41 protein-coding genes, 2 pseudogenes and 1 riboswitch are annotated in these 45,279 nt (G+C 73.7%); of the genes and pseudogenes, 31 read left to right on the top strand and 12 right to left on the bottom strand.

Translation table 11 applies throughout. The features are described 5' to 3' along the window. Positions 1–249: 249 nt before the first annotated feature. Entirely contained in the window at positions 250–696 is a 447-nt protein-coding gene (locus tag AC3EN4_RS29890) for an SRPBCC family protein (protein WP_363683366.1), read from the bottom strand. 188 nt (positions 697–884) lie between these two features. On the opposite strand from AC3EN4_RS29890, the gene AC3EN4_RS29885 reads away from it, so the two are divergent. The 3 genes from AC3EN4_RS29885 to gltX all read left to right on the top strand — a co-directional run bounded on the left by AC3EN4_RS29885 (position 885) and on the right by gltX (position 5,022). After that, the gene (locus tag AC3EN4_RS29885; RefSeq protein ID WP_435209686.1) at positions 885–2,234 is read left to right on the top strand and encodes a GH1 family beta-glucosidase; all 1,350 of its coding nucleotides are present in this window, start codon (positions 885–887) and stop codon (positions 2,232–2,234) included. Then, positions 2,231–3,508 carry an MFS transporter gene (locus AC3EN4_RS29880; RefSeq protein ID WP_435209684.1) on the top strand — a complete coding sequence of 426 codons (1,278 nt, stop codon included), beginning with the start codon at positions 2,231–2,233 and terminating at the stop codon, positions 3,506–3,508. The genes AC3EN4_RS29885 and AC3EN4_RS29880 overlap by 4 nt, the downstream gene beginning before the upstream one ends. 104 nt (positions 3,509–3,612) lie before the next feature. After that, the gene (gene gltX, locus AC3EN4_RS29875) at positions 3,613–5,022 is read left to right on the top strand and encodes a glutamate--tRNA ligase (protein WP_435209682.1); all 1,410 of its coding nucleotides are present in this window, start codon (positions 3,613–3,615) and stop codon (positions 5,020–5,022) included. Between the two features lie 414 nt (positions 5,023–5,436). Here the strand turns inward: gltX and AC3EN4_RS29870 are convergent, their stop codons facing one another. Further along, positions 5,437–6,042: a copper resistance CopC family protein gene (locus AC3EN4_RS29870; RefSeq protein WP_435209680.1), complete on the bottom strand. Its 606-nt coding sequence runs from the start codon at positions 6,040–6,042 to the stop codon at positions 5,437–5,439. A 238-nt stretch (positions 6,043–6,280) separates the two neighbouring features. Here AC3EN4_RS29870 and AC3EN4_RS29865 point away from each other — a divergent pair, with 238 nt between their 5' ends. Further along, on the top strand, positions 6,281–6,931 hold the full coding sequence (locus AC3EN4_RS29865) for a hypothetical protein (RefSeq protein ID WP_435209678.1): 651 nt from the start codon (positions 6,281–6,283) through the stop codon (positions 6,929–6,931). A gap of 401 nt (positions 6,932–7,332) precedes the next feature. On the opposite strand, the gene AC3EN4_RS29860 is transcribed toward AC3EN4_RS29865, so the two are convergent. Both AC3EN4_RS29860 and AC3EN4_RS29855 read right to left on the bottom strand, forming a co-directional pair. Continuing rightward, entirely contained in the window at positions 7,333–7,656 is a 324-nt protein-coding gene (locus AC3EN4_RS29860) for a hypothetical protein (protein WP_422736284.1), read from the bottom strand. 104 nt (positions 7,657–7,760) lie between these two features. Further along, positions 7,761–8,300: a hypothetical protein gene (locus AC3EN4_RS29855; RefSeq protein WP_435209676.1), complete on the bottom strand. Its 540-nt coding sequence runs from the start codon at positions 8,298–8,300 to the stop codon at positions 7,761–7,763. Positions 8,301–8,491: 191 nt separating this feature from the next. Between AC3EN4_RS29855 and AC3EN4_RS29850 the strand changes: the two genes are divergently transcribed. From AC3EN4_RS29850 to fabF, 7 genes and pseudogenes are all read left to right on the top strand, one after another. Next, on the top strand, positions 8,492–9,685 hold the full coding sequence (locus tag AC3EN4_RS29850) for a sensor histidine kinase (RefSeq protein WP_435209675.1): 1,194 nt from the start codon (positions 8,492–8,494) through the stop codon (positions 9,683–9,685). Continuing rightward, a complete protein-coding gene (locus tag AC3EN4_RS29845; RefSeq protein ID WP_435209673.1) occupies positions 9,682–10,350 on the top strand; it encodes a response regulator in 669 nt (222 codons plus the stop codon). Before AC3EN4_RS29850 ends, AC3EN4_RS29845 begins: the two co-directional genes overlap by 4 nt. Before the next feature lie 37 nt (positions 10,351–10,387). Then, a pseudogene (locus AC3EN4_RS29840) lies at positions 10,388–11,677 on the top strand (PucR family transcriptional regulator); the annotation flags it as partial. A 78-nt stretch (positions 11,678–11,755) separates the two neighbouring features. Next, on the top strand, positions 11,756–12,712 hold the full coding sequence (locus AC3EN4_RS29835; RefSeq protein ID WP_435209671.1) for an ACP S-malonyltransferase: 957 nt from the start codon (positions 11,756–11,758) through the stop codon (positions 12,710–12,712). Beyond that, a complete protein-coding gene (locus AC3EN4_RS29830; RefSeq protein WP_435209669.1) occupies positions 12,709–13,653 on the top strand; it encodes a beta-ketoacyl-ACP synthase III in 945 nt (314 codons plus the stop codon). The genes AC3EN4_RS29835 and AC3EN4_RS29830 overlap by 4 nt, the downstream gene beginning before the upstream one ends. A gap of 87 nt (positions 13,654–13,740) precedes the next feature. Then, the gene (locus AC3EN4_RS29825) at positions 13,741–13,980 is read left to right on the top strand and encodes an acyl carrier protein (protein WP_007463517.1); all 240 of its coding nucleotides are present in this window, start codon (positions 13,741–13,743) and stop codon (positions 13,978–13,980) included. A 2-nt stretch (positions 13,981–13,982) separates the two neighbouring features. Then, complete coding sequence (gene fabF / locus AC3EN4_RS29820) at positions 13,983–15,209, top strand: beta-ketoacyl-ACP synthase II (protein WP_421472528.1); 1,227 nt, start codon at positions 13,983–13,985, stop codon at positions 15,207–15,209. 62 nt (positions 15,210–15,271) lie between these two features. Here fabF and AC3EN4_RS29815 read toward each other — a convergent pair whose 3' ends face one another. After that, a complete protein-coding gene (locus AC3EN4_RS29815; protein WP_422736290.1) occupies positions 15,272–15,490 on the bottom strand; it encodes a hypothetical protein in 219 nt (72 codons plus the stop codon). Positions 15,491–15,612: 122 nt separating this feature from the next. Between AC3EN4_RS29815 and AC3EN4_RS29810 the strand changes: the two genes are divergently transcribed. Both AC3EN4_RS29810 and AC3EN4_RS29805 read left to right on the top strand, forming a co-directional pair. Continuing rightward, positions 15,613–16,071: a MarR family winged helix-turn-helix transcriptional regulator gene (locus AC3EN4_RS29810; RefSeq protein WP_435209667.1), complete on the top strand. Its 459-nt coding sequence runs from the start codon at positions 15,613–15,615 to the stop codon at positions 16,069–16,071. Further along, entirely contained in the window at positions 16,068–17,489 is a 1,422-nt protein-coding gene (locus AC3EN4_RS29805; RefSeq protein ID WP_435209665.1) for an MFS transporter, read from the top strand. Before AC3EN4_RS29810 ends, AC3EN4_RS29805 begins: the two co-directional genes overlap by 4 nt. A gap of 28 nt (positions 17,490–17,517) precedes the next feature. Here the strand turns inward: AC3EN4_RS29805 and AC3EN4_RS29800 are convergent, their stop codons facing one another. Next, entirely contained in the window at positions 17,518–19,251 is a 1,734-nt protein-coding gene (locus AC3EN4_RS29800; protein ID WP_435209663.1) for a glycoside hydrolase family 3 protein, read from the bottom strand. A 96-nt stretch (positions 19,252–19,347) separates the two neighbouring features. Beyond that, the gene (locus AC3EN4_RS29795) at positions 19,348–19,839 is read right to left on the bottom strand and encodes a DUF3145 domain-containing protein (protein WP_007463525.1); all 492 of its coding nucleotides are present in this window, start codon (positions 19,837–19,839) and stop codon (positions 19,348–19,350) included. A 308-nt stretch (positions 19,840–20,147) separates the two neighbouring features. On the opposite strand from AC3EN4_RS29795, the gene AC3EN4_RS29790 reads away from it, so the two are divergent. Further along, positions 20,148–20,477: a hypothetical protein gene (locus AC3EN4_RS29790; RefSeq protein WP_422736294.1), complete on the top strand. Its 330-nt coding sequence runs from the start codon at positions 20,148–20,150 to the stop codon at positions 20,475–20,477. Between the two features lie 63 nt (positions 20,478–20,540). Here the strand turns inward: AC3EN4_RS29790 and AC3EN4_RS29785 are convergent, their stop codons facing one another. Next, positions 20,541–21,200, bottom strand: a complete 660-nt coding sequence (locus AC3EN4_RS29785; protein ID WP_435209660.1) for a carbonic anhydrase — start codon at positions 21,198–21,200, stop codon at positions 20,541–20,543. A gap of 147 nt (positions 21,201–21,347) precedes the next feature. On the opposite strand from AC3EN4_RS29785, the gene AC3EN4_RS29780 reads away from it, so the two are divergent. The 5 genes from AC3EN4_RS29780 to AC3EN4_RS29760 all read left to right on the top strand — a co-directional run bounded on the left by AC3EN4_RS29780 (position 21,348) and on the right by AC3EN4_RS29760 (position 27,528). Next, positions 21,348–22,325, top strand: a complete 978-nt coding sequence (locus tag AC3EN4_RS29780) for an alpha/beta fold hydrolase (RefSeq protein WP_435209658.1) — start codon at positions 21,348–21,350, stop codon at positions 22,323–22,325. A gap of 107 nt (positions 22,326–22,432) precedes the next feature. Continuing rightward, positions 22,433–24,550, top strand: coding sequence for a HelD family protein (locus tag AC3EN4_RS29775; protein ID WP_435209656.1), 2,118 nt, complete (start codon positions 22,433–22,435; stop codon positions 24,548–24,550). A gap of 108 nt (positions 24,551–24,658) precedes the next feature. After that, the gene (locus AC3EN4_RS29770) at positions 24,659–25,576 is read left to right on the top strand and encodes a cation diffusion facilitator family transporter (RefSeq protein ID WP_435209654.1); all 918 of its coding nucleotides are present in this window, start codon (positions 24,659–24,661) and stop codon (positions 25,574–25,576) included. Between the two features lie 108 nt (positions 25,577–25,684). Beyond that, a riboswitch (cyclic di-AMP (ydaO/yuaA leader) is annotated at positions 25,685–25,816 on the top strand. A 5-nt stretch (positions 25,817–25,821) separates the two neighbouring features. Then, positions 25,822–26,889 (top strand): coiled-coil domain-containing protein, encoded by a 1,068-nt coding sequence (locus tag AC3EN4_RS29765; RefSeq protein ID WP_435209652.1) that lies wholly within the window; start codon positions 25,822–25,824, stop codon positions 26,887–26,889. 90 nt (positions 26,890–26,979) lie between these two features. Further along, positions 26,980–27,528 carry a hypothetical protein gene (locus tag AC3EN4_RS29760; RefSeq protein ID WP_422736299.1) on the top strand — a complete coding sequence of 183 codons (549 nt, stop codon included), beginning with the start codon at positions 26,980–26,982 and terminating at the stop codon, positions 27,526–27,528. A 268-nt stretch (positions 27,529–27,796) separates the two neighbouring features. Here AC3EN4_RS29760 and AC3EN4_RS29755 read toward each other — a convergent pair whose 3' ends face one another. Further along, complete coding sequence (locus AC3EN4_RS29755; protein ID WP_435209650.1) at positions 27,797–28,249, bottom strand: SRPBCC family protein; 453 nt, start codon at positions 28,247–28,249, stop codon at positions 27,797–27,799. A 171-nt stretch (positions 28,250–28,420) separates the two neighbouring features. On the opposite strand from AC3EN4_RS29755, the gene AC3EN4_RS29750 reads away from it, so the two are divergent. Both AC3EN4_RS29750 and surE read left to right on the top strand, forming a co-directional pair. After that, entirely contained in the window at positions 28,421–29,398 is a 978-nt protein-coding gene (locus tag AC3EN4_RS29750) for a PfkB family carbohydrate kinase (protein WP_435209648.1), read from the top strand. Next, positions 29,395–30,222 carry a 5'/3'-nucleotidase SurE gene (gene surE, locus AC3EN4_RS29745; protein WP_435209646.1) on the top strand — a complete coding sequence of 276 codons (828 nt, stop codon included), beginning with the start codon at positions 29,395–29,397 and terminating at the stop codon, positions 30,220–30,222. Before AC3EN4_RS29750 ends, surE begins: the two co-directional genes overlap by 4 nt. A gap of 16 nt (positions 30,223–30,238) precedes the next feature. On the opposite strand, the gene AC3EN4_RS29740 is transcribed toward surE, so the two are convergent. After that, positions 30,239–30,601 (bottom strand): STAS domain-containing protein, encoded by a 363-nt coding sequence (locus AC3EN4_RS29740; RefSeq protein WP_422736303.1) that lies wholly within the window; start codon positions 30,599–30,601, stop codon positions 30,239–30,241. A gap of 389 nt (positions 30,602–30,990) precedes the next feature. Between AC3EN4_RS29740 and AC3EN4_RS29735 the strand changes: the two genes are divergently transcribed. Then, positions 30,991–31,131, top strand: coding sequence for a hypothetical protein (locus AC3EN4_RS29735; protein ID WP_355051383.1), 141 nt, complete (start codon positions 30,991–30,993; stop codon positions 31,129–31,131). Positions 31,132–31,262: 131 nt separating this feature from the next. Beyond that, entirely contained in the window at positions 31,263–31,670 is a 408-nt protein-coding gene (locus AC3EN4_RS29730; RefSeq protein WP_435209644.1) for a hypothetical protein, read from the top strand. Positions 31,671–31,835: 165 nt separating this feature from the next. Here AC3EN4_RS29730 and AC3EN4_RS29725 read toward each other — a convergent pair whose 3' ends face one another. Next, positions 31,836–34,601 carry a cellulose binding domain-containing protein gene (locus AC3EN4_RS29725; protein ID WP_435209643.1) on the bottom strand — a complete coding sequence of 922 codons (2,766 nt, stop codon included), beginning with the start codon at positions 34,599–34,601 and terminating at the stop codon, positions 31,836–31,838. 406 nt (positions 34,602–35,007) lie between these two features. On the opposite strand from AC3EN4_RS29725, the gene AC3EN4_RS29720 reads away from it, so the two are divergent. From AC3EN4_RS29720 to AC3EN4_RS29710, 3 genes are all read left to right on the top strand, one after another. Further along, on the top strand, positions 35,008–35,694 hold the full coding sequence (locus AC3EN4_RS29720; RefSeq protein WP_435209641.1) for a BON domain-containing protein: 687 nt from the start codon (positions 35,008–35,010) through the stop codon (positions 35,692–35,694). A gap of 61 nt (positions 35,695–35,755) precedes the next feature. Next, a complete protein-coding gene (locus AC3EN4_RS29715) occupies positions 35,756–36,253 on the top strand; it encodes a redoxin domain-containing protein (RefSeq protein ID WP_435209639.1) in 498 nt (165 codons plus the stop codon). Next, entirely contained in the window at positions 36,250–36,798 is a 549-nt protein-coding gene (locus AC3EN4_RS29710) for a DsbA family protein (protein WP_422736308.1), read from the top strand. Before AC3EN4_RS29715 ends, AC3EN4_RS29710 begins: the two co-directional genes overlap by 4 nt. Before the next feature lie 35 nt (positions 36,799–36,833). Here the strand turns inward: AC3EN4_RS29710 and AC3EN4_RS29705 are convergent, their stop codons facing one another. Next, positions 36,834–39,605 (bottom strand): winged helix-turn-helix domain-containing protein, encoded by a 2,772-nt coding sequence (locus tag AC3EN4_RS29705; protein ID WP_435209637.1) that lies wholly within the window; start codon positions 39,603–39,605, stop codon positions 36,834–36,836. A gap of 122 nt (positions 39,606–39,727) precedes the next feature. Here AC3EN4_RS29705 and AC3EN4_RS29700 point away from each other — a divergent pair, with 122 nt between their 5' ends. The 5 genes and pseudogenes from AC3EN4_RS29700 (at position 39,728) to serS (ending at position 45,167) form a co-directional block, all read left to right on the top strand. After that, entirely contained in the window at positions 39,728–40,162 is a 435-nt protein-coding gene (locus tag AC3EN4_RS29700) for a hypothetical protein (protein WP_435209635.1), read from the top strand. Next, positions 40,159–41,301, top strand: coding sequence for an alcohol dehydrogenase catalytic domain-containing protein (locus tag AC3EN4_RS29695; RefSeq protein ID WP_435209634.1), 1,143 nt, complete (start codon positions 40,159–40,161; stop codon positions 41,299–41,301). Before AC3EN4_RS29700 ends, AC3EN4_RS29695 begins: the two co-directional genes overlap by 4 nt. A gap of 49 nt (positions 41,302–41,350) precedes the next feature. Beyond that, positions 41,351–42,514: pseudogene (locus AC3EN4_RS29690) on the top strand (saccharopine dehydrogenase family protein); the annotation flags it as partial. Between the two features lie 172 nt (positions 42,515–42,686). Continuing rightward, positions 42,687–43,787, top strand: a complete 1,101-nt coding sequence (locus AC3EN4_RS29685) for a DNA polymerase III subunit beta family protein (RefSeq protein ID WP_435209633.1) — start codon at positions 42,687–42,689, stop codon at positions 43,785–43,787. A gap of 96 nt (positions 43,788–43,883) precedes the next feature. Beyond that, positions 43,884–45,167 carry a serine--tRNA ligase gene (gene serS, locus AC3EN4_RS29680; RefSeq protein WP_435209632.1) on the top strand — a complete coding sequence of 428 codons (1,284 nt, stop codon included), beginning with the start codon at positions 43,884–43,886 and terminating at the stop codon, positions 45,165–45,167. Positions 45,168–45,279: the final 112 nt, after the last annotated feature.

Genomic DNA, 45,279 nt, shown 5'->3' with positions numbered 1-45,279 from the left:
CCCCCCCCCCCCCCCCCCACCCCCCCCCCCACCCCCCCCCCCCCCCCCCCCCCCCCTCGCCCCCACCCTTCACCGGGTCGATCATGGAGTTGTGGTGGGGGACGAAGCGGTGAAGTGACCTTGTTCCGCGCACCAGGAGTCCATGATCGGCCCGACTCGGGGGCGGGTGCGGGTGGGCGGTGGGCCGGCGTTCCTGGTGGGGACGCCGGGCCACCGCCGGGGCGGGTGGCGCGGGGAGGACGCGGCTCGTCAGCCGACGGCGGCCAGGTCGGTGAGCCGGGCCAACGAGTCCTCCAGGTCAGCGCCGACCCGACGCAGTCCGAGGCGCAGCAGGGCCGCCTTGACCGGCCCGGCCGGCCAGCGCACGACGATGAGCCGCACGATCGTCCCGCCCTCCTCCTCGTCCTCGGTGAGCTGGACGTAGATTTCGGTGCGCGCCTCCGCACGAGCACCGGCACCCTTGGCCCGCTCCCGCCAGCCGATCAGTGTCGGCTCCTGATAGGCGATCACCTCGGCCTCATGCGCCGAACCGCGCCCCGCCTGGACCAGTTGTCGCCGCCCGAAGCCCTCTCCCGAGAGCACTTCGGCCGCGCGAACCCCCGCCAGCCAGGCCGGCAACTGCTCGGCCCGCTGCACGACGTCCCAGACCACTTCCACCGGCGCCACCACGTGCGCACTACGTTCCACGAGGATCATTTCCGTCTTGCCTCCAGTGAGGACATCCCACGATATCGGCACTCTATGCGCCAAATCGGACTTACCCGGACGGGTTCGGAAAAAGACACGCCGATCAACCATTGCGGATTACGTCAGCCCGGCCTATGGCGCATTCATCGACAGCGTCCTAGAGTCCCGAACACGTTTCACGTTCACCGGGAGGGCGCATGTCGACCGCACCGATGCCCGAGTTCCCCGCCGGCTTCCGCTGGGGCGTCTCCACCTCGGCCCACCAGATCGAGGGCGCCACCACGGCCGACGGACGAGGAGCGTCCATCTGGGACACCTTCGCCCGCGAACCGGGCCGGATCAGCGACGGCAGCAGCGGTGAGGTCGCCTGCGACCACTACCACCGGTCCGCCGAGGACGTGGCGCTGATGGCCGGGCTGGGCGTCGGGGCGTACCGGTTCTCCATCGCCTGGCCCCGCGTACAGCCGGACGGCTCCGGGCCGACAAACGCCGCCGGACTGGACTTCTACGACCGGCTGGTCGACGACCTGCTGGCCGCCGGCATCGACCCGGTGGCCACCCTGTACCACTGGGACCTGCCGCAACCCCTGGAGGACGCCGGCGGCTGGCTGCACCGCGACACCGCCGCCCGCTTCGCCGAGTACGCCGACCGGACCGCCGCCCGCCTCGGTGACCGCGTCCGGCTCTGGATCACCCTCAACGAGCCGTTCATCCACATGAGCCTCGGCTACGGCATGGGTGTGCACGCCCCCGGCCGGGCGCTGCTCTTCGACGCCTTCCCGGTCGCCCACCACCAACTGCTCGGCCATGGGCTCGCGGTCGCCGCGCTGCGCAGCCGGACCACCAGCCCGGTCGCGATCGCCAACAACTACTCGCCCGTGCGGGTGCTCGGCGACGGCGACGCCGACCGGGCCGCCGGGGCCGCCTACGAGGCGCTGCACAACCGACTCTTCACCGATCCGCTGCTCGGACGCGGCTACCCCGACCTGCCCGGCGCCGACCCCGCCGTCGTCCGCGCCGGCGACCTGGACACCATCGCCGCCCCCATCGACGTGCTGGGGGTCAACTACTACAACCCCACCGGAGTACGGGCAGCCGAGGCCGGCTCGCCCCTGCCGTTCGACCTGGTGCCCCTGGACGGCTACCCGCGCACCGCCTTCGACTGGCCGGTCGCCCCCGACGGGCTGCACGAGTTGCTCGGCTGGCTACGCGACACGTACGGCGACGCCCTGCCACCCATCGAGATCACCGAGGGCGGCTGCGCGTACGACGACGAGCCGGACGCGCACGGGCAGGTGGCGGACCCGGAGCGGATCGCGTACCTCGACGGGCACCTGCGGGCGGTCCGGGCCGCCATCGACGACGGGGTGGACGTACGCGGGTACTTCGTCTGGTCGCTGCTGGACAACTGGGAGTGGGCCGAGGGGTTCACCAAGCGCTTCGGTCTGGTGCACGTCGACTACGCCACCCAGCGTCGTACGCCGAAGTCGTCGTACACCTGGCTGCGGGACGTGATCGCGGGCCGCGCGCCGGGGTCGGCGCGGTGACCACCCTCGACCCGACGCCGGCGTCGCTGCCGGCGGCGCTCGCCGAGCCGACCGTGCCGGTCCGGCGCGGCTGGATCGGCCTGGTCTTCGCCGCCAACCTGGGCGTGTGGATGGCGTTCTTCACACCGATCCAGGTATTGCTGCCGCAGCAGATCGAACGGATCGCGCCGGGCGACAAGGAGACCATGCTGGCCGTGGTCACCGGCCTGGGCGCGCTGGCGGCGGTGCTGGCCAACCCCCTGGCCGGCGCGCTGTCCGACCGGACCTGCCTGCGGATCGCCGGCCGGGAGTTCGGCCGACGGCACGTCTGGACCGCCGGCGGCGCGGTGCTCGGCGCGGCGGCGCTGGTGCTGCTGGCCCAGCAGCGGACCATCCTCGGGGTCGCCGTCGGCTGGGTCGCCGCGCAGGTGTGCTTCAACGCGATGCTGGCCAGCCTCACCGCCGCCATCCCGGACCGGGTGCCGGTGACACAGCGCGGCGGCGTCTCGGGCTGGGTGGGCATCCCGCAGGCGCTCGGGCTGGTCCTCGGCGCGGTGCTGGTCACCGCCGTGGTCACCGGGAACGCCGCCGGCTACCTGGCCATCGCGGTGGCGATCCTGCTGCTGTCGCTGCCGTTCGCGCTGTTCACCCCCGACGACCCGCTGCCCCGCGCGCACCGCCCGGCACTGCGCGTGGGCGCGTTGCTGGCCTCGATGTGGATCAGCCCGCGCCGGCACCCCGACTTCGCCTGGGCGTGGATCACCCGGTTCCTGGTCCAGCTCGGCAACGCGCTGGGCACCCTGTACCTGCTGTACTTCCTCACCGACGGGGTCCGCTACCCCGATCCCGAGGGCGGCCTGCTGGTGCTGATCCTGCTCTACACGCTCGGCATGATGCTGACCGCCGTGATCGCCGGTCGGCTGTCCGACCGCTCCGGGCGGCGCAAGATCTACGTCATCGTCTCCGGCCTGATCATGGCGGTGGCGGCGCTGCTGCTCGCCGTCGCGCCGACCTGGCCGATGTCCATCGTCGCTGCGCTGCTGCTCGGCGCGGGTTACGGCGTCTACCTCTCGGTGGACGCCGCGCTGATCACCCAGGTACTGCCCCGGGCCACCGACCGGGCCAAGGACCTCGGCGTGATCAACATCGCGAACTCGGCACCGCAGGTGCTCGGCCCGGCGCTCTCCGCCCCGCTCGTGGTCCACCTGGGCGGCTACCCGACGCTGTACGCGGTCACCGCGGCGGTCACCGTGGTCGGCAGCGCCCTGGTCGTCAAGATCCGCTCGGTCGCCTAGGGCCGCCGGCAGTTGTCGCCCAGGGCCGCCGGCAGCTTTGGCGCACGCCCGGAGTCGGGGGGCCGTGGCCGAAAGCGGTCGCGCGCCGCCGTAGGCTGGGGGACGTGACGGTACGTGTGCGCTTCGCCCCCTCCCCGACCGGTATGTTCCACGTCGGCGGTGCCCGCTCGGCGCTGCAGAACTGGATCTACGCCAAGCAGCAGGGCGGGGTGTTCGTGCTGCGCATCGAGGACACGGACGCGGCGCGCAACAAGCCCGAATGGACCGAGGGCATCCTCTCCGCGCTGGACTGGATCGGCATCTCCCGGGGCAGCTACGAGGGACCGTACTTCCAGTCCGAGAACGCCGGTGAGCACCGGGCCGCCGCCACCCGGCTCTACGAGTCGGGGCGCGCCTACTACTGCGACTGCACCCGCGAGGACGTACAGGCCCGCACCGGCTCGCAGTACCAGGGCTACGACGGCTACCACCGCGACCGTGGCCTCGGCCCGGGGCCGGGGCACGCGCTGCGCTTCCGTACGCCGGACGAGGGCGTGACGGTCGTGGTCGACCTGATCCGCGGCGAGCCCACCTTCGAGAACAAGCTCATCGAGGACTTCGTCATCGCCCGCGGCGACGGCTCGCCGGTGTTCCTGCTGGCCAACGTCGTGGACGACATGACCATGGGCATCACCCACGTGATCCGGGCCGAGGAGCACCTGCCCAACACGCCCAAGCAGCAGCTCCTGTGGGACGCCCTCGGTGTCAAGCCGCCGGTCTGGGCGCACGTGCCGGTGGTCGTCAACGAGAAGCGGCAGAAGCTCTCCAAGCGCCGCGACAAGGTCGCCCTGGAGGCGTACCGCGACGAGGGCTACCTCGCGGGCGCGATGCGCAACTACCTCATGCTGCTCGGCTGGGCGCCCTCGGGCGACCGGGAGATCGTGCCCTGGTCGGTCATCGAGGACGAGTTCCGCCTCGACGAGGTCAACCCCTCCCCTGCCTTCTTCGACGAGAAGAAGCTGCGTGCCTTCAACGGCGAGTACATCCGCGCGTTGCCGGTGGCCGAGTTCGTCGAGGCCTGCCAGCCGTGGCTGACCGGTACCGGGACGATCGCACCGCCGCCGTGGCAGCCGGACGAGTTCGACGCAGACGCGTTCGCCGCCGTGGCGCCGCTGGCCCAGACCCGGATCGCGGTGCTCAGCGAGATCGTGCCGAACGTCGACTTCCTCTTCCTGGCCTCGCCGATGATCGACGAGGCGGCCTGGACCAAGACGATGAAGGACGGCTCGGGCGAGTTGCTGGACGCCGCCGTGACGGCCTTCGAGGCACTGGAGTCCTGGGACGCCGAGTCGCTGAAGTCGACGTTGGAGGCGGTCGGCGCCGAGCGCGGCCTCAAGCTCGGCAAGACGCAGGCACCGGTCCGGGTCGCGGTCACCGGCCGCACCGTGGGCCTACCCCTGTTCGAGTCGCTGGAGGTGCTGGGCCGCGAACGCACCCTCACCCGAATCCGCGCCGCCCGCCTCCGCCTCCCCTAACCCCGGCGCCGCGCCCCGTCCCCGTCCCCGTCACCCCGGTCGTCGCCCCGGTCGCCGCCCCGCCCCGCCCCGCCCCGCCCCGCCCGATCATGGGGTTGTGGTGCCGGGTTAGGCACCTTTGCAGAGGATTCGCCCCGACCACAAGCCCATGATCGACCGCCCGCGCTCCCCGCCGCGTCGATCTTGCACTTTCGGTTGTCGATATGAGTGGGATGTACGCCATGTCGCCACAGAAAGCGCAAGATCGGCGCCGGGATGCAGCGGCTATCGCCGAGCCACACCCCGCCTCCGCACACCGCCGCGCCGATCTTGCAGTTTCGGTTGTCGTTATAGGGCTTTATGCCCGTTACGTCGCCGCAGGAAGTGCAAGATCGGCGAGGGCGAGGTGGGGTGGGGGCCCGGGGGCGGGGGCGGTTAGCGGGGGCGGCGGCGGAGTAGGAGGGTTGCGGTCAGGCCGGTCAGTAGCACCAGGCCGCCCAGCGCCCAGGGCCACCAGGGGCCGTCGGAGTCGGATCGCTTCCCCGCTGCCGGTACGGCGGACACGGTGTCGGTCGACGGCGACACCGGCGCGGCGGACGCCGAAGGGCTGGGGCCAAGGGCTGCAGGAGTGCCGGACGAGCCGAGGGCCGAAGGGCTGGCGGACGGGTCGGCGGCCGTGCCGGTGGTGAGGGTGAACCGCACCTCACCCTTGATCGGGTGACCGTCGGACGACGGGAGCTGGTAGCCGACGACGTACAGCCCCGCCGCACCGGGCGTGAACGGCACGCGTACCCGGGTGCCGTCGAAGGTGGGCCGCCCGCCGGCGACCACATTGTCCGGTCCGGTTATTGTGATCTTCGTCGTAGCGGGGGGCGGCTTGGCCAGAAAACGGAGCTCGATCCGGGTGGGCGCGGTGGCCACCCGGGCGCCGTCGCGCGGATCGCTGCCGGTCAGCGAGTTGTGCGCGGCAGCGGGCGTCGCCGGGGCCAGTAACGACACACCGAACGCCACGCCGAGTACCACTGGCACGAGGCGTGCCATTCGTGTAACCCTGCCCCCCATGAACCCCTCCGTAAGGGTACGATCCGCCCGCTGATCAAACAGCTCCTCGTTAGTCGAGCAGAGATCGCAGATAGTTCCAAATACTGTTCCACAAGCTGCAATCCATCGACGTTCTGCGGAGTCTGTGAGAGTGGGACCGACCCGGTCGGTGCCGTCACCGGCCGACCGACCCGGACGTCACGGCGAAGCCATCCATCGAACGGGGCGAGGAGGCGGGATGGTCCGACAGATGAGGCGCTGGCTCGCCGTGCTGGCGGGCACGCTGGCTGCGGCACTGCTGGTGCTCGGCGTCGCCGGCCCGGCCGGGGCGGCACCCAAGCCTCCGCCCGCCGGTGTGGACGTCACGGGCGAAGGGCTCACCGAGCCGCTGCGGCTACGGTCCGAGACCCAGCCCGCGCACGTTCTCGCGGTCATCGACCAGGTCAACTTCTTCGGTCGGACCGGGATGCCGACCGGCCCCAAGGCGGCCGACCTCGGTCCTAAGTACACGGTCGTGGTGCTGGCCGGGGAGACCCCCAAGCAGATCTTCGACCTCTACCCCAAGGCGGCCGGCGGCCCGCGGGTCTACCGCCCGGCCAAGCAGCCGGACGGCCGCAAGACCAGCGCGGGCTGGTTCCTGGGCCGGCTCAGCATGTCCGAGACGCTGCGTACCGCCGGGGTGCCGCTGGAGCGGCAGTTCGACACGGTCAGCGGCGGCGTGGGCGGCGGCGAGCGGGTGCTGCCGGACGACACCATGGATCCGGTGCGGGACATCGACGAAGCGCTCGGCGAGTTGCAGCGGTTGCTGCTGCTCAACGTCGGGGTGATGCTGACCATCACGGTCGGCCTCGCCGGGATCGCCCTGCTGATCCGCCGCCGGACCCGCTGACGCGACCGCAGGAAAAGGCCGCCGGGACCCGCGGAGACGACCGGCGGAAGAGGCCGCCGGGACCCGCGGAGACGACCGGCGGAAGAGGCGGCCGGGACCCGCGGAGACGACCGGCGGAAGAGGCCGCCGGGACCCGCGGAGACGACCGGCGGAAGAGGCCGCCGGGACCCGCGGAGACGACCGGCGGAAGAGGCCGCCGGGACCCGCGGAGACGACCGGCGGAAGAGGCCGCCGGACCCGCCGACGCGACCGCCGGAAAGGTCACCGGGCCTGCGACGCGATCACCGGAGAAGGTCGCCGGACCGCTGACGCGATCACCGGAGAAGGTCGCCGGACCGCTGACGCGATCGTCGGGGGGCGGTCGCGCGGTTCAGCGGAGCACGACGCCTGCCCCCGTGGGGTCAGCACCAGCGGCGCGGCGGGCGCTCCCGTCGGGTGCCCCGCTGACGTGGCCGGACCGGGCCGTGCCGGTGGGCACCTGCCCATCCAGGAAGTTCACTGAGGCAACCAGCGGGGTCACCCGGCTCCGGCTCGCCCAGAGCCGCCGGCTCGCCGGCCCGCTGGCGTGGGATCTCCTCGTCCGGCCGCCCGGCGGGCGCCTCGGTCGGGTGCGCCGCCGCCGGACCGACCGGCCGCCGAGGCTTGCCGGTCGCCTGCGGGTCGTGGTGCCCCAGGCGGCAGGCCTCACCCTGGGCGCAGCCGTGCTCGGCCTCCCCGTGCGCCATCCCCGGTCTCCTCACGCTCGCACTCACGCGCAGGTGCTCCCCCCGTACGTGCCCTGTCACCGTACTGGCCGGGACCGACGGGGTGTGCACGGCGTACCCCGGGGTCAGCGCTTCGGGCGGCGCGGAAAGACGGTCTCCCAGACCGGGAAGGCGACCAGCCAGATCAGGATCACGATGGTCAGGCTGCGGATCCAGTTGCCCAGTTCACGGGTTCGTTCCGCGTCGTTCACCCAGAGGATGGCCGCGCCCAGCAGGCCGCACGCGACGGCCCAGCCGAGGAGTGCCTTGGCCCACTCCCGCCACTCGTGCCGGGCGCGGGCCCAGCCGTACCGGGGCGGTCGCACCGGCGGCGGGCCTCCGGCGAATCGGTGGGCGAAACGCTGGTCCGCCCACCGCACCATCGAGTGCCCGAAGGCCACCGAGAAGCCGAGGTAGGCAGCGGCGAGGCCGTGGGTGACGTCGGCGGTCGCGCCGCGCCGCAGGTCGAGCACCGACGCGGCGAGCAGTGCCAGATCGACAAGCGGTACGCAGACCAGCAGCACCGCGCCGAGCCGTGGCCGGCGCAGCGGATAGCGGGCCACCAGCCCGGCGGCGATCAGCACCCAGAACGCGATCTCACAACCGATGATCACCGCGACCAACATGGCGGCCTCCCCCCGTCGTCGCCACCAGCGTCGCCTACCGCCAGGGCCCGGACCTCGACACCGGAGACGAGATCGGGGTCCTCCCTTCGATGGACCGGCGGTCCGGCGTACCCCTTTCGGCGCATGTCGGAGCGACCGGGCTCCTCCTCCGGTCGGAGCCGGAGGGCCGGCGGTTGTGGTGGGATCGGGGCATGCGACCGCCACCGTGGCTCGGGTCCGGTACGCCCGGCCGCGACCTCACGCTGGCCGGCGCGTCGCTCGCCGGTGGCCTGGTGCTCTACGGCCTGGGCATGCAGCCGCAGATCGTTCCGCACCCGGACGTGCCGCCCGCGCTGTTCCTGGTGCCGCTGCTGGCGGTGTGCGGGGCTGTCGGCCTGCGCCGGGTCGCTCCCCGCACCAGCCTGGCGGTGGGCACCGGGGCGCTGGTGGTGGACACGGCCCTGGGTAACTCGCTGGGCACGGTGGTGGTCTACACCCAGGTGCTCTACGACGCCTGCGTGTACGGACCGCCCCGACTGTGGCGGTGGCTGTTGGGGATCACGGTGACGTTGAGCGTCATCGGCGCGGTGGCCGGCGTGCTCGGCTTCGGTCAGTGGCGCGGGGCCGCCGTCGGGGTGCCGGTGGTGCTCGCGGGGCTGCTGCCGGTGCTGACCGGGATCAGCGTGCGGCAGTACCGGGACCAGGCCGCCGCCGAGCGCACCCGGGCCGAGCAGACCGCCCGGCTGGTCGAGTTGGACCGTCGGCAGGCGGTCGGCGCCGAACGGGCCCGGATGGCCCGGGAGCTGCACGACGTGGTCGCCAACCATCTGAGCGCGGTGGCCATCCACGCCACCGCCGTGCTGTCCGTACCGGGGTTGGGGCGTGATCAGGTGGAGTCCGCGTTGCGGGTGATCCGGGAGAGCAGCGTGCAGGGCCTGGCCGAGATGCGGCAGATGATCGAGCTGCTGCGCGATCCGGACGGTGGTGAACACCCGGTGGTGGGCGCGGTGCCGGAGGCGGTCACCGCGCGGCTCGCCGAGGCCGACGGGTTGATCGAACGCATCCGCGCGGCCGGCCTCGCGGTGCGGTTCCGTACCGACGGCACGCCGGGCCCGCTGCCGGTGGGGGTGGACCTCGCCGCGTACCGGATCGTGCAGGAGTCGCTGACCAACGCGCTCAAGCACGGCACCGGTGAGGCGGAGCTGACGATCGCGTACCGGCCGGCGGAGGTGGTGCTGACGGTGGAGAACCCGGTGCGTCCGGACGGGTCGGGGTTGCCGGGTGCCGGAGCCGGACTCATCGGGATGCGGGAGCGGGCGGCGCTGCTGGCCGGCCGGTTCACCGCCGGACCGCAGGACGGCCGCTGGCAGGTGCGGGCCGCGCTGCCCACCAGGGAGGGCGGGTGAGCGCGCCGGTACGGGTGGTGCTCGCGGACGACCAGCCGGCGGTGCGGGCGGGGCTGGTGCTGATCCTGGCCGGCTCGCCGGGCATCGAGGTGGTCGGCGAGGCGGCCGACGGCGACGAGGCGGTCCGGCTGTGTCGGGAGGTACGCCCCGACGTGGCAGTGCTGGACGTGCGGATGCCACGGCTCGACGGCATCGCCGCGACCAGGGCCATCGTCGCCGACCGGCTCGCCGACGTGCTGGTGCTGACGACCTTCGACCGGGACGAGTACGTCTTCGGCGCGCTACGTGCCGGCGCGGCCGGATTCCTGCTCAAGGACACCGACGCGGCGGGGCTGGTCGCGGCGGTACGCACCGTGGCGCGCGGCGACGGCTTCATCGCCCCCGGGGTGACCCGCCGGTTGATCACCGCCTTCGCGGCCACCGCGCCGGGCGCGTCGGGCGCCACCCGGGCCGCGCTGGACACGCTGACGCCGCGCGAGCGCGACGTGCTGGCCTGTCTCGGCCTCGGCCTGTCCAACCAGCAGATCGCCGACCGGCTGGTGCTGGCCGAGAGCACCACCAAGACGCACGTGAGCCGCATCCTGGCGAAGCTGGACCTGCGCAGCCGGGTGCAGGCCGCGATCCTGGCCCAGGAGCTGGGCCTGCCCACACCTCCGCGGCCCTGAGCCCGGTCGGCTGACCGGTGCCGGCGTTCGTGGCCTGCTCACGACGTGTCAGGCTAGAGCGGTGAGCACGCCGGAGGGTGGGGAGCTGGCGGCCACGCTGCGCCGGATCGAGCGTTCGGCGGGAGCGCTGGCCACCGCCAGCGTGGCCCGGATGGACGAGACGCTGCCGTGGTTCCGTGCCCTGCCGGCCGATCAGCGCTCCTGGGTGATGCTGGTGGCCCAGGCGGGCGCCCGGTCGCTGGTGCAGTGGCTGCGCGAGGGCGGCGGCACGGCGGACAGCACGCAGGAGGTCTCCGACGACGTGTTCGACGCGGCGCCGCAGGCGCTGGCCCGGTCGATCACCCTCCAGCAGACCGTGGCGCTGATCAAGGTGACCATCGACGTCGTCGAGGAGCAGGTGTCGCAGCTCGCCGCCGAGGGCGAGGAGCAGTTGCTGCGCGAGGCGGTGCTGCGCTTCTCCCGGGAGATCGCGTTCGCCGCCGCCCGGGTGTACGCGCGGGCCGCCGAGTCGCGTGGCGCGTGGGACGCCCGGTTGCAGGCTCTGCTTGTCGACGCGCTGCTGCGGGGTGACTCGCCGGACGTGCTGGCGAGCCGGGCCGCCGCGTTGGGCTGGGCGGACGCGCCGCCGGTCGCGGTGGCGGTGGGCCACTCCCCCGGCGGGGAGGTCTCGGCCGTGCTGCACGTGGTGTACCGGCTGGCCCGGCGGATCGGTGTCGAGGTGATCGGCGGGGTGCACGGCGACCGGTTGGTGATCGTGCTGGGTGGCGCGGCGGACCCGCTGAGCGCCACCGGCAAGCTGCTGGACGCGTTCGGGGACGGCCCGGTGGTGGTCGGTCCGGCCGTACCCAGTCTGGACGAGGCGACGGAGTCGGCGCGGTCGGCGCTGTCCGGCTTCCGGGCGGCACCGGCCTGGCCGGCCGCCCCCCGGCCGGTGGCGGCGGCCGACCTGTTGCCGGAGCGGGCGCTCGCCGGCGACGCGGAGGCCCGCCGGCGGCTGCGGCACGACGTGTACGCGACGCTGGTGCGCGCCGGTGGCGAGCTGTTGGAGACCCTGGACGCGTTCCTGGCCGCCGGTGGCACGCTGGAGAGCGCGGCGCGGGCGCTGTTCGTGCACCCGAACACGGTGCGGTACCGGCTGCGCCGGATCGCCGAGGTGACCGGCTTCTCGCCGCTCACGCCCCGAGACGCGTTCGCCCTCCAGGTGGCGTTGACCGTGGGCCGGCTGGACCCGGTGGTCCCGGCGGCCTCGTCCGTCCCGACCCAGACATTGACCCCGGCCGCCCGGAAATCCGCCCAAACCAGTGATGATCCCCGCCGATCTTTGTAAGAAACCTCCAAAGGTTCTAGTGCGGTTTGGTCGGCCCCGGCACAGCTTTACCCACGCGTATCCGGGAGAGTCATAGGCGTGCTCGCCGTACTTAGTCCCGGCCAGGGTTCGCAGAAACCCGGCTTTCTGACCCCCTGGCTCGACCTGACCGGCACCGAGGCGCGCCTGCGCTGGTGGTCGGCGCTGGCCGGCGTGGACCTGGTGCACCTGGGCACCGCCGCCGACGCCGACGAGATCAAGGACACCGCCCGCACCCAGCCGCTGCTGGTCGCGGCGGCGCTGCTCGCTGCCGAGCACCTGCCGCTGGACGGCGTGGCGCTCACCGCCGGCCACAGCGTCGGCGAGCTGGGCGCCGCGGCGGTCGCCGGGGTGCTGTCGGCCGAGGCCGCGATCACCCTCGCCGGAATCCGTGGCCGCGAGATGGCCGCCGCCTGCGCGCTGGAGCCGACCGGGATGGCCGCCGTGCTCGGCGGCGACCCGGACGAGGTGCTGGCCGCGATCAGCGCCAACGGGCTGCACCCGGCGAACCGCAACGGCGCCGGCCAGATCGTCGCCGCCGGCGCGCTGGACGGGCTGGACGCGTTCGCCGCCGCGCCGCCCGCGAAGACCCGGGTCATCCGGCTCCAGGTGGCCGGGGCGTTCCACACCCCGTACATGGCCCCGGCCGAGACCGCGCTGGCCACCGTCGCCGCCGGGATCGCGCCGGTCGACCCGACCCGGATCCTGCTGTCGAACCTCGACGGCACCGCCGTCACCGACGGGCACGAGCTGGTGCGACGGCTGGTCCGCCAGGTCACCGCGCCGGTGCGCTGGGACCTGTGCATGCGCGCTCTGGCCGAGCACGGGGTGACCGGCGTGATCGAGCTGCCTCCGGCCGGCACCCTCGCCGGGCTGGTCAAGCGGGAGCTCAGGGGCGAGGGCGCCCCGGAGATCGTCACCCTGAACACCCCGGACGACCTGCCGGCCGCACGGGACCTGATCGCCCGCCACGCCACGCCGGGCCAACCGCTCGCCCGCATCGGAGGACACTCATGACCGGCAGTCGCATCGTCTCGATGGGGCACTACCAGCCTTCCCGGGTGGTGACGAACGACGACATCGCCCAACTGGTCGACACCAACGACGAGTGGATCCGCGACCGGGTGGGCATCGCCACCCGGCGGATCGCCGACAGTGAGACGGTGGCCGACATGGCCGCCGCGGCCGCCGACAAGGCGCTGGCCAACTCGGGGCTGAGCGCCGCCGACATCGACCTGGTCGTCGTGGCCACCTGCTCCTCGATCGACCGGAGCCCCAACGTGGCCTGCCGGGTCGCCGGCAAGCTAGGCATCACCGCGCCGGGCGCGTTCGACGTCAACACCGCCTGCTCGGGCTTCGCGTACGCCCTGGGCACCGTCGACCACGCCATCCGCGCCGGAGCGTCCCGCAACGCGATCGTGATCGGCGCCGAGAAGCTGTCCGACTTCACCGACTGGACCGACCGCTCCACCTGCATCATCTTCGGCGACGGCGCCGGCGCCGCGGTGGTCACCGCCACCGCCGACGACGAGCCCGCCGGTATCGGCCCGGTCGTCTGGGGCTCGGCGCCGGAGAAGAGCGACGCGGTACGCATCGAGGGCTGGCGCCCGTACATCCAGCAGGAGGGTCAGTCGGTGTTCCGCTGGGCCACCACCGCGCTGGCGCCGCTCGCTCTTCAGGCGTGCGAGCGGGCCGGGGTGGACCCGTCGGAGCTGGCCGCGTTCGTGCCGCACCAGGCCAACGCCCGGATCATCGACGGCATCGCCAAGCGGCTCAACATCCCGAACGCAATCATCGCGAAGGACATCGTCGAGTCCGGCAACACCTCGGCGGCGAGCGTGCCCCTGGCCCTGTCGAAGCTCGTCGAGCGGCGGGAGGTGCCCTCGGGCGCCCCGGTCCTGCTGTTCGGCTTCGGCGGTGGCCTGACCTACGCCGGTCAGGTCGTCCGCTGCCCCTGAAGCCCCCTTGAGGCGCGTACGCCCTCCAGGAGCGGCGGTCGGCGCGGCCGGCCGCCGGAGAACCCCCTATGAGAGGAACCAACCGCAATGACCCGTGACGAGATCACCACCGGCCTCGCCGAGATCCTCGAAGAGGTTGCCGGGGTGAACCCGGACGACGTGGCCGAGGGGAAGTCCTTCACCGACGACCTCGATGTCGACTCGCTCTCCATGGTGGAGGTCGTGGTGGCCGCCGAGGAGAAGTTCGGCGTCAAGATCCCGGACAACGAGGTGCAGAACCTCAAGACCGTCGGGGACGCCGTCAGCTTCATCGAGGCGCAGTCCTGATCATGAGTCGTCCTGACGTCGTCGTCACCGGGCTCGGCGCGACGACCCCGCTCGGCGGGGACGTCGCGTCGACCTGGGACGCCATGCTCGCCGGCCGCTCCGGGGTGAGTGCCCTCACCCAGGAGTGGGCCGCGCAACTGCCCGTCCGGATCGCCGCCCAGTTGGCCGTGGAGCCGTCCGAGGTGCTGGACCGGGTGAAGCTGCGCCGGCTGGACCGCTCCGAGGCGATCGCGCTCATCGCGGCGCAGCAGGCCTGGGCGGACGCCGGTCTGGCGGACGCCGGCCTGGACGCCGAGCGGCTGGCGGTCAGCGTCGGTTCCGGCATCGGCGGCGCCACCACCCTGCTCGCCCAGGACGACATCCTGGAGGCGTCCGGGCCGCGGCGGGTGTCCCCGCACACGATCCCGATGCTGATGCCGAACGGTCCGGCCGCCTGGGTCGGGTTGGAGCTGGGCGCCAAGGCCGGCGTGCACACGGTGGCCAGCGCCTGCGCGACCGGCGCGGAGGCGATCGCGCTCGGCCTGGACATCATCCGCGCCGGCCGGGCCGACGTGGTGGTGGCGGGCGGCACCGAGGCGGTCATCCACCCGCTGCCGATCGCCGGCTTCAGCTCGATGCGGGCCATGTCGACCCGCAACGACGAGCCGGAGCGGGCCTCCCGCCCGTGGGACACCGGCCGCGACGGCTTCGTCCTCGGTGAGGGCGCGGGCATCGTGGTGCTGGAGCGGGCCGACCACGCCGCGGCGCGGGGCGCCCGGGTGTACGCGCGCCTCGCGGGTGCCGGCATCACCTCCGACGCGTACGACATCGTGCAGCCGCACGCCGAGGGTGAGGGCGCCATCCGGGCCATCGCCAAGGCCATCGCGGACGCGGACATCGCCAAGCAGGACATCGTGCACGTCAACGCGCACGCCACGTCGACCCCGGTCGGCGACATGCTGGAGATCGGCGCGCTGCACAAGGCGCTCGGCGACCACCCGGTGCTGGCGGCAACGAAGTCGATGACCGGTCACCTGCTGGGCGCGGCCGGCGCGTTGGAGTCGATCGCCACGATCCTGGCGATCCGTGACAGCGTCGTGCCTCCGACGATCAACCTGGATGACCCGGAGCCCGGGCTCAGCCTGGAGGTCGCCGCGCACAAGGCACGTCACATGGAGATCCCTGCCGCGCTGAACAACGCGTTCGGTTTCGGCGGTCACAACGTCGCGCTGGTCTTCGCGCGGCCCTGACCCGACCGATCCGCGGCTACCCCGAACGGGCCCCCTCTCGCCGAGGGGGCCCGTTCGCGTGCTCAGCGCCGGTTGCGGGGATGCTGGCGGGCGGTGCGCTCGTTGCCGTGGCGGTAGTTGCCGGTCCAGCGGGCCATCACCAGTTGCGGGTCGTCGTCGACCTCGGCGAGGAACTCCGTCGCGCGGGCGCCGCGCAGCGTCCCCGCCACCCGGCCGTGATGGGTGATCACCACCGTGCCGTCGGCCCGCTGGTCGTACCGGAAGCCCTGCGCCTGACCCATGGCCGACACGCTGCCAGCCCGGCCCGCGCGGCGCGACCGAATTCCTCAGCGACCGGCCGCTTCCGCGACGATCGGATCGCCAGTTCCATAGATTGTGAATATAAAATGGCTATGCTTCACGCATGAGCCGTCCGGACACCGCTCCTGACGCGTCCGCCGCCATCGGGGCAGCCCTCTACGGGCTGGCCACCCGGGCCGCTCGACGCCTACCCCGGGACATGAGCCTGACGTCCGCCGCCACCCTGGCCACCCTGGACCGGACCGGCCCGCGACGGATCACCGATCTGGCCGCGGCCGAGGGCATCACCCAGCCCGCGATGACCACCCTGGTCCGGGTGCTGGAGCAGTCCGGCCTGGTCGAGCGGCGGGGTGACGCGTCCGACAAGCGGGTCACGTTGGTGTGCCTGACCGAGGCCGGCGCGTCCTACGTCCGGGCGCGACGCCGGGCGGGGGTCCAGGCGTTCGAGCGGTTGATCGACGAGCTGACCGGCGACGAGGTCGAGGCGCTGGTGGCGGCCCTTCCGGCGTTGAGACATCTGGCCGAGCTTGAGAGCCAGGACCGCGACGGGCCCGCGCGGTGACCGGGCAACCGGTCGGTGACATCGCGGCGCGGGCTGTCCCGGGGACGCGCTCCGAGGCGCGGCTGCTGGTCCCCGCCCTGATGTTCATCGCCCTGGTCGTGGCGACTGTCGCCAGCCTCGGGACGCCACTCATCACCAGCGTGGCGACGTCGCTCCACGTCCCGCTCGGCAGCGCGCAGTGGACGCTGACCGTCCCGCTGCTCAGCGGTGCCGTCGCCACGCCGGTCCTGGGCCGGCTCGGAGCCGGGCCGCACCGCCGGGCCGCGATCCTCGCCACGCTGGCGGTCGTGGTCGCGGGCAGCGCGCTCACCGTGCTGCCGCTGCCGTTCGGGTGGCTCCTGGCCGGCAGGGCCCTCCAGGGCATCGGGCTCGGGCTCACGGCGCTGATGATGGGGGTGGCCCGGGACCACCTCCCCGAGGAGCGCAGCGGCGCCGTGATCGCTCTCCTCTCGGTGGTCTCGATCATCGGAGCCGGCATCGGCTATCCGCTGGCCGCGCTGCTCGCCGAGGTCGGCGGTGTACGGGCCGCCTACGGTCTCGGCCTGGTCGTCACCGCCGCCGCCCTGCTGACCGCGTGGCGCTCCGTACCCCACGCCGCCGAAGGCCGCTCCGCCCAGCTGGACGTCGCTGGGGCGGTCGTCCTGGCCGCCGCGCTGCTCCTGGTGCTGCTCCTCGCCGGTGACCGGAACCTGTGGAGCCGGCACCTCGCCGTGGCGGCGGGACTCGCCGTCGTCGCGGTCGTGCTGCTCTACGGCTGGACCGTCATCGAGCTGCGCAGCACGGCACCCCTGGTCGATGTGCGGGCGGTGCGGCATCCGGCCGTCGCCGGGGCGAACCTCGCCATGTTCGTCGGCGGTATCGGCATGTACCTCCTGCTCACCCTCATCACCAGGTACGCGCAGACGGCACCGGGCGCCGGTTACGGCTTCGGGCTCACGACCTTCGTCGCCGGATTGGTCCTCATCCCGTTCTCGGTGTTGGGGTTCGTCGCCGGCAAGCTCACGCAGAAGGTCCGGACACGGATCGCCGACCCGCTGCTTCTGGCCGGTGGCGCCGTCGTGGTCGGCGTCGGCTTCGCCCTGTTCGCGGCGGACCGGTCGAACCTGACCGAACTGTTCGCGGTGATGGGCGTACTCGGCTTCGGTGTCGGCGGCTTCTCGGCCGCGATGCCCGGCGTCATCCTGGCCGTCACCCCCAGGAGCGAGACGTCGAGCGCCATGAGCGTCAACTACGTCGTCCGCAGCGTCGGGTACTCCCTGGGCAGCGCCGTCGGCGGCCTGATCCTCGCCACCGGCACCGGCCCCGGCCGCCTCTTCCCCGACGACCGCGCCTACACCACGGCGGCGCTGGTCGGCATCGGCGCGATGGCGATCACGACGCTGACCAGCCTCGATCTCGCCCGTCGAGGGACCGGCTGACCGGGATCCGGGCGGATCCCCGGTGCCGTCAGCTCTTGCAGGTGGTGGCCGGCAGGCCGGGCACGGCCACCGGTGACCGGCCGCCCGGGCGGGCCTTGCCGGCCAGCACGGCGGCGAGCGCGGTCATCGACGCCCGGCTGGAGGAGTACGTGGCCAGCAGCGTCGGCGACGTGGCCTTGGCCAGCACGTACGGGGTGTCCATGGCGACGGTGACCGCCGCGTCGGCGCTCAGGTCCTTCTCGCCGTCGCCGTAGCCGACCAGGTGCACCACCGTCCCGCCGCTCGGCTTCACGGTCACCCCGGCCGCTTTCAGCGCGGCGGTGAGCGTGGCCCGGGTGCCGTCCCGTCCGCCGGAGGAGGTGACGGTGACGGGGCCGGGTACCGCGCCGCCGCAGGCCCCGCGCAACACGGTGACCGCTCCGGCGGCCAGCGCGTCCGCCGCCGCCCGGTGCGCCGGGGTGTTGAGCGTGGACATCGGCTCGGTGGGGGCCGCCGCCAGCCGGAACTTCATGGTCAGGATCCGGGTGACCGCGTCGACGAGCCGGGCCCGGGGCAGCGACCCGCCGCGCAGGGCGGCGAGCAGCCCGTCGTACGCCTGACCGACGTTCGGGGTCATGAGGATCAGGTCGTTGCCCGCGTTCAACGCGCGGACGGCGGCCTCGCCGGGCGCCCAGCGCTTCGCCGGCGGCATGTTCATCCCGTCGGTGATCACCACACCCTTGAAGCCGAGCTGACCGCGCAGCACGTCGGTGAGCAGCTTGTGCGAGAAGGTCGCCGGGGTGCCGGGGTCGATGGCCTGCGCGTCGAGGTGGCCGGACATCACGGCCATGGCGCCCGCGTCGAACCCGGCGCTGAACGGCGGCCACGCGCCGCTCCGCAACGCCGCTTCGGACTGGGTGAGCACCGGCAGGTCCTTGTGCGAGTCGTCCGCGCTGTGGCCGTGCCCCGGGAAGTGCTTCAGGGTGGCCGCCACCCCGCTGGCCTGTAGGCCCCGGACCGCGCCGCCGACCTGCGCGGCCGCGATCTTCGGGTCGGCGCCGTACGACCGGGAGCCGATCACCGTGCTGCGGGTGGCCAGCACGTCGGCCACCGGGGCGAAGTCGATGTTGATGCCCATGGCGGCGAGTTCCGCGCCGGCGGCCCGCCAGGCCGCCTCGGTCAGCTTCGGGTCACCGGCCGCGCCCGCGGCGAGGGCACTGGGAAGGATGGTGACCCCGTCGGTGACGCGGGTGACCACGCCGTACTCCTGATCGGTGCCGACCAGGAAGGGCGCCGGGCCGGCGGTCAGCCGCCCGGCGGCCGCGCGCAGCCCGGTGGTCAGGTCGTGGACCTGCTTCGGGTTGTCGACGTTCGTGGTCTCCTGGTTGCCCTTGGTGGGGTCGTCGGCGCTGAAGCCGACCAGGATCAGGCCGCCGAGGCGGTACTTGGCGATCATCTCGGCGGGGGTGTCGACACCGGCGAGCGCCTGGTTGCCGGCCGCCGAGCCGGCGGAGACCTTCGTGGCCGAGTCGCCGTACGCGTACGGCATGAGCACCTGCCCGACCAGGTCCTCGTCGGAGAGCGTCGCGACCAGCGCGGCGGCCCGGGCGGCCGGGTCGTCGGTCGACGGCGAGGCGGGAGCGCTCGGCGCCGCCGACGTGCCGGTCGGGCCGGGCGTCGGATCGGGACGGTCCGGGGTACCCGAGCAGCCGGAGACGAGCAGCGCGGTCAGGGCGGCGACGGCGACACCGGCGTGTCGCGGGCGAATCGGCACGCCGACCATCCCACCAGTTCCCCCTTATCGGGGCAACTTGACCTTACCGGTCGCCGCCGTACGGGTGACGCGACTCGCAGGTGGGCGGCGCGGAGGGCCCCGCCATCAGCCGACCCGGGTGAGCAACGTCACCGGAGCGCCATCACCGGCGTACCGGTAGGGCTCCAGGTCAGCGTCCCACGCGGTGCCCAGCGCCTTGTCGAGGGCGTGCGACAACGCCTCCGGGGCCCGGGCGGAGGCCATCAGGGCCCGCAGCCGGTCCTCGCCGAGCTGGATGTCACCGGCCGCGCCGACGGTGGCCCGGAACAGGCCACGGGCGGGCACGTACATGAAACGCTCACCGTCGGCGCCCGGACTCGGCTCCTCGGTGACCTCGAAACGGATCATGGGCCACTGCCGGAGGGCAGCAGCCAGCTCGGCGCCCGTCCCTGGACGGCCGGTCCACCCGCACTCGGCCCGGCGGGCGCCGGGGTCGACGGGCTGAGCCGTCCACTGCAGGTTGACCGGCGCGGCTAGGACGCGCGCGATCGCCCACTCGACGTGCGAGCACACGGCGAGCGGGGTCGAGTGGACGTATACGACGCCACGCGTTGGCACGGTGACCTCCCGGAGAGCGAGGTGCGTCTTCCCCTACGACCTCGTCCACCCGAGTGGTTGCTGGAACACATGATGACTGCTGTGACGGATGGTGCGCCAGGGAATCGGAAAAAACGCCTCCCGGAATAGCCGGACGGGTGGTCTCCGTTGCCTCACAGGACACCGCGACGACCAGCCTGATGTCGTGGTCCTGTACAGTTCCATCGGCGGCTTCTGCCGCGTTACACCTCTGCGGGCCGACGCAGTGTCACCCGCACACAGCCCCCGGACGTTCCAGTCCTCCCGTACGTCTTGCAAGGAGTACCTCCGTGGCGAGCAACACCTCTAAGACCGCGCGCGCGTCAGTCCGGGCCGGCCAGGCTGGCCAGGGTGGCGCCCTCAGCGTGCTGGGCGAGTTCAAGTACCTCATCCCGCTCAACGGCGGCAAGCACGCCTACGTGCGTAACCTGACCAACGGCAAGACCGCGCACCTGCGTACCGACTCCGACGCCTTCGTCGAGGAGATCCGGACGCTGGCCGCCGCCGGCCACGCCGCCAAGATCCGGGCGGAGATCAACAACCTGGCCACCGTTCACCCGAACGACGGCTGGGAGGCCACCGAGAAGCGTCTGGTCGCGGCCGGCGTCTTCGAGGGCTGAGCCCCTCCCCCACCGCATCACCGACCGCCCGCCGGGATATCCCGGCGGGCGGTCGTTCGTTTCTCAGCACGGCTCGAGCAGGGCGACCTCGCCGGTGCGCAGGTCGTAGAGACCGCCGACCACCGCGACCCGGCCGGCGGCCACGGGCTCGGCCAGCAGGTCGTCCGCGCGCAGCGTGTGGACCGTACGCCGGACATGCCGGCGGATCGCCAGAGGATGCACCTCCGGATCGTCGAGCCCCACCTCGATGACCGCCGGGGCGATCTCGTCGACCAGGTGGGCCAGCGAGCCGCCCGGTCGCTCCCCCGTGCGCAGCGCGTCCACGGTCGCGCCGACCGCCCCACAGCGTTCGTGGCCGAGCACCATGACCAGCGGCACGCCGAGCTGACCCACCACGTACTCGATGGAGCCGCACACCGCGCGGTCGAGCACGTGCCCGCCGGTACGGATCACGCAGATCGCCCCGAAGGTCTGGTCGAAGATCGCCTCCAGCGGCACCCGTGAGTCGATGCAGCCGAGGACCACCGCGTACGGCTGCTGGTCCCCGGAGGAGGCCGCCGCGGCAGCGGTGACGTCGTGCCCGTGGATCGGTTGGCCGCTGACGAACCGCCGGTTGCCACCGAGCAGCGCGGCCAACGCGTTCCGGGGCGTACCGCCGGCCTGGCGTCCCCACCCCTCGGACCCACCCGTGGGCGGATCCGGACTCCCCTGCGCCGGCTCCATGCCGTCCAGCCTGGCCCGCCGCGCACCGGCGCGGGCCGGGTCGGGAATGTTCCGCCGGGACGATTGGCGTGCTGTCAGGGCGGGTAGCCGGTGTTACCGCCGGGTATCCCGGTGCGGGTGGTGCCTGGGCGACCCTGGGAGGTGGCGATGCCGAAGCGGTTCGAGGTCGGTATGCCCGACGGCGTACGGCTGCACGTCGAGACCGCCGGTCCCGCGGACGCCCCGGTGACCGCGGTCCTGCTGCACGGCTGGACGCTGGACGGGCGGAGCTGGCACCGGCAGCTCGACGCGCTCACGTCGTCGTTCGGCGACGCGCTGCGGGTGGTCACCTACGACGCGCGGGGCCACGGCCGGTCGAGCTGCATGGCGCTGCCCACGGCCACCCTGGCCCAGCTCGGCGACGACCTGGCCGCCGTCCTCGACACGATCGCCCCGACCGGCCGGGTGGTCCTGGTCGGGCACTCGATGGGCGGCATGACGATCATGGAGTACGCGCACCGCCACCGGCAGCACTTCACCGCCCGTACGGCCGGCCTGGTCTTCGTCTCGACCACCGCGGAGGGGCACACGCACACCGTCTACGGGCTGTCGCCGCGGATCGCCCGGCTGATCCGGCTCGCCGAGACGACCGGCGCCGGCGTGCTGGCCCGCTGCGGATCCTGGCGGGCGCCCCGGGCGCTACTCAACGCGCTGCGACCGAGCATCCGGTGGATGCTCTTCGGCGACCGCTGCGACCCTGCCGACATCCGCCTGGTCACGTCGGCGGTGGCCCGTGCCTCGCTGCGCTCGATCGGCGGTTTCCGGGCCTCGATCGGCGCCCAGCACCGGCTGGACACCCTCGCCGCCCTCGCGCACCTGCCGGCCGCCGCCCTGGTCGGGGACCGGGACCGGCTGACCCCGCCGCCGTGCGCCGAGTCGATCGCCGCCGTCCTGCCGGCCACCGAGCTGACCGTCTGCCCCGGCGCCGGCCACATGCTGATGATGGAGCGCCCGGACGAGGTGAACGCGGCCCTGACCGGCGTCCTGGGCCGGGTGTACGCCACGCCGTCGCCGCCCGGGCCCGACGCGAGCGCCGCGCCGCCGCCGTCCGCGCCGGACGTGAGCGCCGTCGCCGCGGGTCGCTGAGCACGTTCGCGCACCTCGGGCGCGGCGGGTCGGGTCGGGGGCCGTACCCTTCTGCGGTTGGCCCGCGCGGTTCGCGCCGCTTGCCGGCGACATCGAAGGAGCGTGCGTTGACCGACCAGACCGCCCTGGAGCAGGAGATCGCCGTCGAGCAACGGCACCTCGACCGGGTGTACGCCCGACTGGCCGAGCTGCGGCAGTCGGCGGTGCGCGCCGAGCGGGACGGCTACCGGATGGCGCGGGTGGGCACGTACGGCGCGCTCGTCGAACGCGACGCGATGGTGTTCCACGCGGCACAGCGGCGGCACACCCTCGACGCCGAGCACGAGGGGCTGGTCTTCGGCCGCCTGGACCTGCGCGACCGGCAGGTGCTGCACGTCGGACGGCTCGGCATCCGGGACGAGGACGCCACCACGCTTGTCGTCGACTGGCGGGCACCGGCCGCGTCGGCGTTCTACCAGGCCACCCCCGCCCAGCCGCTGGGGGTGGTGCGCCGCCGTACGATCCAGTCCCAGCGGGAGCGGGTCACCCGGATCGAGGACGACCTGCTCGATCCGGACGCCGCGCCGGAGGGGATGACGGTGGTCGGGGACGGCGCGCTGCTGGCCACCCTCTCCCGGGCTACCGGCCGGGGCATGCGCGACATCGTGGCGACCATCCAGCGGGAGCAGGACGAGGCGATCCGCTCGCCCGGCTCCGGGGTGACGATCGTCGCGGGCGGCCCGGGCACCGGGAAGACCGCGGTCGCCCTGCACCGGGCGGCCTTCCTGCTCTACTCCGACCGCAGTCGGTACGCCGGCGGCGGCATCCTGGTGGTCGGCCCGTCGACCGTCTTCGTCGAGTACATCGCCTCGGTGTTGCCGTCGCTGGGCGAGGACACGGCGACCCTGCACTCGCTGGGCACCCTGTTCCCGGGGATGACGGCCACCCGCACCGATCCGCCCGAGGTGGCGGCGGTGAAGGGCTCGCTGCGGATGCGCCGGGTGCTGGAGCGGGCGGCCCGTGACGCGGCCCCGGGGGCACCGGGTGAGCTGCGGTTGCTCTACCGGGGCGGGCTGCTGCGGTTGGACCGCCGCGAGCTGGACGCGATCCGGGACCGCGCGCTGCACCGGGGCGCCCGGCGCAACGAGGTGCGTCGCGCCGGCTTCGACGGTGTCTTCGCCGCGCTGTGGGCGCAGGCCCGGCGGGTGAACATCAGCCGGCTGCCCGAGCAGCGGGCCTTCGAGGACGAGATCGCGGAGCGGCCGGAGTTCCGCGAGTTCCTCAAGGCCTGGTGGCCACGCCTGCACCCCCGGCACGTGCTCGGCTGGCTGGCCCGACCGGACCGGCTGCGCCGGTACGCCGGGGGGATCCTCTCCGGTGCGGAGATCCGACTGCTCGGCACGGCGTACCAGAGTCTGGAGAGCGAGGGCCTGACCATCGCGGACGTGGCGCTGCTCGACGAGCTGGACGCGCTGCTCGGCAAGCCGGTGAAACCGGCGCGTGCCCGGCGCGACCCGTTCCAGCTCGCGGGCGGCGTCCGTGAGCTGAGCACCGCGGCCGACCGGCAGCGGGCCGCCCGCGCGGCGGCCCGGGAGCGGCCGGAGGACTACCGGGAGTACGCGCACGTGGTGGTCGACGAGGCGCAGGACGTCTCGCCGATGCAGTGGCGGATGATCGGTCGGCGCGGGCGGTTGGCCTCGTGGACGGTGGTGGGCGACCCGGCGCAGACCGCGTGGACCGGCGACCCCGAGGAGCTGACCCGGTCCCGTGACCAGGCGCTGGGCCGGCGCAAACGGCACGAGTTCACGCTCACCACCAACTACCGCAACTCGGCGGAGATCTTCGCGGTGGCGGCGGCGGAGATCCGCCGGCTCTACCCGGATCTGTCCCTGCCGACGGCCGTCCGCTCCACCGGTGTCGACCCGGTCGAGCTGGTGGTGCCGCCCGCCAGGCTCCGGGCCACGGTGATGGAGGCGGCCACCGGCCTGCTGGGCGAGGTCGACGGCACGGTCGGGGTGATCACGCCGGTCACCCGCCGCGACGAGGTCGCCGGTTGGCTCGGCGCGCTCGCCGCGGCGCGCTTGCAGGTGGTGACCAGCCTGGAGGCCAAGGGCATGGAGTACGACGGGGTGGTGCTGGTCGCCCCGAGCGAGATCCGGGCCGATCCGGGCTCCGGGGTCCGCACGCTCTACGTGGCGCTCTCGCGCGCCACCCAGCGGCTCACCACCATCGACCCGACCGGCTGACCGTCGCGTTGGCGGTACCGGTCGGACGGGGCCGCCCGTACAGTTGCACACATAGCGATGTGAGCATACATTTGACCCGGTCCCGGGCGGCGTCGGAGGGTGGGTTTCGTGGGAGCAGGACATGACCACCACCACGCGTCGGTCGCCAACGCCGCCCACCAGCACCGGGGACGGCTCTGGGCCGCCTTCGGGCTGCTCGCCACCCTGATGGTGGTCGAGGCGGTGGCCGCCTTCCACACCGGCTCGCTGGCCCTGCTCTCCGACGCCGGGCACATGTTCACCGACGTGCTCGGCATCGGGATGGCGCTCGCCGCGATCACCGCCACCCGACGGGCCACCGGCGATCCGCAGCGCACGTTCGGGCTCTACCGCCTCGAGGTGCTCGCCGCGCTGGCCAACGCCGTGCTGCTCTCCGGCGTGGCGGTCTACGTGGTGATCGAGGCGATCGGCCGGTTCGGCGACCCGCACGAGGTGCTCAGCGGGCCGATGCTCACGGTGGCCGTCCTCGGCCTGCTCGCGAACGTGATCGCGTTCGCGCTGCTGCGCGCCGGCGCCCGGGAGAGCATCAACCTCCAGGGCGCCTACCTGGAGGTGCTGGGCGACCTGCTCGGCTCGCTCGGCGTGATCGGCGCGGCGCTGCTCATCACGGTCACCGACTGGTGGTGGGCCGACCCGCTGGTCGCGGTCGCCATCGGCGTGTTCATCCTGCCGCGCACCTGGCGGCTGGGGCGTGCCGCCGTACGCATCCTCGTGCAGGCCGCCCCGGAACACCTCCAGGTCACCGCCGTGCACGACCGGCTGGCCGCGGTGCCCGGCGTGGTCGAGGTGCACGACCTGCACGTCTGGACGCTCACCTCGGGCATGGAGGTGGCCTCCGCGCACCTGACCATGGCGCCCGGCGCGGAGGTCGGCGCGGTGCTCACCGCGGCGCGCACCGCCCTGCGGGACGACTTCCGCATCGAACACGCCACGTTGCAGACCGAGCCCGGGGCCGCCCCGGGGGCGTGCGGTTCCGTCGAGTGGTGAGCGTCTGCGTCACCACGCCCGCACCGTCCGTCACATCGGCTGCACAGACCCCACCAGCACCGGTAGGCTCTGTCCCGGCCACCACCCGGCGGCGCCTCCCGGCGCCGGTGGCGGCCGCCGCCTAATCGCCCGACAGGGCGAACCGGGGAACCATGTTCCTGGGGTGCATCCGCGTCAGCGGTAGGGATCTTCCGTCCCGAACCCGTCAGCTAACCCGGTCGGCGGCTGACGGAAGGACATGCGTAGTGGCACCAGCACGACCTCTGGCCGCCCGACTGGCGGCACTGATCGTCATGATGGTCACCCTCGGCGTCGCGCTCCCGGTCGGCGCCGCCAGCGCCGCTCCCCCCGGCGGCCTGCGGGCCGCGATGGCACCGGACGGTGACGAGGAGGGCGGCACCCCCGCGCTGCGGGCCCAACTCGAGGCCGCCAGCAAGGGCTACCTGGACGCGAAGCGCGCCCTGGACACCTCCGTCCAGCGGCAGCAGCAACTCGCGGTCAAGCTCAAGAACACCGAGGCCGAGATGACCGTGCGCAACGGCAAGGTCGGCGAGATCGCCGGCGTGGCGTACCGCACCGGTCGACTCAGCACCGTCTCGGCCCTGCTCAACAGCAACACCCCCGAGGGCTTCATGGACCGGGCGGCCGCCCTCGACGTGGTGGCCGCCAACGAGGACCGGGTACTGCGCGACCTGCACGCCACCCGGGACGAGGCGAACCGCACCCGCGTCGCCCTGGACGGCGAGATCCGGGAACAGCGTAAGCAGGTCGAGGTGATGGCCAAGCGCAAGGAGCAGGCCGAGCGGGCCCTGACCGTCGCCAACGACAAGGCCCGCACCACCGCCGCCGACACCGGCTCCAACCGGGGCACCTCCACCGCCAACGCCCAGCCCGCCCCCCGCAACTCCGACGGCTCCTGGCCGTCCGAGTCGTGCAGCGTCAACGACCCGACCCCGGCCAGCGGCTGCATCACCCCCCGCACGCTGCACGCGCTCAACCAGGCCAAGGCCGCCGGCTTCACCCGGTACGTCTCCTGTCACCGCAACGGCGGCTCGGGCGAGCACCCCAAGGGCCGGGCCTGCGACTTCGCCGCGCAGAAGGGCGGCTTCGGCGGGGTCGCCAGCGGCGGGGACAAGACGTACGGCAACAACCTGGCCGCGTACTTCATCCGCAACGCCGACCGGCTCGCGGTGCTCTACGTGATCTGGTTCAAGCAGATCTGGCTGCCCAGCAGCGGCTGGAAGGCGTACAGCGGGGGGAACGGCGACCCCTCCAGCGACCACACCAACCACGTACACCTGTCGGTGTACTGACCCGGACGTCCGGGGTACGTCAGCGGGCGTACCCCGGACGTCGTCGGCGGTCGGACGACGGCGCCGGGTCGGGTCGGCAGCATTCGGGGTATGCCGCGAATCGCGCCCACCACCCGCAAGGCCCTGCTCACCCTGCACCTGGTCACCTCCCTCGGCTGGCTCGGAGCCGACCTGGTGCTGCTCACCCTCGGCATCGCGGCCCAGCGCGGCGCCGATCCGGCCGTGGTCTACCCGGTCGCCGGACTCGTCGGCACCGTGCTCTTCGCGCCGCTGAGCGTGCTCGTGTGGCTCGTCGGTGTCGCCAGCGCGCTGCTCACCCCCTGGGGCCTGCTGCGCTACCGGTGGGTGGTGATCAAGCTGGTGATCACGACGGTGATGGTCGGGCTGGTGCTGTTCCTGCTCACCCCGAACCTGCGGCACGCGGCCGCGCTGGGCGCCGCCCTACCCGCGCGGGACCGCGCCGACCTGGTGATCGCGCCCGCGGTGTCGACCAGCCTCATGATCATCGCGACGGTGCTGTCGACGTACAAGCCCTGGGGACGCCGATCTGCGCGACCCCGCCGCACCGGGGCCGCACGAGCCGCGACGCAAACTCCTCGCGCTGGCAGCACCGGGCATGATCGCGCGATGACGCGGTGAGCAACGCCGTCGCCATCACGATCCGGCTGCTCACCGGCGAGATACTCGCCTGATCACGACGGCCGCACGCCGGGTGCCGGGAGGGTGCGCACGTCCTTTGCTCTGCTTCAACCGACGCAACATGAAGCGGCGCGAACCGTTGCGTCCGTTGAAGCAGAGCAAAGGGTCATGCTCAGGCATCCGGGTCGGGTCGGGCCACGCCAGACCGGGCCACGCCAGACCGGGCCCGGGGGCCGCGTCGATCGTCTGCCTGCGACGGGTTGCGCGATCAGGAGGCCAGAGTGTCGAGGGCCGCGCCGAGGCGCGCGGCCAGGGCGAGGTGGGCGGCGCGGGCCTGCCGGAAGGCGTACCGGAACAGCGGGGTCGGGGCGCGCAGGGTGATGTCGACGTCGATGCGGACCAGCCCGTCCGGCTCAGCGCGCAGCCGGGTGTGGTTGCGGACCGTGGTGGCGGGCCACTGGCGGGCCACGGTGACGATCTCGTCCGGTTCGCTGACCAGCACGTCCGCGTGGTACGTGGTGCGGAAGCGCAGTGGGCCGGCGGCCAGCCTGTCGTTGATCGTGTAGCTGGCGCGGGCGCCCGGGCGCGGCGTCACCTCACGGACCCGCACGATCAGGGGATGCAGCTCACCCTGACGGGTCAGGTCGCTCAACAACGCGGCCGCCTCGGCGACTGAGCAGCGGGCCTGGACCGTGTAGCTGAAGGTATCGCTGCTGAGCACACCGTCTCCCGACGTCGCTGGTCGCACGATCGTCCCGTACCCCGCCCGGGCTGGCAACGGCCGGACGTACACCGTGCGTTGTCCCGGCATTCGCGCAGCGTTCCCACTACGGTCGGCTGATGGGAAATCACCGCCTGTGACGGAGGGTGGAGAAATGGACGGTGCCGACCGGTGAGCGGGCATGTGATAGTCTTCGCCCCGACACCGCAGCTGACGGTGACCGTGGACCAGCCGAGCGACCAGCCCGAACTGCACCTGCACCCCGGCGGTCAGGGCGTCTGGCAGGCCCGCATGGTGCTGTCCCTCGGGGTCGACGTGGTGCTCTGCGCCGCGCTCGGCGGCGAGATCGGCCAGGTGTTGGAGCCACTGCTGGTCAGCGAGGGAGTGGACCTGAAGGTCGTGGTACGCGACTCGGGCAGCGGTGCGTACGTGCACGATCGGCGCGGCGGCTCCCGGCAGGAGGTCGTGGACGTGCCCGGGGACCGCCTGAGCCGCCACGAGTTGGACGAGTTGTACAACCTGGCGCTCGGCGAAGGGCTGCGCGCCGAGGTGAGCGTCCTCAGTGGCCCGAACGCGCCGTGGCTCGTGCCGGCCGACCTGTACCGGCGTTTCGCCGCCGACCTGGGCGCCAACGGCAGCCGGGTGGTGGTCGACCTCTCCGGTGACCACCTCGGCGCGGTGCTGGACAGCGGCGTGTTCTTCCTAAGGGTGAGCCACGAGGAGCTGATCCGGGACGGTCGCGCCCGCGACGGCAGCGGCCCGGAGCTGACCCGGGCGATGTACGACCTGCACGCCGCCGGCGCCGAGACCGTGGTGGTGAGCCGCGCCGACCAACCGGCGCTGGCGCTTGTCGACGGGGAACTCTTCGAGGTGGAGATGCCCCGGCTGGAGGCCGCCGACCCGCGTGGAGCGGGCGACTCGATGACCGCTGGCGTGGCGGCCGTCATCGCCCGGGGCGGCGACATCCGGACGGCCATCCGCACCGGCGCGGCGGCGGGCGCGCTGAACGTCACCCGGCACGGGCTGGGCACCGGACGGATGGACTCGATCACCGGCCTGGTGGAACGGGTCCGACTCGTCCCGGCGGACAGTCGACAGCAGGAGCGGACCACCCCCGACGAGTTGGCCGACCGGGTGGTCGAGCGATGACACTGCGGGTGCTCGTCACCAACGACGACGGGATCGGCGCACCCGGCATCCAGGCGTTGGCCCTCGCGGCCACCCGGCGCGGGCTGGACGTGGTGGTTGCGGCACCCCTGGAGGAGGCCAGCGGCACCAGCGCCGCGATGAGCGCCGTCGAGCGCGACGGCCGGGTGGTGGTGAACCGGCACCCGCTGCCCGACCTGCCGGACGTGCCCGCGTACGGGGTCGGCGGCTCGCCGGGTTTCATCACGTTGATCGCGCTGCACGGCGCGTTCGGCCCGCCGCCGGCGGTGGTGCTGTCGGGCATCAACCGGGGTGCCAACGCCGGCCGCGCCGTGCTGCACTCGGGCACGGTGGGCGCCGCGTTCACCGCGGCCTCGAACGGGTGCCGGGCCATGGCGGTCTCGCTGGACGTGCTGAGCGCGGGCGAGGCGACGGCCGCCAGCGGTGGCGCCGCCGTGGACGCCGCCGGCCGGGTACGCGACGCCGAGCGACACTGGAGCACCGCCGCACGGGTGGCCCTGGACCTGCTCCCCCGGCTGACCGCCGCGCCGCCGGAGAGCGTGCTCAACGTCAACGCCCCTGACCTGCCGCACGAGCGGCTGCACGGGGTACGCCGTGGCGCGCTGGCCAGCTTCGGCCAGGTGCAGATGACGGTGGCGGAGTCGGGGCACGGCTTCGTGCGTACCTCGTTGGAGGAGCCCGGGGAGGCCCCGCAGCCCGGCACCGACGTGGCGCTGCTGGCCGCCGGGTACGCGTCGGTCACGGCCATCCGGGCGGTCACCGAGGTGACCGACGTGGACCTGACCGGTCTGGACGGGCAGCCCTGACGGCGGTGCGGGGCGCTCAGGCGCCGGGAAGCACCTCAGGGGCGCCGGCCCCGGCGAAGTAGGGCTCCGGCGCGCCGAAGAGGCCGAGCAGGCCGGTCACCCAGAGCTGACGGTGCACGAACCGGCTCGGCTCGGTGACGACCAGCTTGACGCCGCTGACCTCGGCGGTCTGGAAGCCGGCGACCATGGCGCTGATGCCCACGGAGTCGATGAAGGTGACCAGCCTCATGTTCAGCTCGATGCGGAGCGGACGGCCCTTGGCCAGCACCTCCGCAATCGCCTCACGCACCTCGTACGCTGTGTCGACGTCGATCTCACCCCGGGGGGCGATCTCGACGACACCACCGGACAGGACCGACTTCACGATCGACAGGCTCACGCGAGCACCTCCACCCGCCCGTCCCCCGGGCGCCTCATCAGTACGCGGGCCGCGACCGAGAGTATTCCTCCAACGGCCTCGGTCGCCACCCCTCGGGATGAGCAATTCACGGATCCGAGCGCACAAAGTCGCCCATATCCCCACTTTTCGGTATCTGATCATTCAATACTTTTCGTTATCTGATCAGTCGACGACCGGTCGGAACCGACGCGTCGCCGGACCAGGGTAGCGGTCGCGGCCCGGCGAGCCCGACATCCGTCCCGCCCGGTCGGCCCGTCCCGCGTGGACTCGGCGTGTCGCGCCGACCCGGCACGGCGTCGTCCGCCCCGGTGGTTGTCGGCGCTGCCTAGCATCGGCCGGGACACCCACCGTGACGGAGAGGACCTTCGATGATCAAGCGACTGGCCGGGCTGGCCGGCGTCGGCCTGCTGCTCGCCCTGGTACTGGCCTGCGGTTTCGGCGGCGGAGACGACGATGACGATGACGACGACGACTTCGCCCGCGGTGTGGCCGCGGTGGCGGTGCGCTGACCCAGGGCGTGCCGGACCGGGTTTGCGCGCGGCCGGGCCGGGGCACTGCGCAGTGAGCGAACCGTGTCGCGCTGGACGGACGCCGAGGTCCGAAGTGGCCGGCGGCTTCGGCACCTGAGGAGGTAACCACGATGTTCGGAACGAACCTGCTGGACCGGCGCAGCAAGCCGGAGCGTATCGCGGACCAGGCGTGGGAGCAGCTGCTCTCCGCCGTCAGCTCCGCGGGAGACAGTGTCCGGGACACCGCGCGGACGGCCCGGCGCAGCGGCGGCGACCTCGCCGACGGCGCCGGTGACCTGGTGGGTTCCGCCGCCGAGGAGGCACGACGTCGGGCAACCCGCGCCTTCGACGCCCTCGCCGGACGCCAGCCGGCGCTGCCGTGGACGCTGCTGATCGGGGCCGCGCTGGTCGGCGCGGCGGTCGGCTGGGCCGTCGGCTCCGCCGCCCGGGCCGCCGGCAGCCGGGACGACCGCGCGGTGGACGACGTCGAGTTCGTCGACGTCGACCGCCCCAACTCCCCCGTCGGCCTGGACGACTAGCAAACCGGTACGTGAGCGGGCCCCGTCGACATCACGTCGGCGGGGCCCGCTCGCATCGGGTGGCGGCACCAGGGCTTAAGCCCGGTCCGCCGGGGTGCCGGACCCCTCAGGCAGCCCCGGCGGACCGGTGTTCTCGGGTGGCTCGGCAGACGCCGGGCCACCGGGTCAGCGACTCGTGCAGGACACCGTGCTCGGCGGCGAGTTGGTGCCGGTCCAGGTACCGAGGAAGCCGATCGTGGTGCTGGTCCCGGCGGCGAGCGCGCCGTTCCAGCCGCTGTCCACGACCGAGACGACCGCCCCGGTCTGGGTGTGTGTGCCGCCCCAGAGTTGGCTGACGCGCTGGCCGTTGGGGAAGGTCCAGCCGAGCGTCCAGCCGGCGATGGGCCGGGTGCCGGGGTTGCTGACCACGATCTCGGCCTGGAACCCGCCCGTCCACGAGCCGGTCACCCGGTAGGTCGCCGCGCACCCGCCGACCGGAGGCGGGGTGGTCGGAGGCGGCGTGGTGGGAGGCGGCGTGGTCGGGGGCGGGGTCGTCGGAGGCGGGGTGGTCGGAGGCGGGGTGGTCGGGGGCGGGGTCGTCGGGGGCGGCGTGGTCGGGGGCGGCGTCGTGGGAGGCGGGGTCGTCGGGGTGCCGCCGGTGCGGTCGGCCACCAGGATGCCGCGGCCGTTGGTGCCCAGGTAGACGCGGCCGTAGACCCGGGGGTCGCCGGTCAGCGCCTCGGTCGGGTTGCCGTACTGGTGGCGGTCGTCGTTGATGCGTACCCAGGTCGTGCCGCCGTCGTCCGAGCGGTGCACGCCGGGTTGGCCGTCCACCGTGCCGTACAGGAAGACGGCCGGGTTGGTCCGCCCCGGCGCGGCCTTGCCGAACCCGACGTTGCCGGAGGCGCTGACGCCGCCCAGCTTGCTGAAGCTGGCCCCGGAGTCGGTGGACCGCCAGAGCCCGCCCGGGCCGGCCAGCCACAGCTCGCCCGACTTGCCGGGCAGCGCCTTGAACCGCACATCGGTGCTGGGCAGGCCGGTCGCCGCCGTCGCGGTGAAGCTCGCGCCGCCATTGGTGCTCAGGTAGACCCGACCGCCGCTGAAGCCGTAGAACCGGTTGGGGTCGACGCGGTCGGCTTCGACGATCGCGTTGGCCGGGATGCCGTTGGACGGTGACCACGAGTTGCCGAAGCCGACCGCGTAGACGACGCGTTGACCCGCGTCGCCGGGCGCCCAGACGAACCGGCTGCCGTCGGCCGCCGCGGCGACCGTACCGCCGGCGTTGACGCCGGACGGCTCGGTGCCCTGGAACCAGGTGGCCCCGCCGTCGGTGGAGAAGGCGACGTGGCTGTCGTTGGGCCGGTCGGAGTCGGTGAAGTTGCCGGCGCGTACCAGCACGGCGGGCTTGCTCTCGGCGTAGTCCAGGCTGGTGGTGCTGGTGAAGACCGGCTGGGTGAACAGCATCGACGGAATGGTCTCCAGGTCGACGTGCCGGAAGCCACCGACATCGCCGAGCGCGCTGATCAGGGGTGCGCCGCTGGGCGGGCTGACCAGGTCGAGGACGGCCGTCTCCTCCAGGCCCCGGACCATCGGCCGGATGGTGAACTGGCCGCCGGTGTCCCACTTGGTGAGGTCGGTGGTGCCGTAGATGGTGGCCCCGGTGCCGTACATCATCCGGTTGGAGTCGTGCGGGTCGATCTCCACCGATTCGTTCATCCAGCCGAGCTTGGGACTCTCCTCGGGCGGCGCCGGGTTGGCGCCGAAGGTCAGCCAGGGCACCGAGCTGATGTCCATGGTGTAGCGCTTGGACCGCTGCGGGTAGCTGGTGAAGTCCCAGATGCGGGTCCAGCTCGCCCCACCGTCGGTGCTGCGGAAGAAGATCGCGTCCGGCCACCAGGAGACCTGGGTGGCCACCATCAGCGTGTTCGGGCGCTGCCGGTCGATGGTCAGGCCGCTGTAGCCGAAGTAGTCGTCGGCGCTGGTGGAGGGGATCGGGCTGATCCGCGTCCAGGCCCCGGTCGACCGGGTGAACTTCCAGACGTCACCCTTGCCACCGTCGTACGGGCCACCGGTGTCGCTGGTGGCGATGTAGAGGTGACCGCCGACCGGGTCGACGACGCCCTTGTGCGCCAGGTAGCCGGTGGGTTGCCCGGGAATCCGCGCCCAGGTGACACCGCCGTCGGTGCTGCGGTAGACCGGGTTGTCCTTGTCGGCCACACCCACGTAGATCGTCTGGGTGGTGGTGCCGGCGGTGCCGGTGCTCTTGTCGAAGCTGACCCAGGTGAGGCCCTGGTTCTGCCCGTTGTAGCCGTTCGGGTCGCTGGGATCGGCCCGGTAGTTGCCGACGTTCGGGAAAGCGGTGACCTTGGCCCAGGTCGCCCCGTAGTCGGTGCTGCGCCACAGCCCGTTGCCGCCCTCGGCGCCGTAGTAGAGGACGCTGTTGCGGTTGGGGTCGACGGCCAGCCGCTCGCCCATGCCCCGCCCGGGCATGTTGCCGCCGTTCTTGAACGGCAGCTCGGTGACCTGCCAGGTGGCGCCCTTGTCGGTCGAGCGCAGGATCGCGCCGTTGTTCGGGTCCCAGCCGTTGGTGTACATGCCGACGGCCGCGTACACCCGGTTGGTCTGCACCGGGTCGGTGGCGAGGCTGACCACGCCGTTGTAGCCCCAGCGGTCCGCGCCGACCCAGTCGAGCAGCGGCGTCCAGGACTGGCTGCCCTGCTCCCAGCGGTAGGCCCCGCCGATGTCGGTCCGGGCGTAGATCAGGTTCTTCTCGGTGGGGTTGAAGACGATGCCGGGCACGAAGCCACCGCCGCCGACCGGGACGTTGCGCCAGGTGTACGCCTCGGCGGCGGCCGGTGCCGGCGCCGAGCCCGCGGCGGTGATCGGGACCGCCACGACGGCCGTGGCGACGGTCAGCGCCGCGACGACCACGCTGGCCAGTGATCTGGGCATCTGTGTTCCTCTCGGGGGTGGAGACCCGGGAGTCGGGGATCGACCGGGGTGGCGTCGCGGCCCGGGGGACGAGCACGGCGACGCGGGGACGGATCGACCGGAAGGTGGTGCGTCGCGGCCCGGGGGACGGACGACGACGCGGAGGACGGATCGGAGCTGCCCTGGCTCCAACCACCCGACGCGAGGCTCCCGCGATCGAGGAACGCACTCACACTAACCGATTCGACGCCGCTTTGGAAGCGCTCCCATCATGGTCGACACACCTGCCGGGCACGCCGGATCCGCACGGGCCCACCCGCATCGGGTGAGGACGGCTAACCCGCACGACCGGCAGGATCGGACCTCGGCGGGCCGGTCACGGCCAACAGCCCGGTCCGCCAGGCACGCGAGCCGATGGGAGGGGCAGATGGCCATCGCGACGATCACGCGTACCGACCAGGACATCCAGTCCGCCGTCCTCGACGAGCTGACCTGGGAACCCCGGGTGCAGCCGCACGAGATCGGCGTGACCGTGGCCGAGGGCGTCGTCACGCTGAGCGGACGGGTGGACAGCTACGCGAAGAAGTGGGCCGGGGAACGAGCCGCGCACCGGGTCGCCGGGGTCCGGGCGGTCGCCAACGACCTGACCGTGCAACTGGCCGGTAGCAACGAGCGCGCCGACCCGGACCTGGCCGCCGCGGCCGGCGACGCCCTGGAGTGGGACGCGTTCGTGCCCATCGAGAAGCTCCAGGTCACCGTCTCGGCCGGGTGGGTCACGCTGCACGGTGAGGTCGAGTGGGAGTACCAGCGCCGCGCCGCCGAGCGGGCGGTGTGCCGACTGACCGGCGTCCGTGGGGTCAGCAACGGCATCACCGTCCAGCCGAACGCGTCGTCGGACGGCGTGAACCTGGCCGGCAGGATCGTGGACGCCCTCGCCCGGGCCGGCGCCACCGAGGCCGAGCGGATCACCGTCCGGGTGCACGGCGACACGGCCGTGCTCGCCGGACTGGTGCACTCCATGCCCGAACGCGCCGAGGTCGAGCAGGTGGCCTGGTCCGCGCCGGGCATCCGGGAGGTGCAGAACCACATCGCGGTCGCCCCGGTCCTGCGGTGAGCGCGGGTACCACCCGGAACGGGTGAGCCCGTCTCACCCGTTCCGGCGGAAGGCTGGTGGCATGAGTGATCCGAACGGGCTGATCCAACCCGGGAACCCCGCCCCCGGCTTCACCCTGCCAAGCACTCCCGACGGGCGCCAGATCGGCCCCGAGCAGTTCCGGGGTCGCCCGGTCGTCCTGGCTTTCTATCCGGCCGACTGGAGCCCCGTCTGCGGCGACCAGATGTCGCTCTACCAGGCGGCGGCGCCGGTGTTCGACCAGTACCAGGCCATGGTGCTCGGCATCTCGGTGGACAGCATCTGGTCGCACCGGGCGTTCGCCGAGAGCCGGGGCATCACCTTCCCACTGCTGGCCGACTTCGAGCCCAAGGGCGAGGTGTCCCGCCGGTACGGGGCGTACTCGGCGCGGGGTGAGTCGGCCCGCGCGCTGGTGGTGATCGACCAGGCCGGGACGGTGGCGTGGAGCTACCTGTCGGCCCCCGACGTCAACCCGGGCGCGGACGGGATCTTCGACGCGCTGGACAACCTGACAAACGAGCGGAAGGTGATGGCCGGATGACCACGCCACTGCAGGTCACCGCGCGGCTGCGTGAGCCGCTGACCGTCGAGGACCACGTCCGCGGGCCGTCCGACGCCGCGGTGACCATCATCGAGTACGGCGACTTCCAGTGCCGGTTCTGCGGCGCCGCGTACCCGAACCTGCACGAGTTGCTGCGCCAGCGCGCCGACACGGTGCGACTGGTCTACCGCTACTTCCCCATCGCCAACATCCACCCGTACGCCGAGCGCGCGGCGGAGACGGCGGAGGCGGCCGCGGCGCGGGGGAAGTTCTGGGAGATGCACGACTGGCTGTACGAGCACCAGGACCAGTTGGACCCGGTCCACCTCTCGCTCGGCGTCGAGCAGCTCGGCCTGCCGACGGACGAGGTGAACGGCGAGGTGGAGCGCGGGACGTACGCCGACCGGGTTCGCCGGGACTTCGTGGGCGGCATCCGCAGCGGGGTCAACGGCACGCCGACCCTCTTCGTCAACGACGTCCGGCACGACGGCGGGTACGACCTGCCCGACCTGCTGGCCGCCGTGGACGCGGCGGCGAACGCCTGACCGACGTGGGCTGATCCGGGCGGCGGCCCCGCCGCTCAGATCAGCCGCAGCTCGCGCGCCCGCCGGACCGCCTCGCGCCGGCGGGTCGCGCCGAGTTTGCGGTAGATGTTGCGCACATGCGTCTTGACCGTGTTGACCGACAGCGACAGTTCGCCGGCGATCTCCACGTTGGACAGGATGCTCTGCAGGTACCGCAGAATGGTCAGCTCCCGCTCGGTGAGCGGCTCGTCGAGCCGGCCACCCGGTTCGACGGCCGGCCGGGGAGCACTCTCCTCGACGCCCCGGACCAGGTCGCTGACCAGCGGGAAGTGCGCGGTGCCCGCGTCCAGGTGGGCGGCCAGCAGGTCCCGTACCGACGGTTGCGCCCGGGTGAACGCCCGCCGGGCGCCCTGCGGGCCGGCCAGGTCCAGCACCTGCTCCAGGACCCGCCCGGCCCGGCGGACGTCCCCGGCCCGTTCGGCGAGCAGCGCCTCCAGCAGGCCGGCGTCCAGGCGTACCGAGAGGGGCCAGGCGGCGGCCGGCGGGCCCGGCCAGTCCGGCAGCGCCCGCTCGGCGGCCCCGAGGTCGCCGGCCCGCAGCTCCACCCGGGCCAGGGCCACGTCGAGCGCCGGGGCGCCCCGGTCGCCGGTGACACCCGCCAGCAGGTCCCGGGCCGCGTCCAGGTCACCCCGCTCGGCGCGGGCGTCCGCCTCGGCGGCCCGGAGCAGACCCGACAGTTCGGCGGCGGCCGGCTCGTCGGGCAGTGCCTCCCGCGCGTGCACCAGCAGCCGCTGGGCGGCGGCCGGGTCACCGGCGTCCCGGGCCAGCGCCGCGCGGCACAGCGCGGCGACCGCCGCCGCCACCGGCTCGCCGCCGGGCGCGTCGGTCGCCCCGGCGGCGAGCGCGAGGTTCGCGGCGGCCTCCTCGGGCTGGTCGCGGTGCAGGGCCACCACCGCCAACGCCAGGTACGCGTGGCCGCAGTCGAGCCGGCAGGACCAGCCCCGGCAGGCCGGCATATCCAGCGCGTCCCGCGCCGCCTGCTCCGCCGTGCGCAGGTCACCGCGCACGGCGAGCAGCAGCGCGGCGCGACTGGCGGCGACCAGTTCGGTACGCGGCCGGCCGGCCTCCCGGGCCGCCGCCCGGGCCCGGACGAACCGCGCGTCGGGCAGCCCGCCGGCGGACATCTCCACCAGGCCCAGCGCGGTACCGGTGAAGGCCCGCAGGTCGGCGTCCTCGGGGTTCGGCGGGTCGGCCAGCGGCCCGGCGGGCGGGCCGTCCGGTGAGCCGGCGGTCGGGGCGGCGGTCGGGCGGGCCCGCAGCAGTCGGGCGGCGGCGGCACGGGTCTGCGGCAGGTCACCGGCGAGCCGGGCCAGGCTCAGCTCCAGTGCGGTGGCCAGCCGCAGGAACCGGTCCCGCCGGGGCGTCGGCAGCGCGTCCGCGTGCGCCGCGGCGGTGCGTAGGTGGCCGCTGGCGGCGTCCAGGTCACCGGCGTACGCCCGCTCGGCGGCACCGGCCAGCGCCACCTCCGGGTCGGCCGCGACCGCCTCCGGAGGCGGGGACGGCGGGGTCGGGCCGTCGACCGGCTCGTGGTCGTAGCGGGTCAGCTCCGGCCAGTGCGCGACGAACAGGTCGGCGGCCAGGTCCCAACGGCCGGCGGCGAGGGCGTGCCGCAGGCCGTCGGCCGGTCGGCCCGCGCCGGCGTACCAGTCGGAGGCGCGCGCGTGCAGTTCCCGCACCTCGTCGGCGGACAGCCGGGCCAGTTCGGCGCGGAGCAGGTCGGCGAGCAGCGGGTCGCAGCGGTACCAGGGTGGCCGGCTGTCCTCCCGGCGCAGCAGGCCACCGGCACCGGCGAGGTCGGCCAGCGCCTGCCCGGCGTCCGCGCGGCCGGTCAACGCCTCGGCCAGTTCGGCGCAGACGGTCTCGGCCAGGGCGGTACGACGCAGCAGGTCCCGGTCGGCCGGGTCGATCGCGGCCAGCACCTCCTCGTGCAGGTAGCCGGCGATCTCCGGCTGGTCGCCGCCGAACTGCCCCAGCCACCGTTCCGGGTCGGGCTGCCCGCGCAACGCCAGCGCGGCGATCCGCAGCGCGGCCGGCCAGCCCCCGGTGCGCTCGCGCAGCCGGCGTACCGCGCCGGCCGGCAGTGACGCGCCGTGCGCGGTCAGCAGGTCGGCCACCTCGTCGTCGGTGAAGGCCAGCTCGTCCCGGCCGATCTCGGTGAGTTCGCCGGCGAGGCGCAGCCGGTGCAGGGCCAGCGGCAGGCCGGCCCGCGCGCCGACCACCAGGCGCAGCCGCTGCCCGGAGTGCCGCAGCAGGAACTCCAGTCCGGTCAGCGCGGCCGGGTCGGTGATCCGGTGCAGGTCGTCCAGGACCAGCAGCACGGGCTGCGGCGCGGCGGCCAGCCCGGCGGCGAGCAGTTCCAGCTGGTCGGGGCGCGGCGGGCCGGTGGGCAGCGGCGCGACCAGGTCGTCGTCCGCCGCGCCGGTGGCCGTGCGCAGGGCCGCCGCCAGGTACGCCCAGAGCCGGTCGCCGTCGTCGCCGGCCTCCACCGACACCCATGCCGGCGTCGACGCGTACGCGGGTTCGGTCAGCCGTACCCAGGAGGCGAGCAGGGTGGTCTTGCCCCACCCGGCGGGGGCGACGACCAGGGTGACCGGTCCGGCGCTGCCCTCGTCGAGGCCGCGCAGCAGGCGGGGCCGGGCCACCACCGGCTCGGGCGGCACGGTCGGCGTCAGCCGCGACGACAGCAGTGGCGGATGCTCCCCCCGCCGTACCGCCGCCGTGCCGACCCGCGCGGAATCCTGCTGTTCCGGCACCCGGCCCACCCCCACCGCCCGCGTTCCACCCCCCGGTCGGCGAGCGGTTACCCGACGCGGGCCGGTTCACCCCTTCCGGGCGAGCCCGCTTCACCCGGGTCCGACCGAGGATCGGGGGACGTGGACCGGGAGGACCGATGGGACGCAGGAGACGGCTGAGGCGGGCGGGATCGACCCTGACCGGGGCGGCCCTCCGGCTGCTGCGCGTACCTCGTCGACGGGACCGCTTTGGCGCGGACCGCGCGCTGACCGCGGCCGGCTGGGAGGTGGTGACCGTGGACCGGCCGCCCGGGCAGGTGCTTCCCGACGGCCGGTGGCCGGAGCCGTTGCGCCGCCTGGACGGCGTGGTGGAGGTACGGGTGCGACCGGCGCCGGGTGACCGGGGCACCGAACTGTCCGCCCGTCCACTGGCTCGTGCCACCGCGCCGGCCGGCCTCGCCGCCCACCTGGTCGGCGACGACCCGCACCTGCTCATCCGGCGAACCCTGCGCCAGGTGAAGCAGCGCGTGGAAGCCGGCGAGGTGCTGCGCGCGGACCGTTCGGCGCTGGACCGCCCGAGGTTCCGCGGGTGAGGGCGCTGTGCTGGGTGGCCGCCGACGAGCTGGCGGTACGCGAGGTGCCCGACCCGGAGCTGCGCAACGAGCGGGACGTCATCGTGCGGGTACGCCGCAGCGCCACCTGCGGCGGTGACCTGCCGCTGCTCGCGGGACGGGACCCGCTGCTGAGCACCGGTGACGTGCTGGGGGCGGAGTTCGTGGGTGAGGTGGTCGAGGCCGGCCCGGCGATCCGGGGGCACCGGATCGGCGACCGGGTGGTGGTCGGCGCGGGCGTGGCGTGCGGCGGCTGCTGGTACTGCCGCCGGGGGCGGCACTCGTGCTGCGACAACGCCGCCGTCGACGTGCCGAGCGTCGATCCGGGCTGGGAACGTCCGGACGCCGGCTGCTTCGGTCGGCCCCGGGCGGCTGGCGGTTTCGCCGGTGGGCACGCGGAGTACGTGCGGGTGCCGTACGCCGACGTGGGCGCGTTCCGGGTGCCGGACGCGGTCGACGACGACCGGGCGCTCTTCGCCGCCGACGCCGCACCGACCGGTTGGCTGGCGGCCGAACTGGGCGAGGTGCGGCCCGGGGACGTGGTGGCGGTCTGGGGCGCCGGGGCCGTGGGCCAGTTGACCGCGCACGCCGCCGTGCTGCGCGGCGCGGCCCGGGTGCTCGTCGTGGACCGGTACGAGGAGCGGCTGCGGATGGCCGAACGGCATGCCGGGGCGGAGCCGCTGGACTACCGCCGTACCGACGTGGTGGCGGAGCTGCGCGAGCGCAGCGGCGGGCGGGGCCCGGACGTGTGTGTGGTCGCGGTGGGACCGCCACCACCCCGCTCGGTCGCCGACCGGTGGGCCCGCGGCGACCGCCCGGACCCGGTGCGCGAAGCGGTGTACGCCTGCCGCAAGGACGGCGTGGTGGTGGTGCTCGGTGGGACCGACGGGTCCGGGGCCGGGTTCGCCCTGGGTGCGGTCACCGACAAGCGGCTCACGGTGCGCGGGGCACGCCGGCCGGACCTGCGGGACGTACCGATGCTGCTGCACCGGATGGCCCGCGACGAGCTGCGGACCGAGCACCTGGCCACCCACCGGCTGCCGCTCGCGGACGGCCCGTCGGGGTACGCCCTGTTCGCCGACCGCGCCGACGGTTGCGTCCGGGCCGTGTTCACGCCGTGACCCGCGTACGGGATCGGCGCGGGACGATGACCGGTGGCAGACTCGGGGAATGACTGGCGAGCGGGCGTACGACGTGGTGCTGTTCGGCGCGACCGGCTTCACCGGCGGGCTGACGGCCGAGTACCTGGCCCGGAACGCGCCGCCCGGGTTGCGGTGGGCGCTGGCCGGGCGCGACCCCGGTCGCCTCGCCGCCGTCCGGGACCGGCTCGCCGCGATCGACCCCGCCCTGGCCGACCTGCCGCTGTTGCCCGCCGACGTGACCGACGCCGGGTCGCTGCGCGCGGTCGCCGAGAGCGCCCGGGTGGTCGCCAGCACCGTCGGGCCGTTCGTGCACCACGGGGAGCCGCTGGTCGCGGCCTGCGCCCGGGCCGGCACCGACTACCTGGACATCACCGGCGAGCCGGAGTTCGTCGACCTGATGTACGTCCGCCACCACGCCGAGGCGACCCGCACGGGCGCCCGCCTGGTGCACGCCTGCGGGTTCGACTCCGTACCGCACGACCTGGGCGTCTGGTTCACCGTCAAGCAGCTGCCGGCGGGCGGACCGGTCACCGTGGACGGTTACGTGCGCGCCGGCGCCCGGTTCTCCGGCGGCACGTACCACTCCGCGCTCACCGCGTTCGCCCGGACCGGGGAGGCGAGCCGGGCCGCCCGGGCCCGCCGGGCGGTCGAGCCGCGTCCCACCGACCGTCGGGTCCGGGCGGTGCCCGGCCGGCTGGCCCGCTCGGCGGAGCTGGGCGTCTGGGCCGTGCCGCTGCCCACCATCGACCCGCAGGTCGTCCGCCGGTCGGCCGCGGCCCGCCCGGAGTACGGGCCGGACTTCCGCTACCGGCACTTCGCGGCGTTGAAGCGGCTCCCGACGGTGCTCGTCGGCGCGGTGGGGCTCGGCACGCTGATCGGCCTGGTGAAGGTGCCGCCCACCCGGCGGTGGCTGCTCGGGCGGCTCGCCTCCGGGCAGGGGCCCAGTGCGCAGCAGCGGGCGTCGTCCTGGTTCCGGGTCCGGTTCGTCGGCACCGGGGGCGGGCGACGCGTGGTCACCGAGGTCGCGGGCGGCGACCCCGGGTACGACGAGACGGCGAAGATGCTCGCCGAGTCGGCGCTCTGCCTGGCGCTCGACGACCTGCCGCCGACCGCCGGCCAGCTCACCCCGGTCACCGCGATGGGGGACGCGCTGCTCGACCGGCTGGTCCGCGCCGGGCTCACCTTCCGGGTGCTGAAACGGGACGAGCCGGTGGCGGAGGCGGCCCCGGGCCAGCCGGCCCCGGAGGCGGCCCAGGCCCGGCCGGCCCCGGAGGCCGCCCCGGCCCCGGCCCTGCCTGCGGCGGAGGCGGCGACACGGGGCACGGAGCCCGCCGCTTGACCCTCTACCAGGTCGAGGGGGCAGGATGCCGGACGTGGTGAGCGACCTGCACAGCATCGGCGAGTTGGCCCGGGCCAGCGGCCTGACCGTCAGCGCGCTGCGCTTCTACGACTCGGCGGGCGTGCTCACGCCGGCCCTGGTCGACCCGGTGACCGGCTACCGCTGGTACACGGACGAGCAGATCGCCCCGGCCCGGCTGGTCGCGGGGCTGCGCCGGGTCGGGATGCCGGTGCCCGACATCGCCGCCGCCGTCCGCGCCGAGCCGGCCGAGGTGCACCGGCTGCTCGACGCGCACCTGCGCCGGCTGGCCGACGGGCTCGCCGACGCGCGCCGCGAGATCACCCGACTGCGCGCCCTGGTCGACCCGGCCCCGGCCGTGGCGACCACGCTGCTGCTCTCCCCCGCCGAGTTCGCCGCCGCCCTCGACGCGGCGCGCTTCGCCGTCGGCGTCGACCCGGAGCTGCCGGCCCTGTCCGGGATGCTGCTCGACGTCGAGCCGGACGGGGTACGGCTGGTCGCCACGGACCGTCACCGCCTCGCGCTGGCCCGGGCCGGGGCCGCCGTCGACGGGCCGCCCGCGCGGGTGCTGGTGCCGGTGGACCTCGTCGACCGGCTGCGCCGGCTGCTGGACACCGACGACGGGCCGGTACGACTCACGGTGACCGGCGTCGACCTGCGGGTGATCGTGGCCGGCCGGACGCTCACCGGCACCGCCCTGCCGTACGACTTCCCGGACTACCGGCGGCTGCTGCGCGAGGCGGTCGGCGCGCGGCCGGCCGCGTACCGCATCCCGGTGGACGTGGTGGCCCTGCGTGCCGCGCTGCGCGACCCGGCCGCTCCCACGCTGGCCCGTGAGTACGCGGGCACGCCGCTGGCGGTCTCCGTCCTGGGCCTCGACGACGCGGGCGGTCTGCGGCTGCTGCACCCGGCCGAGCTGCCCGGGCCGCCCGCCGACGCGGACGGCGGGCTGCGGTTCGGGGTGAACGGCGAGTACCTGCTCGACGCGCTGGACGCGGCCGGCGGCCCGCAACTGGTGCTGGAGTTGGACGGGCCGATCGCCCCGCTGGCCGTACGCCGGCCGGACGACGAGGACACCTTCTCCGTGTTGATGCCGATCCGGCTGTAGAAACCGGTCGCGCTCCCCGTCCCCGGGTCCAAACGTGCGCGACGGTAGCATCTGATGGTTCACCAGTGAACCCCGGACGGAGGCGTACGGAGCAGCATGCTCGACATGGAGTTGATCCGGAAGGATCGCGAGGCGGTGGCCACCGCGTTGGCGAAGCGACTGGATCCCGCCGAGGTCACCCGTTCCCTGGACGAGATCCAGCGGCTCGACCAGGAACGCCGCGCCCTGATCACGGAGATCGACGCCGAGCGGCAGCGCCGCAAGGCCGAGGCCCGGGCGTACGCGCAGGCCAAGCGCGCCGGCACCGAGCCGCAGGTCGCCGCCCCCGAGGCCGAGCGCAAGCAGCTCGCCGAGCTGGAGTCCCAGCTGGACGAGGTGCAGGCGCGGCTGCGTGACGCGATGAGCGAGCTGCCGAACCTGCCCGCCGACGACATCCTCCCCGGCGGCAAGGAGGCGAACCGGGTCGTCAAGACCTTCGGTGCGCCGCCGGCGATCGAGAAGGTCCGCGACCACGTGGAGCTGTCCCGCGCGCTCGGTCTGGTCGACTACGAGCGGGGCGTCAAGCTCGGCGGCTCCGGCTTCTGGATCTACACGGGGATCGGCGCCCGGCTGGAGTGGGCGCTGCTCAACTACTTCGTCGACCAGCACATCAAGGCCGGGTACGAGTTCCTGCTCCCGCCGCACCTGCTGCTCGACTCGGCCGGCTTCGCCGCCGGCCAGTTCCCCAAGTTCTACGACGACGTCTACCACCTGGACGCCGCGTCCGCCCCGCGCGGGCAGTTCCTGCTGCCCACGTCGGAGACGGCGATCCTCGGCGCGTACCAGGACGAGATCCTGGAGACCGCGAAGCTGCCGTTGAAGGCGTTCGCGTACACGCCGTGCTACCGCCGGGAGTCGGCCGGGTCGCACTCGGACGAGCGCGGCACGGTGCGCGGGCACCAGTTCAACAAGGTGGAGATCTTCCAGTTCACCCTGCCGGAGCAGGCGGACGCGGCGTTGGAGGAGATGCTCGCCCACGCCGAGAGCCTGGTCGAGGGGCTGGGCCTGCACTACCAGCGCACGCTGCTCTCGGCCGGTGACGCCAGCGCGTCGATGAAGAAGACCCTCGACATCGAGGTGTGGATGCCGAGCACCGGCAAGTACAAGGAGGTCTCGTCGGTCTCCTGGGCCGGCGACTACCAGGCCCGCCGGGCGGCCATCCGCTACCGCGAGCCGGGTGGCAAGCAGACCCGCTTCGTGCACACCCTCAACGGGTCGGCGCTGGCCACGAGCCGCCTCTTCCCGGCCATCCTGGAGCAGTACCAGCAGGCCGACGGCAGCGTCCTGATCCCCAAGGTCCTCCAGGACCGTCTAGGAACCGACCGCCTGACCCCGCGCTAGACCCACTCACCCCGCCGATCTTGCACTTTCTGTCGTCTCGATGCCCCGATCCGCGTCTTTTGAGGCGACAGAAAGCGCAAGATCGCGGATGTGTTGACGGGGGCGGGGGGGG

It is taken from the genome of Micromonospora sp. bgisy143 (assembly GCF_057708145.1).
The sequence above is the reverse complement of the archived record's forward strand: the minus strand, read 5'-3'. Positions and strand labels throughout refer to the sequence as shown.

Excerpts from the sequence above, each read along its gene's own strand:
- AC3EN4_RS29890 (WP_363683366.1), bottom strand. The coding sequence starts at position 696 with ATGATCCTCGTGGAACGTAGTGCGCACGTGGTGGCGCCGGTGGAAGTG.
- AC3EN4_RS29885 (WP_435209686.1), top strand. The coding sequence starts at position 885 with ATGTCGACCGCACCGATGCCCGAGTTCCCCGCCGGCTTCCGCTGGGGC.
- AC3EN4_RS29870 (WP_435209680.1), bottom strand. The coding sequence starts at position 6,042 with ATGGCACGCCTCGTGCCAGTGGTACTCGGCGTGGCGTTCGGTGTGTCG.
- AC3EN4_RS29865 (WP_435209678.1), top strand. The coding sequence starts at position 6,281 with ATGGTCCGACAGATGAGGCGCTGGCTCGCCGTGCTGGCGGGCACGCTG.
- AC3EN4_RS29860 (WP_422736284.1), bottom strand. The coding sequence starts at position 7,656 with ATGGCGCACGGGGAGGCCGAGCACGGCTGCGCCCAGGGTGAGGCCTGC.
- AC3EN4_RS29855 (WP_435209676.1), bottom strand. The coding sequence starts at position 8,300 with ATGTTGGTCGCGGTGATCATCGGTTGTGAGATCGCGTTCTGGGTGCTG.
- AC3EN4_RS29850 (WP_435209675.1), top strand. The coding sequence starts at position 8,492 with ATGCGACCGCCACCGTGGCTCGGGTCCGGTACGCCCGGCCGCGACCTC.
- AC3EN4_RS29830 (WP_435209669.1), top strand. The coding sequence starts at position 12,709 with ATGACCGGCAGTCGCATCGTCTCGATGGGGCACTACCAGCCTTCCCGG.
- AC3EN4_RS29825 (WP_007463517.1), top strand. The coding sequence starts at position 13,741 with ATGACCCGTGACGAGATCACCACCGGCCTCGCCGAGATCCTCGAAGAG.
- fabF (WP_421472528.1), top strand. The coding sequence starts at position 13,983 with ATGAGTCGTCCTGACGTCGTCGTCACCGGGCTCGGCGCGACGACCCCG.
- AC3EN4_RS29815 (WP_422736290.1), bottom strand. The coding sequence starts at position 15,490 with ATGGGTCAGGCGCAGGGCTTCCGGTACGACCAGCGGGCCGACGGCACG.
- AC3EN4_RS29810 (WP_435209667.1), top strand. The coding sequence starts at position 15,613 with ATGAGCCGTCCGGACACCGCTCCTGACGCGTCCGCCGCCATCGGGGCA.
- AC3EN4_RS29800 (WP_435209663.1), bottom strand. The coding sequence starts at position 19,251 with ATGGTCGGCGTGCCGATTCGCCCGCGACACGCCGGTGTCGCCGTCGCC.
- AC3EN4_RS29785 (WP_435209660.1), bottom strand. The coding sequence starts at position 21,200 with ATGGAGCCGGCGCAGGGGAGTCCGGATCCGCCCACGGGTGGGTCCGAG.
- AC3EN4_RS29780 (WP_435209658.1), top strand. The coding sequence starts at position 21,348 with ATGCCGAAGCGGTTCGAGGTCGGTATGCCCGACGGCGTACGGCTGCAC.
- AC3EN4_RS29760 (WP_422736299.1), top strand. The coding sequence starts at position 26,980 with ATGCCGCGAATCGCGCCCACCACCCGCAAGGCCCTGCTCACCCTGCAC.
- surE (WP_435209646.1), top strand. The coding sequence starts at position 29,395 with ATGACACTGCGGGTGCTCGTCACCAACGACGACGGGATCGGCGCACCC.
- AC3EN4_RS29735 (WP_355051383.1), top strand. The coding sequence starts at position 30,991 with ATGATCAAGCGACTGGCCGGGCTGGCCGGCGTCGGCCTGCTGCTCGCC.
- AC3EN4_RS29730 (WP_435209644.1), top strand. The coding sequence starts at position 31,263 with ATGTTCGGAACGAACCTGCTGGACCGGCGCAGCAAGCCGGAGCGTATC.
- AC3EN4_RS29725 (WP_435209643.1), bottom strand. The coding sequence starts at position 34,601 with ATGCCCAGATCACTGGCCAGCGTGGTCGTCGCGGCGCTGACCGTCGCC.
- AC3EN4_RS29720 (WP_435209641.1), top strand. The coding sequence starts at position 35,008 with ATGGCCATCGCGACGATCACGCGTACCGACCAGGACATCCAGTCCGCC.
- AC3EN4_RS29715 (WP_435209639.1), top strand. The coding sequence starts at position 35,756 with ATGAGTGATCCGAACGGGCTGATCCAACCCGGGAACCCCGCCCCCGGC.
- AC3EN4_RS29710 (WP_422736308.1), top strand. The coding sequence starts at position 36,250 with ATGACCACGCCACTGCAGGTCACCGCGCGGCTGCGTGAGCCGCTGACC.
- AC3EN4_RS29700 (WP_435209635.1), top strand. The coding sequence starts at position 39,728 with ATGGGACGCAGGAGACGGCTGAGGCGGGCGGGATCGACCCTGACCGGG.
- AC3EN4_RS29685 (WP_435209633.1), top strand. The coding sequence starts at position 42,687 with ATGCCGGACGTGGTGAGCGACCTGCACAGCATCGGCGAGTTGGCCCGG.
- serS (WP_435209632.1), top strand. The coding sequence starts at position 43,884 with ATGCTCGACATGGAGTTGATCCGGAAGGATCGCGAGGCGGTGGCCACC.